This window comes from Micromonospora wenchangensis (assembly GCF_002210435.1).
GTDB lineage: Bacteria > Actinomycetota > Actinomycetes > Mycobacteriales > Micromonosporaceae > Micromonospora > Micromonospora wenchangensis.
Map to the genome: position 1 here is coordinate 1 of NZ_MZMV01000057.1, position 44,504 is coordinate 44,504.

General features: G+C 70.4%; 43 protein-coding genes, 2 tRNA genes and 1 other RNA gene. 32 read left to right on the forward strand and 14 right to left on the reverse strand.

The window, feature by feature from the left end; all coding sequences use genetic code 11:
• Positions 1 to 2,343 (reverse strand): DNA polymerase III subunit gamma and tau (locus B5D80_RS25715; protein WP_144081759.1); only part of this gene is annotated, 2,343 nt, incomplete at its 3' end.
• 107 nt (positions 2,344 to 2,450) lie between these two features.
• Positions 2,451 to 2,540: signal recognition particle sRNA small type (gene ffs / locus B5D80_RS25720), an RNA gene on the reverse strand.
• Positions 2,541 to 2,622: 82 nt separating this feature from the next.
• On the opposite strand from ffs, the gene B5D80_RS25725 reads away from it, so the two are divergent.
• Together B5D80_RS25725 and B5D80_RS25730 are read left to right on the forward strand one after the other, a co-directional pair.
• Positions 2,623 to 2,707 (forward strand) — tRNA-Ser (locus B5D80_RS25725).
• Between the two features lie 178 nt (positions 2,708 to 2,885).
• Positions 2,886 to 3,581 carry an alpha/beta hydrolase gene (locus tag B5D80_RS25730; protein WP_088646530.1) on the forward strand — a complete coding sequence of 232 codons (696 nt, stop codon included), beginning with the start codon at positions 2,886 to 2,888 and terminating at the stop codon, positions 3,579 to 3,581.
• Positions 3,582 to 3,714: 133 nt separating this feature from the next.
• Here B5D80_RS25730 and B5D80_RS25735 read toward each other — a convergent pair whose 3' ends face one another.
• A complete protein-coding gene (locus B5D80_RS25735; RefSeq protein WP_088646565.1) occupies positions 3,715 to 3,963 on the reverse strand; it encodes a flavin reductase in 249 nt (82 codons plus the stop codon).
• A gap of 156 nt (positions 3,964 to 4,119) precedes the next feature.
• On the opposite strand from B5D80_RS25735, the gene B5D80_RS25740 reads away from it, so the two are divergent.
• The 5 genes from B5D80_RS25740 (at position 4,120) to B5D80_RS25760 (ending at position 12,308) form a co-directional block, all read left to right on the forward strand.
• Positions 4,120 to 4,326 (forward strand): helix-turn-helix transcriptional regulator, encoded by a 207-nt coding sequence (locus tag B5D80_RS25740; protein ID WP_088646531.1) that lies wholly within the window; start codon positions 4,120 to 4,122, stop codon positions 4,324 to 4,326.
• 140 nt (positions 4,327 to 4,466) lie between these two features.
• Complete coding sequence (locus tag B5D80_RS25745) at positions 4,467 to 5,081, forward strand: hypothetical protein (RefSeq protein ID WP_088646532.1); 615 nt, start codon at positions 4,467 to 4,469, stop codon at positions 5,079 to 5,081.
• 32 nt (positions 5,082 to 5,113) lie between these two features.
• Positions 5,114 to 5,608 (forward strand): hypothetical protein, encoded by a 495-nt coding sequence (locus B5D80_RS25750; protein ID WP_425437259.1) that lies wholly within the window; start codon positions 5,114 to 5,116, stop codon positions 5,606 to 5,608.
• Positions 5,609 to 5,695: 87 nt separating this feature from the next.
• Entirely contained in the window at positions 5,696 to 8,269 is a 2,574-nt protein-coding gene (locus tag B5D80_RS25755; protein WP_144081760.1) for an RAD23 family protein, read from the forward strand.
• Between the two features lie 556 nt (positions 8,270 to 8,825).
• Positions 8,826 to 12,308: an NACHT N-terminal Helical domain 1-containing protein gene (locus B5D80_RS25760; protein ID WP_158224238.1), complete on the forward strand. Its 3,483-nt coding sequence runs from the start codon at positions 8,826 to 8,828 to the stop codon at positions 12,306 to 12,308.
• A gap of 258 nt (positions 12,309 to 12,566) precedes the next feature.
• Here B5D80_RS25760 and B5D80_RS25765 read toward each other — a convergent pair whose 3' ends face one another.
• The 3 genes from B5D80_RS25765 to B5D80_RS25775 form a co-directional block, all read right to left on the reverse strand.
• Positions 12,567 to 13,550 carry an NAD-dependent epimerase/dehydratase family protein gene (locus B5D80_RS25765; protein ID WP_088646536.1) on the reverse strand — a complete coding sequence of 328 codons (984 nt, stop codon included), beginning with the start codon at positions 13,548 to 13,550 and terminating at the stop codon, positions 12,567 to 12,569.
• A 1-nt stretch (position 13,551) separates the two neighbouring features.
• Positions 13,552 to 15,039 (reverse strand): helix-turn-helix domain-containing protein, encoded by a 1,488-nt coding sequence (locus B5D80_RS25770; protein ID WP_144081761.1) that lies wholly within the window; start codon positions 15,037 to 15,039, stop codon positions 13,552 to 13,554.
• A gap of 73 nt (positions 15,040 to 15,112) precedes the next feature.
• Positions 15,113 to 15,526: a helix-turn-helix domain-containing protein gene (locus B5D80_RS25775; RefSeq protein WP_211291652.1), complete on the reverse strand. Its 414-nt coding sequence runs from the start codon at positions 15,524 to 15,526 to the stop codon at positions 15,113 to 15,115.
• 327 nt (positions 15,527 to 15,853) lie between these two features.
• Between B5D80_RS25775 and B5D80_RS25780 the strand changes: the two genes are divergently transcribed.
• The 19 genes from B5D80_RS25780 (at position 15,854) to B5D80_RS25860 (ending at position 28,447) form a co-directional block, all read left to right on the forward strand.
• The gene (locus tag B5D80_RS25780) at positions 15,854 to 16,102 is read left to right on the forward strand and encodes a DUF6284 family protein (RefSeq protein WP_088646538.1); all 249 of its coding nucleotides are present in this window, start codon (positions 15,854 to 15,856) and stop codon (positions 16,100 to 16,102) included.
• Positions 16,103 to 16,114: 12 nt separating this feature from the next.
• Entirely contained in the window at positions 16,115 to 16,441 is a 327-nt protein-coding gene (locus tag B5D80_RS25785; protein WP_240762454.1) for a hypothetical protein, read from the forward strand.
• Positions 16,438 to 16,884: a hypothetical protein gene (locus B5D80_RS25790; protein ID WP_088646540.1), complete on the forward strand. Its 447-nt coding sequence runs from the start codon at positions 16,438 to 16,440 to the stop codon at positions 16,882 to 16,884. Before B5D80_RS25785 ends, B5D80_RS25790 begins: the two co-directional genes overlap by 4 nt.
• 18 nt (positions 16,885 to 16,902) lie before the next feature.
• Complete coding sequence (locus B5D80_RS25795; RefSeq protein ID WP_088646541.1) at positions 16,903 to 18,096, forward strand: hypothetical protein; 1,194 nt, start codon at positions 16,903 to 16,905, stop codon at positions 18,094 to 18,096.
• Positions 18,097 to 18,112: 16 nt separating this feature from the next.
• Positions 18,113 to 18,274, forward strand: coding sequence for a hypothetical protein (locus B5D80_RS33755; protein ID WP_169733107.1), 162 nt, complete (start codon positions 18,113 to 18,115; stop codon positions 18,272 to 18,274).
• A gap of 92 nt (positions 18,275 to 18,366) precedes the next feature.
• Positions 18,367 to 18,834 (forward strand): DUF3307 domain-containing protein, encoded by a 468-nt coding sequence (locus tag B5D80_RS25800; RefSeq protein ID WP_088646542.1) that lies wholly within the window; start codon positions 18,367 to 18,369, stop codon positions 18,832 to 18,834.
• Between the two features lie 82 nt (positions 18,835 to 18,916).
• On the forward strand, positions 18,917 to 19,102 hold the full coding sequence (locus B5D80_RS25805; RefSeq protein WP_088646543.1) for a hypothetical protein: 186 nt from the start codon (positions 18,917 to 18,919) through the stop codon (positions 19,100 to 19,102).
• Positions 19,103 to 19,245: 143 nt separating this feature from the next.
• Positions 19,246 to 19,392, forward strand: coding sequence for a hypothetical protein (locus B5D80_RS33485; protein ID WP_158224239.1), 147 nt, complete (start codon positions 19,246 to 19,248; stop codon positions 19,390 to 19,392).
• A complete protein-coding gene (locus B5D80_RS25810) occupies positions 19,389 to 19,577 on the forward strand; it encodes a hypothetical protein (protein WP_088646544.1) in 189 nt (62 codons plus the stop codon). Before B5D80_RS33485 ends, B5D80_RS25810 begins: the two co-directional genes overlap by 4 nt.
• Before the next feature lie 108 nt (positions 19,578 to 19,685).
• On the forward strand, positions 19,686 to 19,880 hold the full coding sequence (locus tag B5D80_RS25815) for a hypothetical protein (protein ID WP_088646545.1): 195 nt from the start codon (positions 19,686 to 19,688) through the stop codon (positions 19,878 to 19,880).
• A gap of 75 nt (positions 19,881 to 19,955) precedes the next feature.
• Positions 19,956 to 22,148 (forward strand): cell division protein FtsK, encoded by a 2,193-nt coding sequence (locus tag B5D80_RS25820; RefSeq protein ID WP_088646546.1) that lies wholly within the window; start codon positions 19,956 to 19,958, stop codon positions 22,146 to 22,148.
• 137 nt (positions 22,149 to 22,285) lie between these two features.
• Positions 22,286 to 22,561 (forward strand): hypothetical protein, encoded by a 276-nt coding sequence (locus B5D80_RS25825; RefSeq protein WP_088646547.1) that lies wholly within the window; start codon positions 22,286 to 22,288, stop codon positions 22,559 to 22,561.
• Positions 22,562 to 22,602: 41 nt separating this feature from the next.
• Entirely contained in the window at positions 22,603 to 22,851 is a 249-nt protein-coding gene (locus B5D80_RS25830; protein ID WP_245854984.1) for a DUF4326 domain-containing protein, read from the forward strand.
• Positions 22,851 to 23,153: a hypothetical protein gene (locus B5D80_RS25835; protein WP_205789285.1), complete on the forward strand. Its 303-nt coding sequence runs from the start codon at positions 22,851 to 22,853 to the stop codon at positions 23,151 to 23,153. The genes B5D80_RS25830 and B5D80_RS25835 overlap by 1 nt, the downstream gene beginning before the upstream one ends.
• Positions 23,154 to 23,294: 141 nt before the next feature.
• On the forward strand, positions 23,295 to 24,689 hold the full coding sequence (locus B5D80_RS25840; protein ID WP_158224240.1) for a bifunctional DNA primase/polymerase: 1,395 nt from the start codon (positions 23,295 to 23,297) through the stop codon (positions 24,687 to 24,689).
• The gene (locus tag B5D80_RS25845; RefSeq protein ID WP_088646550.1) at positions 24,686 to 26,245 is read left to right on the forward strand and encodes a hypothetical protein; all 1,560 of its coding nucleotides are present in this window, start codon (positions 24,686 to 24,688) and stop codon (positions 26,243 to 26,245) included. Before B5D80_RS25840 ends, B5D80_RS25845 begins: the two co-directional genes overlap by 4 nt.
• A 446-nt stretch (positions 26,246 to 26,691) precedes the next feature.
• The gene (locus B5D80_RS25850; protein WP_144081762.1) at positions 26,692 to 26,883 is read left to right on the forward strand and encodes a hypothetical protein; all 192 of its coding nucleotides are present in this window, start codon (positions 26,692 to 26,694) and stop codon (positions 26,881 to 26,883) included.
• Between the two features lie 73 nt (positions 26,884 to 26,956).
• On the forward strand, positions 26,957 to 27,166 hold the full coding sequence (locus B5D80_RS25855; RefSeq protein WP_088646552.1) for a helix-turn-helix domain-containing protein: 210 nt from the start codon (positions 26,957 to 26,959) through the stop codon (positions 27,164 to 27,166).
• A gap of 15 nt (positions 27,167 to 27,181) precedes the next feature.
• On the forward strand, positions 27,182 to 28,447 hold the full coding sequence (locus tag B5D80_RS25860; protein WP_088646553.1) for a tyrosine-type recombinase/integrase: 1,266 nt from the start codon (positions 27,182 to 27,184) through the stop codon (positions 28,445 to 28,447).
• A gap of 85 nt (positions 28,448 to 28,532) precedes the next feature.
• Here the strand turns inward: B5D80_RS25860 and B5D80_RS25865 are convergent.
• A tRNA-Ser gene (locus tag B5D80_RS25865) sits at positions 28,533 to 28,619 on the reverse strand.
• Between the two features lie 75 nt (positions 28,620 to 28,694).
• Between B5D80_RS25865 and deoD the strand changes: the two genes are divergently transcribed.
• The gene (deoD, locus tag B5D80_RS25870; protein ID WP_088646554.1) at positions 28,695 to 29,405 is read left to right on the forward strand and encodes a purine-nucleoside phosphorylase; all 711 of its coding nucleotides are present in this window, start codon (positions 28,695 to 28,697) and stop codon (positions 29,403 to 29,405) included.
• 122 nt (positions 29,406 to 29,527) lie between these two features.
• On the opposite strand, the gene B5D80_RS25875 is transcribed toward deoD, so the two are convergent.
• The 4 genes from B5D80_RS25875 to B5D80_RS25885 form a co-directional block, all read right to left on the reverse strand.
• Positions 29,528 to 29,989, reverse strand: a complete 462-nt coding sequence (locus B5D80_RS25875) for a nucleoside deaminase (RefSeq protein ID WP_088646555.1) — start codon at positions 29,987 to 29,989, stop codon at positions 29,528 to 29,530.
• A 220-nt stretch (positions 29,990 to 30,209) separates the two neighbouring features.
• A complete protein-coding gene (locus B5D80_RS25880) occupies positions 30,210 to 30,743 on the reverse strand; it encodes a tRNA adenosine deaminase-associated protein (RefSeq protein ID WP_088646556.1) in 534 nt (177 codons plus the stop codon).
• A 112-nt stretch (positions 30,744 to 30,855) separates the two neighbouring features.
• Entirely contained in the window at positions 30,856 to 31,023 is a 168-nt protein-coding gene (locus B5D80_RS33760; protein WP_168222581.1) for a hypothetical protein, read from the reverse strand.
• A gap of 73 nt (positions 31,024 to 31,096) precedes the next feature.
• The gene (locus tag B5D80_RS25885) at positions 31,097 to 31,459 is read right to left on the reverse strand and encodes a hypothetical protein (RefSeq protein WP_088646567.1); all 363 of its coding nucleotides are present in this window, start codon (positions 31,457 to 31,459) and stop codon (positions 31,097 to 31,099) included.
• A 144-nt stretch (positions 31,460 to 31,603) separates the two neighbouring features.
• On the opposite strand from B5D80_RS25885, the gene B5D80_RS25890 reads away from it, so the two are divergent.
• The 4 genes from B5D80_RS25890 (at position 31,604) to B5D80_RS25905 (ending at position 38,351) form a co-directional block, all read left to right on the forward strand.
• Positions 31,604 to 32,374: a M23 family metallopeptidase gene (locus B5D80_RS25890; RefSeq protein WP_088646557.1), complete on the forward strand. Its 771-nt coding sequence runs from the start codon at positions 31,604 to 31,606 to the stop codon at positions 32,372 to 32,374.
• Positions 32,375 to 32,533: 159 nt separating this feature from the next.
• Positions 32,534 to 35,479 (forward strand): glycosyl hydrolase, encoded by a 2,946-nt coding sequence (locus tag B5D80_RS25895; RefSeq protein WP_088646558.1) that lies wholly within the window; start codon positions 32,534 to 32,536, stop codon positions 35,477 to 35,479.
• 74 nt (positions 35,480 to 35,553) lie between these two features.
• Positions 35,554 to 36,618 (forward strand): PHP domain-containing protein, encoded by a 1,065-nt coding sequence (locus tag B5D80_RS25900; protein ID WP_088646559.1) that lies wholly within the window; start codon positions 35,554 to 35,556, stop codon positions 36,616 to 36,618.
• A 62-nt stretch (positions 36,619 to 36,680) separates the two neighbouring features.
• On the forward strand, positions 36,681 to 38,351 hold the full coding sequence (locus B5D80_RS25905; RefSeq protein ID WP_088646560.1) for a DUF885 domain-containing protein: 1,671 nt from the start codon (positions 36,681 to 36,683) through the stop codon (positions 38,349 to 38,351).
• Between the two features lie 81 nt (positions 38,352 to 38,432).
• On the opposite strand, the gene B5D80_RS25910 is transcribed toward B5D80_RS25905, so the two are convergent.
• Positions 38,433 to 40,004, reverse strand: coding sequence for a DUF6114 domain-containing protein (locus B5D80_RS25910; RefSeq protein WP_088646561.1), 1,572 nt, complete (start codon positions 40,002 to 40,004; stop codon positions 38,433 to 38,435).
• An 80-nt stretch (positions 40,005 to 40,084) separates the two neighbouring features.
• Positions 40,085 to 40,627, reverse strand: coding sequence for a DUF6230 family protein (locus tag B5D80_RS25915; RefSeq protein ID WP_088646562.1), 543 nt, complete (start codon positions 40,625 to 40,627; stop codon positions 40,085 to 40,087).
• Between the two features lie 706 nt (positions 40,628 to 41,333).
• On the opposite strand from B5D80_RS25915, the gene B5D80_RS25920 reads away from it, so the two are divergent.
• Positions 41,334 to 43,154, forward strand: coding sequence for a VanW family protein (locus tag B5D80_RS25920; protein WP_169733108.1), 1,821 nt, complete (start codon positions 41,334 to 41,336; stop codon positions 43,152 to 43,154).
• A 144-nt stretch (positions 43,155 to 43,298) separates the two neighbouring features.
• Here B5D80_RS25920 and B5D80_RS25925 read toward each other — a convergent pair whose 3' ends face one another.
• The gene (locus tag B5D80_RS25925; RefSeq protein WP_088646564.1) at positions 43,299 to 43,925 is read right to left on the reverse strand and encodes an NADPH-dependent F420 reductase; all 627 of its coding nucleotides are present in this window, start codon (positions 43,923 to 43,925) and stop codon (positions 43,299 to 43,301) included.
• Between the last annotated feature and the right edge of the window lie 579 nt (positions 43,926 to 44,504).

Consider the following 44,504-nt stretch of genomic DNA (forward strand, 5'->3'; position numbering starts at 1 on the left):
CGCCGACGCCCCGGCCGTGCCCGGTCCGGCCGGCGCGCCCGCAGATCCGCCCGCCGACCCGGCCTGCGCCGTACCGTCGGCCATCGTCGCCGTGGCCACCGCGCCGCCCGGACGGGCCGCCTCGGGCCACTCGCCGGCATCGCCCGCGCCGCCGGGGCGGGCAGCCTCCGGCCATCCGTCCTCGCCACCGGGACGGGCCGGCTCGGGCCAGTCGTCGTCGGCCGGGTTGGTCCCGCCGCCCTGCGCCTGCGGCTCGCCGGCCCGCACCGCGACGGCGGTCGCCCCGCCCGCGCCGGAGCCGTCCACCACACCGGTACCGTTCGCGCGACCGGCACCGGCGACACCCGGCACGCCGTGCGGGCCGGCCCCGCCCGCCGCGCCGTTCGCGTAGGGCCCGCCGTTCGCGCCGGTCGCGTCAGCGGGTGGGGAGACGTCGGGCCGGGCCGGCGGGCCGGCGGCCGGTCGGGGCACGCCGGACGGGCCGGGACCGGCGTCCGGGCCGGCGGACGGACGGACCGGCTGGGGGGTGACGCCACCGTCGGACGGGCCGGGCGGGGAGTCGGCGACAGGCGCGGACGGGCGGGCCGGACGCGACGGACCACCGAGGGTCGCCCCACCCCGCTCGCCGGCCACCTCGCAGCGGATCTGCCAGCGACCGCCCAACTCCTCGTAGAGCGCGTCGGTGAGCACCCGGGCGTGGTCGGCCATCATCTTGGCCAGCACCACCGACTTCACCGTCACGACCAGCGTGTCCCCGTCGAGGTCCCGGACCACGGCGTCCCGCATCAGGGCGGCGATCCGCTTGTTCGTCCGGTTGACCTTGCCGACCACCTCCGGCCACGCCCGCCGGACCGCCACCGCGTCGAGCGCGCCCACCGGGTCGCTGCCCGGTCGGGGCGGCTCGGGCGTCGCCGGATCGGGCAGCACCGCCGACGGCGGCACCGGACGGCGTACGGCAGCGGCGTCGGCGACCGGTGGGCCACCCGACGACGGCGCGGCGGGTGCCGCCGAGGATGGTGCGGATCGGGCTCCGGCCACGGCGGCCCGCGCGGCAGCCGCCCCGGTGGGGCCTGCGGGCTCCGCCGGGGTGTCGGCGACGGCCGGAGTGGGCTGGGGGCGTACCTCAGTCGGGTTGGGGGCAGGCGCGGAGCCGGCGGCGGCCGGCGGCAGGTCGACGGCACCCAGGGTGAGCCGACGCTCCATCCGTTCCAGACGCTGGAGCAGGCCACCTGTGGAGTCGTCGACGCCGGGCAGCAGCATCCGGGCGCAGATCAGCTCCAGCAGCAGCCGGGGAGCGGTGGTGCCGCGCATGTCGACCAGACCGTTGTGCACGATGTCGGCGCAGCGGGACAGGGTGGCCGGGCCGAGCCGCTGCGCCTGGGCGGCCATCCGCTCGATCTGGTCGGCCGGGCCGTCGATCAGGCCCTTGCCGGCGGCGTCCGGCACCTGCTGGAGCACGATCAGGTCGCGCAGCCGTTCCAACAGGTCGGAGGCGAACCGACGGGGGTCGTGGCCGGCCTCGGCCACCCGGTCGACGGTCGCGTACGCCGCCGCGCCGTCCCCGGCGGCCAGCGCGTCGCACATCTCGTCGATCAGCGCCGAGTCGGTGACGCCGAGCAGCGCGGCGGCCCGGGGATAGCTGACCCCCTCCGGGCCGGCGCCCGCGATGAGCTGGTCGAGCACGGAGAGGCTGTCCCGGGCGCTGCCGCCACCGGCGCGCACCACCAGCGGGAAGACCGCCGGGTCGACGGTCACCCCCTCGGCCTGGGTGAGCTGCTCCAGGTACGGCCGGAGCACCTTCGGCGGGATCAGCCGGAACGGGTAGTGGTGGGTCCGCGACTTGATCGTGCCGAGGACCTTCTCCGGCTCGGTGGTGGCGAAGATGAACTTGACGTACTCCGGGGGCTCCTCGACCAGCTTGAGCAGGGCGTTGAAGCCGGCCGACGAGACCATGTGCGCCTCGTCGATGACGTAGATCTTGAACCGGCTGCGGGCCGGCGCGAAGAACGCCTTCTCGCGCAGCTCACGAGCGTCGTCGACGCCACCGTGGCTGGCCGCGTCGATCTCGATGACGTCGATCGAGCCGGAGCCGTCGACGGCCAGCGACCGGCAGGAGTCGCACTGCCCGCACGGCTCCGGGGTGGGGCCCTGCTCGCAGTTGAGCGAACGGGCCAGGATGCGGGCGCTGGAGGTCTTGCCGCAGCCCCGGGGGCCGGAGAACAGGTAGGCGTGGTTGAGCCGACCGCTGCGCAGCGCCTGCGACAACGGCTCGGTGACGTGCTCCTGGCCGATGACCTCGGCGAAGGTGCGCGGCCGGTACTTGCGGTAGAGCGCCAGCGTCACTCGCCCCGCCTCCTCTCGACCGAGCCATTCTGCGCCGGTCGGGCGCGGGTGACCACCCACCACCCCGGGACCCGACCCGCAGGTACGGTACCGGTGGGCAGAGACAAAAAGGCCTCCCGTGCACCCGGCAGAGCTCGCTTATCCTTGCTGCCTTCCGGCCCTGGGGAGGTTCACGAGATACCGCCGCACGGGAGGTACCGCCCACCCTACCCGACCCCGGGTGGATCTTCGGGGGGTGGTGGGGTGGCCCGGCCGTCGGGGACCTGTATCCTGGCTCGCGGAGGATTCGCCTAGAGGCCTAGGGCGCACGCTTGGAAAGCGTGTTGGGATAAAACCCTCACGAGTTCGAATCTCGTATCCTCCGCTCTCTTGAGCAGCACCAACGTCGAGGGTCGGCCCCGTTCGGGAGCCGACCCTCCGTCGTCTCCACGGACATCCGGCCGCGATCGCGCCGCGCTATGCCCACGGCAGAACGGGCACTCGGGCACCCGCGCCGGCCCCTAGGGTCTTCCGCAACAGCGGCCCGGTCGAGGGAGGCAGCGATGCGGATCGTCTTCGTGCACGGGGCGTGCGTACGCGACGGGGCGTGGTGGTGGTCCCGGGTCGACGCGCTGCTCGCGGCCGGCGGGACGGCGAGCGTCGCGGTACGGCTACCGAGCTGCGGTGAGCTGCCGGATGCCCGCCGGCCAGCAGGGCTGGACGACGACGTCGAGGAGACCCGTCGGGTCCTGCGCGACGGCGGCCCGACGATCCTCGTCGCCCATTCCTACGGCGGGGTGGTCGCCACTGCGGCGGCCGACGCCGGGGACGTCCGGCATCTCGTCTACGTCAGCTCGTTCCTGCCCGACGTGGGTGAGTCGCTGGCCGATCTCGGCCCCGCCGGACCCGCACCCCATCTGGAGTTCTTCCCCGACGGCACGTTCGCGGCCCGGCCCGAGCTGGTCCCGCCGCTGTTCCTGCACGACTGTGACCCGGCGGCGGTGGAGGGTGCGCTGGCCCGGCTGGTCCGGCAGGACGCCGCCGTGCTCACCACCCCGGTCCGGTACGCGGGCTGGCGGTCGATCCCGGCGACGGGGGTGGTCTGTGCCGGGGACCAGGCCACCCCGCCGGAGGTGCAGCGCGCCCAGGCGGCACGGGCGGGGCGGACGGTGGAGCTGGCCACCGGGCACCATCCGATGCTCTGCCACCCGGAGCTGCTCGCCGGGCTGCTGCGGGAGATCGCCGTCGAACACGACTGACGACGTATGCGCGGGACGCATACCGTTCATCCTCCGCTCGTCTGAGCAGCACCAACGCGAGGGCCGGCCCTGATCCAGAGCCGACCTTTCGTCGCTTCCCGAAGCTGTGCCAGGACAGGGCGGCCAGGAGGGGTCAGGCCCTGGGGGTCGTCTTCACCCAGCCCAGGAAGCGCTGGTACGTGCCGATCGGGTCGGGCGGCTCGGGGCAGATCCGGGTGAGGTCGGCCGTTGCCTCGCGGAACAACTCGGCAAGGTCGACCGCGAGGTTGACCCGCTCCCCCGCGTACTCGGCGACCAGGTCGAGCCGAGCCCTCCCGCAGGGCCAGGGCAGCGCATCGGCGGTGCAGATCCAGAGAGGTCTGAGCGGCGCGTGTCTCTGCATGTCGCCTCCGAGGTGGGTCCGAACTTCGCGGCACCCCGACCCGCCGGGAGGCTCCTCCACCGGGCCGGAGGCCATCTCTACCTCACCGCACCTGGCATACACTTGTCAATCAGCAAGGAGCGATAGTCAAGCCAATGCCGTGCTTACGGTCGAACGGTGAAGCGACCGCGCTTGTACGGACCGGGCGAACTGGCCGCCCTGTTCAACGTGTCGCGGCAACGGGTTCTACAGATCACCCGCCGGCCCGGCTTCCCCGAACCGCTCGCTCGCCTGATCGGCACCACGGTCTGGGACGCGGACGAGGTGGACGAGTGGGCACGCCACCACCGCCCGCCCCGCCCACCTGCGGAAGACGACGAGTAGCCGCCCGGCCCGTCGGGCAGGGCAGCAGCAACACCGGCATGCCTCCCACCGCGAACCCCGGTACGGTGCGGGCACTCGCGACGGCCCTGAAACCGTCGTACACATGTGCTATCCACAGGGTGTGGACGGCGGGGGGTGGGATGAGTTACCAGCTCAGCGCGGTCGTCGCGGATGTCGAGCTGCTCCGCGAGCAGACCGCCGACCTGGATCACGCGGTGCTGGCGGCGCTGCGGCAGGATTTCGCGCTGCTGCCGGTGACCCCGCAGTTGGTCGAGGAGCTGACCGGCGCGCTGCCGGACTACCACCCCGAGGAGCCGACCGCCGAGCAGCCGTTCGAGCTGGTCTTCTCACCGGCCCTGGGCGGGTTGCTGGACCGCTGGTCGCGGCGGGGTCCGGTGGCGTACCTGGAGGCGGAGTTCGCCGGTGGGATCGGCCACCAGGCGTCGGCGGTGTGGCTCGGCGGCCGGTTGAGCTGGGGTCCCCGCTTCGACTCGGCCTTCACCATGCCGCGCGGGGAGTGGCCGATCAACGCGGCGCTGGCCCGGCTCGGCGTGGAGCCCGGTCGGTGGCTGGATCCGTTCGCCGAGCTGGGCCTGCACCTGGAGCGGAACACGGACGGCTGGCTGACCCACGGCCGGCGCGGCCTAACTGCCGACTACTGGGACGAGCTGGCCGAGGAGTGGGAAGAGCAGGAATTCGCGGCCGACCAGCAACCTGAACGCCCCGGTCCCGTTGGGGACTGGGGGATTCCATGAAATTGCGACAATTTGCCGTGCTTACGGCGTTACTGGTGGCTGCCTCGGCGTCGGGCAGCGGCACCCGTCCGTCGGGGCCCGACATCCCGGCGCGGCCGATCGGCGTCAGCCAGGTGGTCGGGCTGCACGGCCTGGCCGGGGCCGAGTTCGGTGCCAGCGAGACGGAGCTGACCCGGCGCGGGGTGCTGCGCGCCGACGCCGACACCTGCGGCATGACGCTGGCCGGGCACGGCACGGCCAGCCCGATCTTCGTCGACGACCGGCTGGTGCTGCTCTGGCTCGACGATCCGATGAGCACCCCGGAGGGGATCACCGTCGGCGCCCCCGTCGAGGAGGTGCTGAGCCGGTACCCTTCGGCGGTCCGGCTGCACGCTCCACAGCGGACGTACCGGTTCGACGGGCTGTTGGCCCGCGACGGCGACCGGGGTTACCTCTTCCTGCACGACGGCACCGCCGTCCGGGAGATCATCGCCGGGTACGCCGACTGGGCCCGCCGCCTCTTCGACGAGGGCTACGGCCCCTGCTGAACTCCGACCACGACGTATTGTCCGTGACCGGTCCCGATGAGAACATCTCCTGGCCACGCAGTCGGCGTGGCATGTCACGGGGGATAGATGTCACGCACCGTCATGTCCCGCCCGGTAATCCGGGCCGGGAAGTCACTGCCGCGCCTCACGCTCGTCACCCTGCTCGTCTCGACCCTGGCCGCCGGCCCGATCGCCACGGGCGGGGCACCGGCCCCGGCTGCGGCGGTCGGTTCGTCCGGCAGCGGGGCGACCCACTCGCCGGCACCCGCCACATCGGACCTTCCGTCACCGCCCGCCACGGCCCGGGAGACGCCGGCCGCCGCATCCGGCCGGAACACACCGGCCCGCGACGTGCCGGTCCCCGCAGCGGAGCAGACCCCGCCGCACCTGGCGACAACCCCGGCCCCCGGTGCGCAGGCCGCCGGGCTGAGCACCGAACAGCCACGTACCCGCTCCACCACCATCATCCGGCAGCCCAAGCCGCCCCGCTCCCGTTGCAGCGGCGGTCTGACCCTCGGCACGGTCGTCACCTGCACCGCGATCGTCGACCAGGCGCAGGACGTATGGACCGTCACCACCACCGCCGACGACGACCTGCTGCTGATCCAGCTCGGTCGGGGCACCGGGCGGGACTCCGTCGGCGGCCGGGTCACCGATGCCACCGGCCGGGAACTCTGCCGGCTCGGCGTGGACGCGAACCGCTGTCGGGTCGGTGCCGCCGGGGCGTACCGGATCACCCTGCAACTGCCGTACCCGACCGGGCGGGGCGACTACACGATCGCGGCCGAGTCGACGCGTACCCCGTCGAGCTGCGGGCAGTTGCCGGTGGACCTGTTCGACTTCGGGTCACCGGGCAGCACCGTGACGCTGCCGGCCGGGGCGGCCGCCCGGTGTCACCTGTTCGACCAGCCGCGCGGCGCGCTGCTGCGGTTCGCCGACCCGGGCGGTCCGCGCGACATCCGGGGGCTGATCCTCGACGGGCAGCGGCTGACGCTCTGCGAGTTGAGCTACGGCGGCGGTGACTGCCGGCTCGACCGGCCGGGCCCCTACCGGCTGCTGAGCTGGGAACAGTACGGCAAGGAGGGCACCCACCTGGTCAAGGCGCGGCGACTGTCCGACCCGGCGGGCTGCCAGAACCTGCCGCTCGCCCCGTACGGCGACCCGGGCAGCGCCGTGAACAGCGGTGCGACCCCGGCCGGCGAGACGACCTGCCACATCTTCAGCACCGACGCGGCCCGGCCGCTGCTCGTCCGCGCCGTCAGCCTCGACGCCACCAGCTTCGACTGGCAGGTGCTGGACGCCACGGGCGCTGAGGTCTGCGCCCGGGAGGGCATCCCGGTCTGTGCCGTGCCGGCCGCCGGCCGGTACACCCTGCTGGTCAGCAGCCCCCGCTACGCCGACCGGACCCACCGGTACGAGGTGGCGTTGAACCCGCTCGACCGGGCCGACGGGTGCGCACCGGCCACCGGCTACACCCCCTGGGACCAACCGGCCCTCCAGGTGAGCCAGGTCGCCCGGGTGCAGACCAACTGCCAGCCGTTCACCGGCCGGGCCGGTGAACGGGTCATCGTGTCCGGTGCACGCTGGACCCAGGACACGGGTGGCAACCGGATCTGCACCGAGTCGTCCGACGAGGTCGGCTGCGTGCTCCCGGCCGACGGCGACTACCGGGTGATCTCTTACCGGGAGTGGAGCGGGAACAGCGTCGAGACGTACCCGTTGGGTATCCGGCGGATCTCCGACCCGGTGGGCTGCCCCACGGTCCGGCCCGGCAGCTACGGCGCCGCGCCCGCCGGTGCCCCGGCCCCGGTCGCGTGCCGGATCCTGGACGTCCCGGCCGCCGGGGTCTACCGGGTGACCGCCCTGCACGGCGACAACGTGACCACGTTCGCCCGGGTCCTCGACACCGCAGGCCGGACGGTCTGCGCCCAGGTCCGCTGCCCGCTGCCCGCCGGCCGGCACACCCTGCTGGCCAGCGTGGACGCCACCAGCACCACCGAGTTCGCGGTGTCCCTGCTGCCGCTGCGGCCGACCGGGTGCACACCCGTCTCCGACGCCGGCTGGGCCGACGCGCCGCACCGGGGCCGGATCGACACCTCCGGCCAGATCGACTGCCTGGTCCTGCCCACCCCGTCCGGGGCGTCGATCGCCGCGCTGCTGCCTGTCGACGCCGCGTTGAACGTCGACATCGTGGACGCGGACGGCGAGTCGGAGTGCAGCCTCTGGTGGTACACCTGGCACGGCTGCGAACTGGACGGCCCGGCACCGCACTCGGCGCTGCTCACCGGGCAGACCTGGGTGACGCAGCTGGCGTACACGGTGGGCTTCGCCCGGACCGACGCGCCGGCCTGCCCGACGCTGCCCCGGGACACCACGGACACCACCGTGACCACCGGCCCGGACCGCCTCGCGGCCTGCTTCACCGTCCCGGCCGACCAGCACGCCGCCCGGCAGACCCTCACCTGGGCGCGCACCGCCGGCACCGGCCGGGCCCGGCTGACCGTCTTCGACGGGGCGGGCCGGTCGACGTGCGGGACGGACCGTGCCGCCCAGGGCACCGTCACCTGCGCGCTGCCTCCCGGCCCGGTCACCGTGCTGCTGGACACCGACGGCAACACCGCCACCTACCGGCTGAGCCACCGGAACGCCGGCACCTCCTGACCCGGTCGCGGGCCGGCCCCGACCAGGGGCCGGCCCGGCCCGGCAAACGCGGAACGCCCGGTGCGATCCTCGCGGATCGACCGGGCGTTCTCGCTGTTCACGAGCGGTGGCGGCGGGATTTGAACCCGCGGAGGGCGTAAACCCTCACACGCTTTCGAGGTCTGCGATCACCCGTCCGAGATGGGTCAAGACCGTACGTGAGCTGTGATCGGGGCACTGTCCGTGCTCAGGTAAACCCCGATGTACCTCCCTGAATGAGACCACAACTGAGACCATGCCGGCCTGTGGTGCCCGCGACGCGATGCGAGCTTGCGCCCCCGCCTCCGGAGGGATATACCCTTTCCGGCCGCATCCCGCCGCTGAACTGGTCAAACGCGAGGCGGGGCAGGCATTTGGCTCAGCGATGGCTGACATGCCCACCCGGCAGCGGTAGCCGCCGGCCAGCCTAAGCAGGGATGCCAATTGCTGACTGATACCGGACAGCGAGTAGCGTCCCATGGCCATTCGCTGTCTAGACTGGGATCGTTGGAAACGGTATAAAAGCATGATGCCCGTCATGGAGACCCTCGCAACCACAGTAGGTTCATCAGTAGCCAAATGGATTATCGGCACATGGCTGGGCGACGGCCTAACTAAAGAGCTCTCCAGCGGTCTAGTAGATGTCATTACACCCAAGGTGCCGGACTTCTTCCAACGTCGGCGCATAGAACGCCAGATGCAGCTTGTTGCAGAAACTTCGGCCGAAAAGCTCGCACAGCTCATTGAGACTGAGTTCAGATCATTGGAGCAAGGCGAACAAGCTTCCGCCGTCCTTGCAGCCGGCGAGACTCTTCAGGTTGGTCTTGCAGTAATCGACCTAACTGCTCTCGACTTCGATCCGGCACGCCTCAAAGAAGAGCTGATGCAGGTCGACGGAGGCCGCACTGCAAAAAGCGGGCTGTCCGAGACAGGATGCAGGCTATATAGCCTTCTCATCTCCGAGTCGTGCAGCTACATCGTCGAGGTTGTGACAGCTCTTCCCGCGTTCTCTGCAGCCGCTTCCCTGGAGATCCTACGTCGCGAAACCACTCTCATTGATATGGTGCGGGAGATATACGAAAAGCTCCCCGATCCTGGGGCCGCAGCCGAAAGAGCGGCTGCGGTTGTTGCGGAGTTTGAGACCCATTACAGGCGATACATCGCCCGACGACTCGATCGACTTGAACTCTTCGGTTTGTCCGTATCGGAATTTAGTAGTAGATATGCCCTAAGCGTCGCCTACATTACGCTTAGCGTGCGAGGTAGAAGCAGGGACGTTCACTTCAATGGTGAAGGCAAGGCATCAGCCGCCGGAATAAAAGTAGCCGACGACGGTCTGAGCCTACGGATTGACGATGCGATTGGCCCCAGCTCACGGGTCTTTGTGCGGGGGGCAGCAGGATCGGGCAAGACGACTCTAATGCAGTGGATCGCCGTGAACAGCGCCCGGAGCGAGTTCGAGGGCGCCATGGAAGATTGGAATGGAACCGTTCCATTCTTTCTTCAACTGCGTCGCTTCGGCAAGGGTGCCCTGCCAAGCCCGTCCGACTTCTTGAGCTTCGCTGGCCCAGGCATTTCCGGCCGAGTCCCCGAGGGGTGGGTTCTTGAGCAGCTCATCGAAGGCCGGGCCGTATTACTCATTGATGGCGTAGACGAGGTAGCCGAAGCGGATCGTGCAAGAGTTCGTCGTTGGCTCGAAGACCTCCTCGCTGCTTACCCTGACTGCAGGTATGTAGTAACAAGTCGCCCCGCCGCCGTAACTGCCGACTGGCTAGAAGGTGAACTTTTCGACACTCTCGACCTTCAGCCTATGACCATGGCTGATATCCAACAATTCGTGTCCCACTGGCACCAAGCGGCAGCGCGTAACTCCTCGGAAGATGAGCAGTTAGCTCAGCTCGTGAGATACCAGGCTACTCTGACAGAAACAATTTCGAGCAACCGTCAGATTCGCAGCCTTGCAACTACTCCACTTCTTTGTGCCATGCTTTGTGCGCTCAACCGTGACAGGCGGACGCAGCTACCAAAGGACCGAGTCGAACTCTATCGCATAGCATTAGAAATGCTTTTAGAGCGACGCGACCTGGAGCGGGAGATAGATATTTCGCATGACCCCGTGCTTTCGCTTCCCGAAAAGCTAATCTTGCTTCGAGAACTCGCTTACTGGCTTGTCCTTAATGAGCAGTCGGATGCCGATTATGACATGGTGCTCCAAAGGTTCGAGCACCGCCTTCTCTCGATGCCAGGTGTCATGGCCGGCCCCAAAAGAGTACTGAAGTATTTGCTTGTCCGGAGCGGCTTATTGCGTGAGCCGGTTCAAGGGCGAATCGACTTTATTCACCGCACCTTCCAGGAATATCTGGCTGCTGTCGAGGTGTCGGAACTAGGGAATATCCCAATGCTCCTTACTCGTGCTGCCGAGGATAACTGGCGGGAAGTTGTTGTCCTCACGGCCGGCACCTGTCATAGCCGACAGAAGGCGGATCTCTTGCGCGGCCTGCTACGGAGAGGCGCTAACGATCCGGAGAACCAGCATACGTTCTATCTTCTCGCCGTTGCTTGTCTGGAAACCGCTCGGGAGGTACCACCCGACCTCGTCGCAGACATCAGCGACTGCCTGAATGCGCTTCTTCCTCCGAGTAACGTTACAGAGGCAAAAGAGCTTGCCTCGGCCGGCGAGTTGGCCCTGGCGAGGCTACGGGAGTACACAAGGGCTAAGGCTCAGGAGTCAGCTGCCTGTGTCCGTGCCGCCTGCTTAATTGGCGGAGAGGTCTCACTCCCAGTATTGAGGGCGTTTAGCAGCGATCCAAGAAAAACGGTCCAGCGAGAGCTTATCCGATCATGGTCGCTACATGACATGCCGGCCGAATACGGCGAACAGGTCCTTCAGAATGCTCCGTTAATAGACGGCCATATTGCCATCTCGGATCCGTCGCTACTTCCCCACCTTCACGCACTAAAGAAAATGCGTTCGCTGGAGGTAACGATTCGTGGCCTAGCGGTTAACCTTGACCTGATACGGAGCTATCCTCAGCTAAACTACTTCGACGCGCGGGGCAGCTCAGAGATATCGGATCTTTCCTTCCTGTCTGAATCGATCGACCTTCAGCACCTCGACCTTGAGCGCTGCCCACTTGTCTCCGACTTGAGGCCGGTCGCTGGAGCTCGTAACATGTGGCTGCTGGATGCTTCAGGTTCTCAGGTGCGAGATATTAGTCCAATTTCCGAGATGGGGCGGCTGCATTGGCTAGCTCTCAGAAGTTGTTCCGAGATCGAGGACTGGACTCCGCTTGAGGGGAAGAGTGAGCTGGATTACGCAGACTTTTCTCACTGCGCCGGTCTGCGAGACCTTGCCTTCACGAAAGGCTGGGAGGCCCTTGGGACTCTCATTATCAGCAACACTAGCGTAACGTCACTGTCGCCCCTTGGTCGGCTGCAAAAGCTATCAACCGTTTTTGCGTCGTTCTGCGAGGAACTCGTACACGCTGCCGGGCTCAGTGGCGCTGAGCATCTTTCAGCCCTCGATCTCTCCTACTGTGACTCACTTACGACGACTCGGAACCTCACGGGCTTGCCAAGGCTCATGAGACTTGAACTCAATGGGTGCACGAACCTGGTAGACATCCCACTTCCGGCAGAGGTTCCGAAACTTAGAATGCTGTTTCTGACGACGTGCAAATCACTACCACGGGAGGAGTTCGAAGCACTGAGAGATTTCTCCGGACTGAGTGTTCTCTACCTGGGTGGGACAAAATTCTCGCAGACTTCACTTCTTGCTCATATGCGGTACCTCGAACACCTTTCGCTGGATTCCTGCAAGGAGGCTACTGACCTTTCTCCGCTTGCAAACTTGCCGTCACTGAAAGTTCTGTCAATAGCTAATGTGGATGGCATTGATCTTCGCCATTTGGGTGATCAGAGCAAGCGGCGCCTGTTAGTGGAGATTAGGCGAGATCAAGATGTCAGCGGTATCGAGGAATTCAAAAAGGTCGGAGGGCGGATACGTTACTACAACTACTAAACCGCCGACATAAGCAATGCTAGCTGACCTTGCTGGTGCAAGGTGACCGAGAAACCACACCCTCAGCCGACGATCCAATTTTGGAGCGTCCCAGCTTCAGGGCAGGGCAGGTTGGGAGTCCTACTGCACGCACGAACCTGTCGCCCTAGCCTGATCTTGCTCGGATTGCCCGAGCGGAATGACAAGTCCTGCTTGCCCTCACGGGCTGGGTCCGCAATTCACCGCGCCCAGCCCGCAGTGCGCAGAGCAGTTTGGTACCTACAGAGGTAGTGTCGGAAGGGTGCTGGCTAAGGAGCCGGACGCGCTCCTTAGCCATGCCTCCCATGCGTCCGTGATGATGGCGGTTAGTTCTGACTTTGCTGGTGCCCAGCCGAAGGTTTTTTGGGCGCGACCGATGTCCGCAATCAGGTTGGGTGGTTCTGCTCTTGGAGGCTGACGATGGACGACAACCGGGTGACCTGTGACCTGCTCAGTCGTGGCTACCACGCTGGCCATGCTTGTTCCGATGCCTGAGCCTAGGTTTATGGTTTGGAAGGTCCCTGGGGTGCATGCGGCTAGAGCGAGCCCTACAGCGCTGGCTACATCAGCGACGTGAACAAAGTCTCGTATTGCCGAACCGTCTCCGTTCAAAGTCACATAGTCGAGTTCGCCAGTGATCGCGCGGAAGACGTTGGGGATGATCCGGGCGCGGTCGGTATCGGTGACGCCGTCGACCGCTCCGGCAACATTGAAGGGCCGCACGGTGATCGCACCGATCGCTCCAGTCTCTGCGAAGGCCGCGACCATCTGCTCGGCAGCGACTTTGGATGCCGCGTAAGGGCTTTCGGGATGTGGGTCGAGGTCTTCGGAGAGTGCGCCGTGGTGCTGTGATCCGTACACGATGTTGGTGGAGGCGAAGACCAGCGAGGCCGGCCCGGTGGTCGTCCGCGCAGCGTCCAGGGCCATGAGTAGGTTCAGGGTGCCGGTCGCGTTGACGTCAAAGTAGCTCAGCGGGTCGGCAAACGAGTCCCGCCCGCTCGTGAGCGCGGCGAGGTGCACGACGCCGCCGTACCTGCCTTGCTGGACGATGTCGGCGACGCGGTCGCGGTCGCGGATGTCTCCCGTCACCAGCTCGGCACCAGGGGGTGGGGTGCGGTCACTGCGGCCCCGGGTCATGACGGTGACCCGGTGGCCGGTGGCGAGTAGTTCGCGGGTGACGGCATGGCCGAGGAATCCCAGGCCACCGGTTACCAGTACGTGCACGTCAGCCTCTCCCCAGGATCGTGCGGCGGTGTTCCCACGCGAGTTGGATGCAGCCGGCCGCCGCCGGGGCGAGTCGCCCGCTGGCGGTCAGTTCGTCGATGGTGTGCCGGGTGAACGGCAGCGCCGAGGTGGGCCGTACCCGCCCGGTCTTGACCACTGTCCCCTCGGCGTTGGCGCTGACCATGTTGGCGAACAGGCGGTCATAGGTCGGGCCGTCGAACACGGCCACGGTCAGAATCTCGCCCCACAGGGTGAGCGCGTCGAGTGCGACACCGAGACAGAAGACCCGTATCCCACCGGCGGCCAGGGCGCGGTCGAAGGACGCCAACGGTTCGGCGGTGTAGTCCGCTGGCTCCCCGTCGCCGCCGTGCTCCGCGCTGCCGAGGAATTCCTCGCTGTACTCGCGCATCATGTTGCGCCACAGGTCGAAGTCGGCCGCCTGAGCGGCCGGCAGCACGCTCGACGGTTGGAAGACTCCCGCCGGCATGATGTGCAGCATTCCCCCGGCTACGGCCACGTTGCCGGCCGCACGCATGTGCAGCACGAAGGAGACCCCGTCGTCGTCGACACGCAGGGTGAGCGTGTCGGTTGACGGTGCCGTGGCCCGGCGGCTGGGCGTGAACGGGTCGCCGACGAGTCGCCGGAAGCCGAGGTTGCGCCAGGACGCCGGCAGGATGCCGCTCCCATCGCCGGCAACGTGGTACATCGCCATCTCGTGCGCGAGCGCTTCCGAGACGTCGACGCCACCGAAGTACGTGCCGGTGGTGAACGTGAGCGCCCGGTCCGGCTGACTCCAGTCGACCCCCGCGAGGTGCCACGCGAGCCGGTTCTCCAGCAGCCGGGGTTGCTCGACGTCGCGCAGCGCGAGACTGTAGCGCTGGTGCCGCCGCCCGTCCGACGCCAACGGCCGTACGCCGGCCGATGCGTCCTCGGTTCCGGTGACGATCGGCGCGGTTCCTTCGGGTGCGAGTCCGATGCCGAACTGCGTCAACTCCATCGGGGTCGACGGCAGCCATTCCGGCGGCGCGATGAGACCGGTGTCGCCTACTCGATCCTTCGCGTCATAGAGGCGGGCCGCTTCCCTGGCGAGCTGTACCCGGTGGGTGTTCAGCTTCCGCCGGACGGCCCGCCATTCCTGCTGGCTCTCTTCGGCTTGCGGGTGAGACTCGGAATCCTGGTAGATCGCGAAACCTCCGGAGTCGTTCTCAGGACTGTCGCGTTGCTGCGGCGTGACGCGCTGCCGGGTAAGGCCGAGATCCTGCACGGACACGCCGAAGTGCTCGGCAAGGAGCTGTCGGTACAGCGCCGACGGGAAGGTGATACCCCGCTCCCACCGGCTTACCTGGTTGGCGGTGACGGCCAGTCGCTTGCCCCGCGCCGTCCCGAGGTGGTTCAGCCCGTTCGCCACGTCCTGTTGGGTCTCGCCGGCAGCATCACGAAGGTTGTAGAGCGCGAGATTCGGGTTGGCATCCCTGGCGCGAGCAGGCACAACGGCCCTCCCTTGCTGGCGTAGGCATCGACCCATGCACACCCGTGCCTAGTCGGTGCCTAGTGAAGTGCGTCTACCCGGCTGGCGAACGGTGTTCGGGTGCGCGTCCAGAACTGGTGTTCTTGTCGTCATGACCGACATCGATCCCGATCCGCTCGACGGCATCCGCGAGCCGCCGCACCTCGGCGTGCAGTTGATCCAGCCGAGCCAGCACCAGCGAAGAACTGTCCGCCGGCCCTGCTGCCCCGCTGCCGGTGGGCGGCGTGGTGCCGGTCAGTACGGCGCGAAGGTAGTCGTCCGGCCAGCCGAGCGCGTGAGAGATCGCAGCGAGCGTACGAGCGGAACGCTTGCGGGTCGCCGTCGCGTATTGCAGCTCTCGCAGCGTCGCCACCGAGACCTTGGAGCGCTCGGCCAACTCCTGCTGAGTCATCGGCAACTCGGCCATCCGGCTGTTGATGGCACTGGCCACGGCCTGCCAATCCTCCACCCGACGCCTCCCTGTCTGACTGCCTGATCCGCTGATCCTAGTCGTCCCGACTTGGTTGACACCGCACAACTTCAGCGCTAATTTTAGCGCTTAAATCAGCTACACCGCCGGTTGGTGACCGGGGAAGGCAGCGCCTCGCGGCGCTGCGCGCCCACGGACCGCTGTGCACCTGCTCTTTGACAACTGAATTGGGCCGCATCTCCCGCCGAAAAGATGCCGCGCACGGCTCAGGTGACCGTGCATCTCATCCATCGCCAGCCCGGCGGCGCGGGCGTTCCTGCCCAGCGCCGCCGGGCTCTCCACAGACTCCACCTGGAGGTCCCACAAGTGAGCAGCTACGACCTGAACGACGCCGACCAGGATGGGCCGAGCGTCGATGACCTGGCCGAGATCGAGCGGGAGATGCCGCTGATTGATGCCGAGGTGCTGTTGCTCGACGCGCAGATCACGATCCTGTGCGCCGACCCGTCCCCGTCCGACCTGGACTGGCAGCGGGTACGCCGGGCGCGTAAGCGGGTGCTGCGGGAGGCCCGCGCGCTGCTGGCCGCGCGTGCCGCGTCGAGCCGGGCCGCGTAGGGGGTGCCCACGGTGAAGAACCCGCCGAGCCTTCCCGTTGTCCTGTTCACCGTCGCTGACGCGATGGCCCGCAACGCGCTGCCGCTACCGGCCAAGGTCGAGGCGTCGGACAAGTTCGGGCTGGAACTGGACTTCCCGACCCACGTCGACCTGCGCCGGTGGGCGCGGTACATGCGCCTGCCGGTCGAGCAGTGGCACAGCCAGCCCTACCAGCGCGATGACGTGCCGAAGGTACTGACCAACGTGCACGGCCACTGGCGCGGCGTCCGGGTACGGCTGCACTGCTGCGAGCCGACCACCGACACCCCGGCCGAGTTCCTGCCGGCGGTGGCCGCATGACCACCCGGACGACCCGCCCCGCTCACCCGGTACCCGGTCCGATCGTGTCCCGCCGCGTGGTCGGCACCCCCGGAGAGGTCGCCGCAGTAGTGGCGACGCTGCGCGACGCCAACCGCCTTGTCGGCATGACCCTGCCCGCGCAGATGCCGCACGGCGACGGCCGGGTGTGGGTGACGGTCCGGTTCATCGACCGGCCCCGCGCCGCCCGCACCACCACGCCGACCCGTACCGGCCGCCGCTGGCCGGTCGTGACCGCCGTCGCCGTGCCCGCCACCACGGCGGTAGCGGTGGCCGGCTACCTCGCCATGCAGCTCGTCACCGCGCTTATCGCGCTGCTGCCGCTGCTGGCCGGCGGCGCGTTCGTCCTGGCCGTGCTGGCGCTGCTGCTGCGCCGCTCCGGGGTGTGCTGCCCCGGCCTGCACTGCCCCGGCTGCAACCACTGACTAGGAAAGGACACCCCAGTGTTTCGTCGTACGCCGGAAGATCCGGCGATCCTGGCCGCCCGCGCGGCGGCCCGCCGTGAGTCCGCACAAGCCGATGTCGAGCGTGCCCGGTTGATGGCGCAGCTCGACCGGGAGCAGCGGGAAGCCAACGCCGAACACGCCCGCCGGCAAGCCCTCGCCGATGAGCAGGAGCGCCGCCGCCGCGACGCCGCCCGGCGTGTCGAGCGGACCGAGACGCGGGAGCGGCGCCGCCGGGCGCGGGCGGAGTTCGGCGCGAAGCTACGCCCGGTGCTGCCGCTGCTGCTGATCAACGGTGGCGCAGCGTACGCGCAGGCCGCCTACGCCTACGACCAGATCGCCCCGGCTGCGTGGAACGGGCCGTCTCGGGTGGCGTTCGCGGTGGCGTTCTCCGCAGCGTTGGAGTCCATCGCCGTCTACGTCCAGTGGCACGCCCACGACGCATTGATGCTCAAAGCCCACGCCACCGCCGCGAGTCTGCGCCGGGCGGCATGGCTGATCGCCGCTGTGGTCGCCGCCATCAACTACGCCCACTTCGCCGACGGGGCCGCACCCACGGCGGCGGCGGTGGCGTTCGCGTTGCTGTCCCTACTCAGCCCGTGGCTGTGGGGACTGCACACCCGCCGTACTCAGCATGTGCAACTCCTGGCCGAAGACGCGAGCCTCATCGACGACGCCGGGGTGGAGTTCTCCCCGAAGCGCCGCCGCATGTTCCCGATCCGCTCTCTGATGGCGGCCCGCTGGTCGATCGAGCACAACGAACGCGACCCGCGTAAGGCGTGGGAGGGCTACAACGCCGAACGGGCCGCCCGCGCCGCCGCACGCCAAGCCGACAAAGACCACCCGGCCAAAAAGGTCACCGCGCCGCCGGCCGAGACGACATCGGAGGAACCGGCAGAGGTTCCGGGCGACCCGTGGGACCACGCCGAGCCGGTCACCCCGGCACCGGCCACGCCGGTTCGTGAACCGGTCCGTCCGGTCCGGCCCGTGGCCCGGTCGTTGACCGCCGCTGAGCGGGTCATCGCCGCACACACCACCGAGCCGACCGCCACTCACGAGCGGATCGCCCACCTCGCCAACGTCAGCGTGAGCACTGTCAAGCGCCACCGGCCCCGCCCCGTGACCGGTTCACCATCCGCCCCACACGCTGCGCCGACGCCGGTCAACGGCACCCCCGTTCCGCTCGCCGCCTGACCCCGGGGGAGAACCCATGTTCGGCAAGAAGACCACCGTCCCGAACACCATCACCGACCGGCAGGCCGATGACCTGAACCGGCGGGCGCAGAAGGCCAACACGTCGTGGTTCAGCGACAAGGCCATCGCGCAGCGCAAGGCGTCGGCCGCCCAGCAGGGCAAGGCCGACCAGTCCTGACCCCGCCCGGCGGCACGGCCACCGGCTCGCAACCTGAGCCGTGCCGCCGGCCCACCCCTTTGAGCCTCATCGACCCTCGGGAGTTGCCTCTCATGTTCGCAGATCCGACCGGCGCGCACGCCGCCGGTTTCGCCGCCGTGTTCATCGCTCTGTACGTCGCTCATCAGGTGGGCGACCACTGGGTTCAGTCGCAGCACCAGGCCGACTGCAAGGGCCTGCCCGGCTGGCCCGGCCGCGTCGCGTGTGCCGCCCACGTCGCCACCTACACGCTCACCGCCCTGCTGGCGCTGGTGTTCCTGATCGCCGGCACCGGGCTGCGGCTGGACCCGTGGGCGGTCGGCGTGGGGCTGACCGTCTCGGCGGTGTCGCACTACATCGCGGACCGGCGCACCCCGCTCAAGCGGATCGCCGCCGCGCTCGGGTCGGCCCGCTTCTACGCCCTGGGCACCCCCCGGCCCGGTCGCGACGACAACCCCTCGCTGGGTACCGGCGCGTACGCCCTGGACCAGTCCTGGCACATCGGCTGGCTGTTCGCGTCCGCGCTGCTCATCGCGGCCTGACCGCCTCCGTCGCCACCGGCGCACCTGCCGGTGGCGCTCGGAGGCCGCCAGACCGACTGGCCGGCACGACGGAAGGAACCCCGTGGGTAAGAAGTACCTGTTCAGCGAGGACGCCAACGGCCGGTCGCGTGAGGTCAAGGTCGACCCGAAGCACCTCGACCGGCAGATCCGCGACGAGCGGGCCGCCGGCCGCAACCCGGTCGTCCTGGACGAAGACGAGCGCATCCGCTACGGCCTGCTCTCGCAGCAGCTCAAGGGCCGCCGCTGATGGGCCGCTGCTGCCGCTGCTGCGGCGTGACCGACAAGTGACCCCGCCCGGCGGCACAGCCCGAATGGCCTGGAAACCAGTGCTGTGCCGCCGGTCCGACCCCTCAACCCGCTTGGGATCTCGGGAGGACCACCAGTATGGGCATGCACATCTCCGATCGCCAGTACCGGGAGCAGCACGAGCGGCGCGTTGCCGCCAACCGGGAGGCCCGGTTGGCGCAGATGGCCGAGGCGCAGCGGCAGGCCGCCGAGCGTAACCGCGCCCGGGATGCGAAGCAGGGCAAGCGGTGAGCGCGAAGCGGTTCATCGACGCCTACCAGCAGTGGCGCGACGCTGAGGCCGCCGCCACCGTCACCGGCACGACGGCCGCCCGGCAGGAGGCCGAGCGGCAGCGCCGGGCGCTGCACGACAGCGCCGAGGCCGAGCGGGCACGCCGGCAGCTCAACGGCCGCGCCGCCCCGCGCGACCGCCGCTGACCCTTCCCCCACCACCAGCACCGCTGACCGCCCCCGTCGCCACCGGCTCATCACCCGGTGGCGGTGGTGGCCGCCAGACCGACTGGTCGCCGGAAGGGACACCCCGACATGGGCAAGAACCTGATCACCAAAGCCGTGGAGGCGATCATCCGTTGCTCCGCCTGCAAGGGGTCGGGGCAGGTCGCCCACTACATCCAGGGCTGCAACGACGTCATCGACAAGCACGGCCGCAGGGTCGCCTACACCGACTGCACCCGGTTCAAGACCTGCCCCACCTGCGGCGGCTCCGGCCGCTTTCGCTGACCCCGCCCGGCGGCGCGGCCTACGGCCTCGACAACCCCCCCCAGATCCGTGAGACCTGTTGGAGGAATCCCCATCATGACGCCCCCGCACGATGACGACCGTTTCGACTGGCAGGCCGCCGAAACCGATCTGACCAACCCGACCACCGGCGGCCCGGATGCCGAGGTGGTGGACCTGGACGACGCCCGCTCGCGGCGTGCGCCGCGTCCGCGTCCGCCCGCCGGGGACGAGCGCACGCACTACGACGTGCCCTTGGACGAGGAGCCGACCCCGGGCGGCGGGCCGGTCGACGTGCCGCCGCTGTCGCCGTCCGGCCGCAAGCCGGTCGTTCCCCCGGCCCTCGCGGGGTGGGCGAACATCAAGGCGTCGATCCGCTACGCCCTCGCGGTGACCGCCTACCGGGCCGGCTTCCATGGCCTGCGTTCGCCCTGGTACGCCGTGCAGGCGTCGTTCTGGGCGACGATCGGGTTGTTCCGGCTGGCCAACTGGCAGCGCCGCTGGTGGTGGGTCAGTGAGCAGAGCGCGTTGCGGCAGGCCGCCGCCGACGCGAACGACCCGGCGATGTGGCACAAGCTGCACCGGGAGGTCAAGGCCACCCGCGCGTGGCGCGGCACCGTCCTCGTGGGCGAGGTCGCCGCGGTCGTCGTCGGCGGTCCGATCGTGGTGGCGCTCGCTCCGTGGTGGGCGCTGGCGCTGGCCGGGGTGGGCGCGGTGGCCGGGTTGGCGCACATCGGCCGACCCGTCGACCGGCCGATCATCACCCCGGCCACGGTGGCGGGCCGGTTCCGGCGGATCAACTCCGATGTCGTGCTGCGCGCCTACTACGCCGCCGGTCTCGGGCACCCGGACCGGGCGAACCAGCAGATCACGTTCGGGTCGAACATGTCCCGCGACCGTTCCGACACCGGCTCTCAGGTGCTCATCGACCTGCCGTTCAACGGCAAGACCTGGGAAGACGTACTCAAGGCCCGCCCGGCTATCGCTGCTGGTCTGGACGTGTCGGTCAATCAGGTGTTCCTGACCCGGGACAAGACCTCCCACCGCCGGCACACCCTGTTCGTCGCGGACCGGGACCCGCTGGCGGTGGCGGCGGGACGTACGCCGTTGCTGGACGGCAAGCCCCGCGACATCTGGGCACCGGCCCCGTTCGGCCTGGACGAGCGTGGCCACAGGGTCGAGCTGCTGATGATGTGGGTGTCGATCCTGATCGGTGCGCAGCCGCGCAAGGGCAAGACGTTCGCCGCCCGCGCGCTGGCGTTGTTCGCCGCGCTCGACCCGTACACGCGGCTGCTGGTGGTCGACGGGAAGATGTCGGCCGACTGGGACAAGTTCCGGCTGATCGCCCACCGCTACGTCTGCGGCGTGGTCCCGAACAGCCGCGACAACGACCCGATCACGCACCTGCTCGACATGCTGCGCGAGGTCAAGACCCACATTCAGGAGGTCAACGACTTCCTGGCCAAGCTCCCCACCACCGAATGCCCGGAAGGGAAGATCACGCGGGAGCTGTCGCGCAAGTACCCGCTGCTGCGCGTGTGGGTGCTGGTCATGGAGGAGTTCCAGAACTACTTCGAGACCGACGACCAGGACGACAACAAGGAGATCGCCGCTCTCCTGTCGTTCATCATGGCGGTCGGCCCGTCCGCCGGGGTGATCATCCTGTCGTCGTCGCAGAAGCCCTCCGGGGTCGGTGCGGGTGACGTGGCGCGGCTGTTCAACCGCTACCGCGACAACCACGCCGTCCGGTTCGCGCTCAAGTGCGGCAACCGCATCGTCAGTGAGGCGATCCTCGGCGGGGACGCCTACGCCGAGGGGTTCGACGCCTCCGCCCTGCCTACCGGCAAGGAATACCTCGGGGTGGGCATCCTCTACGGGGCCGACGACCACACGCCGATCGTGCGCACCTACCTGGCGGATCACGGTGACGCCGAGCGCATCCTCACCGCCGCGCGGCGGCACCGCGAGTCGGCCGGCACTCTGTCCGGCTACGCCCTGGGCGAGGAGATCACCCGGGAGAAGCGCGACGTCCTTGCCGACGTGCGGGCGGTGTTCCGGGGCAAGGAACCCGGACTGCACTGGAAGGTCATCGCCGCCCGGCTGGCGGAGGAGATGCCGGAGCACTACGCCGACGCCACCGACGAATCCGTGTCCGCGCAGTGCCGCGCGGTTGGTGTACCGAGCGTGAGCGTCAACATGCGCGGGTCGGTCAACCGGGGTGCCCGGAAGGTCGACATTGTCCGTCTGATGGACGGCCGCGAGTCCGCCTGAGTGGTAGCGGCGGCGCTGCTACGGGTAGCGCCGCCGCTACATCACTCCGCTACATGCCTGGCCAGCACCTATGCGCCCGTGTAGCGGGTAGCGCCAGGCACCCTCGCACCTGCGAAACCGGCCCCGGAGGCACCTGCATGACCTCGTACGCCGCTACCGCTACCACCACCGCCGGCACCGCCGGCCTGTTCCTACTCATCCTCGCTGCCATCACGCTGTGCTACCTCGCGGTGTGCTGGCGGCGGCCCTTCACCCGCTGCCGCCGCTGCCACGGCACCGGACGCCGACCCGTGCTTTTCCTCCGCGCCGCCCGCGCCTGCCGCCGCTGCCGAGGCGACGGCGAGCACCTACGCGCCGGCCGCGTCGCCCTCAACTACCTCCGCGAGCTTCACGACAAGGGGACCCCGCGATGAACCCTCGCCGCATTCAGCGCCGCCGCACTGCCGGATGGCGGATGCCCGCCAACACGGTCTACGTCGGGCGGCCCGGCCGCTACGGCAACCCCTTCACCGCCGACAACCCCACACCCGCCGCGCGGGCCGACGCCGTCGAGCAGTACCGGCAGTGGCTCACCACCCAACCCGACCTGATCGCCGCCGCCCGCCGCGACCTGGCTGGGCGGGACCTGGCGTGCTGGTGCCCACCCGGCCAGCCCTGCCACGCCGACGTGCTGCTGTCGGTCGCCAACGGGAAACCCGAGTGATGGCCGGTCACCGCGACGACCGGCCCTCCCGGCGCGACGCGCCGCTGTCCGGCCTTGAAGTGTGGCTGGCCGGCACCCCGGCCGAACTCGACGCCGCCGCCCGCGCCCTGGCCGCCGCCGGCCGCGTCGCGTGGCAGGGGACGCGTCGGCCGCTGACCGGCACCGACGCCGGTCGTTCCCGGCTGTACCTGCGGTTGACCGTCACCGCGACCCGGCGCGGCGTGCGCCCCACCGGCCCGGCCAGCGACGACGGCGCGACCGTGCTGCCGTTCCCCGACCGGCGCTCCGGAGGTGCGGCGTGAGGGTGTTCTCCTACGGCGACAACGGCGCGTGCTTCACCTGACCCGAAACCCCTGACCGGCGCGCTTCGCGCGCTCACTGCCTGGTGGCCAGCGCCCACGCGGCGCTGGCCACCAGACCGCCTGCGCCAGGAAGGAATGCCGATGAGGGTTCTCGTCACCGGTTCCCGCGCCTGGACCGACCGCGCCGCCATCGACCGCGTTCTCACCGCCCTGCACGACCGGTGCGGGCAGGTGTTGACCGTGCTGCACGGGGCCTGCCCGCGCGGGGCAGACAACATCGCTCACACCTGGTGCGCCCGACGCGGGGTGTCGGTGGAGAGCTACCCGGCCGACTGGTCGACCGGTCGCGGTGCCGGCCCGCGCCGCAACGCCGTCATGGTCGCCACCCGCCCCGACCTGGTCGTGGCGTTCATCCGCGACCGCTCGCCCGGCGCGACCGGATGCGCCGCGCTGGCCGAAAAGGCTGGCATCTCCGTCTTACGCAACCCCACCCCCGACGACATCGCTGCCCTGACCAAACCCACCGGACAGGAGAACCAAACCATGCCCGACCTGCTCGCCGCCGCCCTGGCTCACGCCGCGCGCGGCTGGCACGTGTTCCCGCTGCGCCCGGACGACAAGCGGCCCGCGTTCCCCGACCACACCGCCGACGACTGTGCCGGCCGCGACCCGCGCTGCCGTACCGGTCACACGGGGTGGGAGCAGCGCGCCACCACCGACCCGGACCGTATCCGCCGGGCGTGGTCGGCCCGCTCCTACGGGGTCGGCATCGCGTGCGGCCCATCGGGTCTGGTGGTGGTCGACCTGGACGTGCCCAAGCACGTGGGTGACACCCCGCCGCCGGAGTGGGCGGGGGCGTGTGACGGGTGGGACGTGTTCGCCACCCTCGCAGCCCGCCACGGCACCCCGATCGACCCGTTCGACGGGTTCGGCCCCGACGCGCCGCCGGGCACCGGTATCGACGCCACGCACACGGTGACCACTGGCAGCGGCGGCACCCATCTCTACTACCGCCACCCGACCAGCGGCCCGCAGTTGCGCAACACCACGGGGGAGCGTGGTGGGCTCGGGTGGAAGGTCGATACCCGCGCCCACGGTGGGTACGTCGTCGCCGCCGGTTCGACCGTCGCCGGCCGCCCCTACACCCTTGCCCTCGACGTGGAACCCGCGCCGCTGCCCGGATGGGTCGCCGGGCTGCTCGCGCCGGCTGCGCGGCCTGTCTACCGGCCCACGGCCGTGGCGCTGCCGCCGGACCGGCGCGGCCGGTACGTGGCCGCCGCGATCCGCCGCCAGGTCGACCACCTCACCACCGCCCGCGAGGGACAGCGCAACCACGCCCTGTTCGTCTCCGCCGTCGCGCTCGGGCAGTTCGCCGCCGGGGGCGCGCTCACCGATGACGACGTGTGGGCTGTCCTGGAACCCGCCGCCGCGTCGATCGGGCTGCCCGCGCGGGAGATCGCGCACACCATCACCAACGGGCTGCGCGTCGGCGCGCGTAACCCCCGCTGCCTGAACACCGCAGGGAGGGCCGCGTGACCGAGCGGTTGCAGGTCGGCTCCGGCCCTGAGAGCATCCGCGTCCTCAAAGCCGCGCTCGTGCGCGGGCTGTTGCCGGACACGTACGTGTCCGCTGGGGCGCTGGTGCACATGGAGGCGGTCTCCGGTGGGCTGCCCGCCGCCGCCGACGAAGACTCGCCCTTGCCCGTGGCCGCGAGCACCATCAACCCCGCTGGCCTGGCCGGGCTGCTCGCCGAACACGCCTACGTCTACCGGATCAAGACCCGCAAGGACGCCGCCGGCAATCCCGAACCCTACGAGGAGGAAACCACGCCGTCCCGGGAGATCCTGTCGTCGGTGCTGGCCGGGAAGACGTGGCCGGGGGTGGCCCCGCTGCGCGGGATCATCGGTGCCCCGGTCCTGCGCCGCGACGGCACCCTGTTGCAGACCCCCGGCTACGACCCCGCAACCGGCTTCTACCTCGCCACGAAGGTGGCGCTGCCGCCCGTTCCGGACGAACCCACCCCGGAGCAGGTGGCCGAAGCACGCCGGTTCCTGCTCGGCCGATTCCTGCGCGACTTCCCCTGGGCGTCCGCCGCCGATCGGGCCAACTACGTGGCGCTGCTGGCAACGCCGATCCTGCGGCACTTCACCCGCTCCCTGACCCCGTTCGCCCTGATCGACGCCACCATGCCGTCGTCCGGCAAGACGATCCTCACCGCCGGCCCCGGGATGCTCTACGGACAGCGCGTCATGCCCTGGGCCTACGCCGACGAGGAACTACGCAAGTCCATCACCGCCGTACTCGCGGAGCAGGTGGGCGTGGTCATCTGGGACAACCTGGCCGAGGGCACCGTCATCGACTCCGCCGTGCTCGCGCAGCTCGTCACCGCCGGAGTGTGGTCCGACCGCCAGTTGGGCGCATCCCGCAACATCGCCACCGTCAACGACCGGCTCTGGATGGCCACCGGCAACAACCTGCAAGTCGGCGGCGACATGGCCAGCCGCACCGTCCGGGTGCACCTCGACCCGAACATGCCCCGCCCCGAACTCCGCGACCAATCCGGATTCGGCATCCCCCACCTCGACCAGTGGATCACCGCCCCGGCGAACCAACTCACGGTCCTGTGGCACCTGCTCGTGCTCGTACTCGACTGGACACACCAGGGAGCACCCCGCGCCGCCGGCCTGTCGATGCGGCAGTTCACGCCCTGGGCGCAAGCCCTCGGCGGGTTCCTCCACCACCACGGCATCGACGGATTCCTCACCAACGCCGCCGACGTCCGCGACATCGACGAAGACGAAACCCGCTGGCGAGCGTTCCTCACCACCTGGCACGACCGCCACGGCGACAAACCCCTCACCGCCGCCGACCTACGCCGCGACGCCGAACCCATGCACCTGGGCAGCGACGAACACGACCCCTGGGACGGGCAGTTCATCACCACCACCGCCGGACGCCTACCCAACCCACTGCAACTCGGCCGCATGCTCACCGGACAGGCCGGACGATGGCGCAGCGAACACGTCATCCGCGCAGGCCGCCACGAACGCGGCAACCGCGCCGTCTTCTGGGTCGAGCACCACCAGGGTTGAAACCCGCTGAACCCATCTCGGCAACTCGGCAACTCGGCAGAACCAGCCCGCTAGCTGCGAAAACACCCTGCCGAGATCCAACCGATAGGAGAACGTCAATCTCGGCAACTCGGCAACATCCTGCCGAGATCACCGCCGTTTGCCGAGATCTTGAAAACCCGCCTCCAAGATCTCGGCAAACGTTTCCGCAGCTCAACGGCACCTTTGCCGAGATGCCGAGATGCCGAGATGGGTTCAGCCCTCCCACACCACGACACGACCACCCGCCGCCAACCCCACCACCCCGGCCCGCTGAGAGCGTCTGCGCCAATCTCGTGCATCGCCTTATACCCACCCGACCGAGATCTTGCCTCTACGGCGCTCTTGGTGGGCTGCTCTGCGCCTCTCTGCCGCACTGCCTAACCGACCCTCCATGCCCGACCCGCACCGACCAAAGGATGCTCAGCATGCCCACCGCGCCACACAACAGCAACGCAGCACCTCACCCGCAGCGCCTTATCGCGGACTACATCCGCGCCGCCAACAACATCAACGACAAGTACAAGGCACCAGAGATCCGAAAGGCAGCCGCCGACTACATGGCTTGGCTTGAGGACGTGATCGTGCGCGGGATTGCCGCCAAGACCGCCGACGAGTGATCACGCCAATCGAGAGCGTCCCGCCGAGGAGGCGCGCGCCCTCACAGCTCGACGCCACCCCGAGGGAGCAGAAGTGACGACCGCCGACACCCGCATTGTCCTGACCATCGAAGAGGCCGCGCGCCGTCTCGGCATCGGCCGCACCACGATGTACGCGCTCGTCAAGACCGGCCAGATCCGCACGGTCACGATCGGCCGTCTCCGGCGCGTGCCTGCCTTCTGTCTTGACGAGTACGTACAGAACCTGCTCACCGACGAAACCTCGCTTAAGAACGCTGCCTGACGGAACGGGAAACTGATGGGGAAACGCAAGCCCAACGGCGCATCGAGCATCTACCAGGGCAGTGACGGCTACTGGCACGGACGTGTGACCGTCGGGATCAAGGACGATGGCAGTCCCGACCGCCGCCACGTTCGTGGCAAGACCGAGGCCATCGTCACCCGCAAGGTGCGCGAGCTGGAACGCGACCGCGACAAGGGCACCGTCCGCAAGGCGGGACAGTCGTGGACGGTCAAGACGTGGCTCACGCACTGGGTGGAGAACATCGCCGCGCCGGCCGTTCGTGACAACACGATCGCCGGCTACCGGGTTGCCGTGTACCGGCACCTGATTCCCGGGCTCGGCGCGCACCGCCTGGAGAAGCTGCAACCCGAGCACGTGGAGAAGCTGACCCGCAAGATGCAGGCCGCCGGCAGCGCCGCCGCCACCGCCCACCAAGCGCACCGCACCCTGCGGACCGCGCTGAACGAGGCGGTCCGCCGTCAACACCTGGTGCGCAATCCCGCCAGCCTGGCGAAACCGCCCCGCCTCGAAGACGAAGAGGTCGAACCGTACTCGGTGGAGGAAGTGCAGCGGCTGTTGCTCGCCGCGAGCGAGCGGAGAAACAGCGCGCGGTGGGCAATCGCGCTGGCACTCGGACTGCGGCAGGGTGAGGTGCTGGGCCTGAGATGGAATGACGTGAACCTCAACGATGGAACGCTTACCGTTCGCCGCGCCCGGCAGCGCCCCAAATGGAAGCACGGTTGCACGAAACCGTGCGGCCGGAAGTTCGGCGGTCACTGCCCGGACCGGCAGCCATTACGCGCGGAAACCGCCGACACGAAATCGCGGGCCGGTCGGCGCAGTATCGGACTTCCGGACCCCCTGATTGCCCTGCTACGTCAGCACCGGAAAGAACAGGAGGCCGAGCGCGAAACCGCCGCGCAGCTCTGGACGGACACCGGCTACCTGTTCACCACGCCGACAGGCGGCCCGGTGAATCCGCGCACCGACTACACCGAATGGAAGCGGCTGCTGACGCGCGCCGGACTGCGCGACGGGCGGCTGCACGACGCCCGGCACACCGCGGCAACCGTGCTGCTGATTCTCGGCGTGGCCGAGCGCGCCGTGATGGGCATCATGGGGTGGTCGGACTCCGGCATGGCCCGGCGCTACCAGCACCTCACGGGACAGGTCCGCCGCGACGTTGCCAAGCGGGTCGGTGGTCTGCTCTGGCAGCCCGCGCCGAAGGCCGACGACGACCCGGAGGACGGTACGGCAGGGGTACTCAGCAAGGCACCGTGAGGCAACTGAGACCAAAACTGAGACCACGACGGAGAAACGCCCGGCGACTCACGGAGAGTTGCCGGGCGTTTCGCCTGTTCACGAGCGGTGGCGGCGGGATTTGAACCCGCGGAGGGCGTAAACCCTCACACGCTTTCGAGGCGTGCTCCTTAGGCCACTCGGACACGCCACCGCCGACGAGGGTACAGGAACACCGGTTCGGATGCCGCACCGGTATGCCCCGGGCCGGCCTGGCAGGATCTTTGCCATGAGTACGCACATCGGCGCGAAGCCGGGCGAGATCGCCGAGCGGGTCCTGATGCCGGGCGACCCGCTGCGGGCCAAGTGGATCGCGGAGACCTACCTCGAGGACGCCACCTGCTACTCGACGGTGCGGGGCATGCTGGGCTTCACCGGGCGGTGGAACGGCGTGGACGTCTCCGTCCAGGGCTCCGGCATGGGTATGCCGTCCGCGTCCATCTACGCCCACGAGCTGATCAACGAGTACGGCGTGAAGACGCTGGTCCGGGTCGGCTCCTGCGGCGCGCTCACCGAGGACCTCCAGCTCCGGGACGTGATCGCGGCGATCGGGTCGTCGACCGACTCGAACATGAACCGGATGCGCTTCGACGGGTTGATCGACTACGCCCCGGTGGCCGATTTCGGGCTGCTGCGTACCTCGGTGGAGGTGGCCGAGCGGCGGGGCATCACCATGCACGTCGGCCCGATCCTCGCCGCCGACGCCTTCTACACCGACCGCCCCGACCTGTACGACACCCTCGCCGACTACGGGGTGCTGGCGGTGGAGATGGAGTCGGCCGCGCTCTACACGATCGCCGCCCGGTTCAAGGCCCGCGCCCTGACCCTGCTGACGGTCAGCGACCACATCAAGACCGGCGCGAAGACCACCGCGCAGGAGCGTGAGCAGACCTTCGGCCAGATGGTCGAGATCGCCCTGGACACCGTCGCCACCTCCTGACCCGTCGCCCGACGGCTCGCACGGGGGCCGATGTTGCGGTCTCCACGCCCCGGGACACCGCAACATCGGCCCCGTCGCCCCCGACCCGGCCCCGTCGCCCCCCGGCCCCGGCCCGGGCCGGGTCAGCGGAAGAAGGCGCGCAGGACGGCGGCGTTCTCGGTCTCCAGGACCCCGGCGTACACCTCGGGGCGGTGGTTGAGCCGGCGGTCGCGTAGGACGTCCCAGAGCGAGCCGGCGGCACCGGTCTTGGGTTCCCAGGCGCCGAAGACGACCGTCGAGATCCGGGCCAGCACCAGTGCGCCCGCGCACATCGTGCACGGCTCCAGGGTGACCACCAGCGTGCAGCCGTCCAGCCGCCACCGGCCCGACCGCGCGGCGGCCCGGCGCAGCGCCAGCACCTCGGCGTGGGCGGTCGGGTCCCCGGTCAGTTCCCGTTCGTTGCGGCCGACGGCCAGTTCGGTGCCGTCCGGGCCGTAGACCACCGCCCCCACCGGCACGTCCCCCACCACCCCGTCGGGTCCGGCGCAGGCGTCGGCGGCGGGCAGGTCCGGGCCGGTCACGGCGATCTCCAGGGCGCGGCGCATCCATCGTTCGTGCCGCTGCCGGCGACCGGCGGAATCCGGCCCGGCCAGTCCCTCGTGGGCCCCCGGGCCGACCCGCCCGGCCGCGCCGGGCGTGGGCTGACCCGGCCGTACGGTGCCCAGGGCGGGATCGGTGGCGTCGAGCGGCCCGGCGGCACCGGGCGAACCCGGGCCGACTCCGGCCCCGGACGACCCTGCCGTGGCGTCGCCGACGTGCGGAGGGTCAGACCTCACGCAGCTCTTCGACCTCGTCGGCGCAGCCGAGCACCTGGCACACCTCGGCGGTCACGTCGGCGGGGAGCATGCCCTCGTGGGAGCAGAGCTTGAGCAGGCGTTGGGCGGGGATGCCCAGGTCGGCGAGGAGGTCGGCGTCGCCCACCGGGTCGGCCTCCGGGTCGACGACCGGCTGCTCGCTCTCCTCGTCGCCGCCACCGGCGGTGGCCGACGGCGGTTCGTCGACGTCGTCGAGGCCGGTGACCGACGTCTTGAGGTCACCGACGAGCAGCGCGCCCAGCCGGGACTCCTCGGCGTACGCCGAGTCGGAGCCGAAGACCCGCAGGTCCTCCCCCTCGTCGAGGCGCAGCACCACCAGGTACGCGTCGTCGGCCTCGACGAAGAGCAGCGACACGTCGGCGTCGGGTTCGACGTCACGTAGCCGGTCGGCGACCTCGTCGATGTCGGTGGCCCCGCGCAGGTTCACCTCGGCGGCGTTCCAGCCGCCCTCGTCGCGCACCACGGCGGCAGCGAAGTACGACATGGTTCCCCCAAATACCTCGGCACAGCCGACTCGTTACGCGTGCACGTTAACCGGTCGGGTCGGCAGCCGACCGCTCAACGCCCCGAAGGGCCGGCAATCCGGGGAAAGTTCGTCAGCCGGCGACGCGGCGGCGGGTCGCGATGAGCTGGCGCAGCCGCTCGGTGCGTTCCCGCTGCGGCCGTTCCCGCTGGCGTACCGCGCGGGCTCCCGCCAGCTCGGCGAGAATCTGGAGGCGGCGGCGGCTCCGCTCGGAGTCGAGCCGCGGGGTGTTCCAGGCCATACCGAAGAGCGTCCCCAGTCACAGCGGGTACGTCAAGATGGTGCGGCAAACGAAGCCGCGTGATGACGCTGGGTCACCACATCGGCCAGTCCGCGCTGACCGCCCACCGCACCACGACGACCGCGAACGCGATGCTCCAGCCACCGGCGGTGACGATGGCGACGCCCGTGCCGGCCCCCCGGTCGCCGTACCGGACCAGGGCGAACGCGGCGAGCCAGGCGAGCACGCCGGCGATCGCCGTCCACCAGGCGTAGCTTGCGACGTCGTGGCCGAGCAGCCCGAAGAGCACCAGCCAGGCGGCGGCGAGGGCACCACCGGAGGCCACCGCCGCACCGGTGACGGGGTGTGGTTCCCGCCACGTCGGCCGGCGGGGCGGACCGGCGGGAAAGAGCCCCGAGGCGGCGTACGGGACGCGTCCGGGCTGGTGGTCGGTCATGGTCACTGCTCCCCCTCCGGCCGGACGGAACCCCTCGCACCGTCACCGGCCGGGTTCGGGTCGGCGAGCCGTTCCGGTAGCCGTCGCCGGGCGGATGCCGCTGGCGGTGCGACCTCCACGGTAGCCGTCTGTCAGGATGTCCGAATGTCCCTGCTGCGTCCCGGCCCACGGCGTACCCGTCCGGCGTACCCCGTGCTGCTGCTCGCGGCGGCGGTGCTGGCGGGGTGCGGCACGGACGAGCCGGTCGCGGGCCCGGTCTGGGACGGCCCGTCGACGGTGGCGACGGGCGACCAGCCGGCGACCCCGACGGCCCCGGCCGGCAGCCAGTCGGGCAGCCCGACGCCGACCGTGACGCCGTCGGCCACGCCGGACGCGGCGGCGCTGCGCCGGGTCTTCCCGGTACGGGCCGGCAACGTCGACTACCACCCGACGCACTCGGGGTATCCGGGCACCGACATCTTTGCCGACTGCGGTGAGCCGGTGGTGGCGGTCACCGACGGGACGGTCCTGGAGGTGAGCCGGGTGGACCGGTTCCGCAGGAACGGGCCGCTGGGGCCGTACAACGGTGGCCTGTCGGTGTCGTTGCTGGGCGACGACGGGGTGCGGTACTACGGGTCGCACCTGAGCGTGGTCAGCCCGGGGATCGAGGCCGGGATCCGGGTGCGTTCCGGGCAGCAGCTCGGTGAGGTGGGCCGGACGGGGAACGCGAACAACGTCTGTCACCTGCACTTCGGGTTGTCGCCGAAGTGCACCGGGCACGACGACTGGTGGATCCGGCGGGGCGTGGTGTGGCCGGCGAAGTACCTGGACTCGTGGCGGAAGAAGGGCAACCGGTCGCCGGTGGCGGCGGTGACCGCCTGGGAGCGGGAGCACGGGTGTCCGCGCGCGCCGCGCGGCTCCTCCGGGGCGGGCTGACCGGGGCCGACGGCGGCGTCATCGGCCGTACGCATTGACGTAGGTATTACTCGTCGGTTAACGTCCCGGGCAGAGAGAGCGCTCTCTCGACCCATGAAACCCTCGAATTCCGACGAACCGCGCGCAGTTGGCCCACCCGCCCCGCGCGGAGGAGGCACGATGACACCTCCCGTCCCCCGCCGCCGCGCCCCCTGGGTGCTCGCCGCCACCACCGCCCTGACCGTCCTCGTCGGCGGTCTCACCCTCACCACCGCCGACGCCCCCGCCGAGGCCGCCACCGTCGGCGCCGGCAGCTACACCACCGACCCGGTCGGCCCGCTGCCCACCGGCTGCGGCGCACTGTCCACCAACCCCCGCCAGTTCGCCACCGCCAACGCCCCCGCCGGTCCGGTACCCACCAACGACTGGTGGTCGTCGCTGCTGTGGAAGAAGACGAACTGCTCCTACAGCGAACCGCTGCACGCCCACCCGGTGTCCTACCAGCCGTTCGGCGACGGGCTCGGCTTCTCGGCACCGTCGGCCGCCACCGTCAGCGGCACCGCGACCGGGGTCGGCGAGTTCAAGTACACCTACACCGAGGACATCCGGGTCGGCGTGGCCGCGCTCGGCGCACCGGTGGTCAAGGTCGACGACTGGACGGACTGGACGGTCAGCCCGTACTGGAGTGACGGGGCACGGACCCTGCGCGCCACCATCGGCCACGGGCTGCCGTTCGCCTACTTCCAGGCCAGCGGCGGCGACGCCCAGATCAACCCGACCGGCGGCGCGGCCACCGTCTGGTCCAACAACGGCGGCACCATCGGCTTCACCGTCCGGGGCCACGATTACGTCGGGTACGCCCCGACCGGCGCGACCTGGTCCGTCACCAACGGACGGATCACCTCCAGCCTGGCCGGCAAGGGCTACTTCTCGATCGCCCTGCTGCCGCCCACCACCGACGCCACCGCCCGCGCCTCGCTCGCCACGAGCTACGGCCGGTACGCCCACGCGCACGTCACCGGCACCCGGGTCGGCTACACCTACGACCCGGCGACCAGCACCGTGACCACCACGTACTCGTTCACCACCACCGCCCGGGAGGGCACCGCCACGCAGACCGTGGTCAGCCTCTACCCGCACCAGTGGAAGGCGCTCGCCGGCAGCACGCCGCTCACCCAGACCTACCCGTCGGCACGCGGCCGGATGAAGGTGCTGACCGGGGTGGCCTCCTTCCGCACCGCGATGAAGTTCCACGGGGTGCTGCCCGAGGTGCCCGCCGTGGCCACCGGCTCCGGGTCCGACCTGGCCCAACTGAAGGAACAGCTCGCCGCGGTCCGGGGCAACCCGATGGACCAGCGCGGCACCGACACCTACTGGACCGGCAAGGGCCTCGGCCGGGCCGCCCGGATCGCCGAGATCGCCGACCAGGTCGGCGACACCGAGACCCGCAACGCGGCGCTGGCCGCCATCCGGAGCACCCTGACCGACTGGTTCACCGCCACCCCGGGCAAGGCCGCGAAGGTCTTCTACTACGACCGCAACTGGGGCACCCTGATCGGCTACCCGGCGTCGTACGGGTCCGACCAGGAACTCAACGACCACCACTTCCACTACGGGTACTTCATCGCGGCGGCGGCGACGCTCGCCAAGTTCGACCCGGCGTGGGCCGCGCAGAGCCAGTACGGTGGCATGGTCGACCTGCTCATCCGGGACGCCAACAACTACCAGCGCTCCGACACCCGCTTCCCCTACCTGCGGGACTTCGACATCTACGCCGGGCACGACTGGGCCTCCGGGCACGGCTCGTTCAACGCCGGTAACAACCAGGAGTCCTCGTCGGAGGGGATGAACTTCGCCAACGCGCTGATCCAGTGGGGTCAGGCCACCGGCGACACCGCCGTCCGGGACGCGGGCGTGTTCATCTACACCACCCAGGCCGCCACGATCCAGGAGTACTGGTTCGACGTCGACGACGAGAACTACCCGGCGGCGTTCGGGCACTCCACCGTCGGCATGGTCTGGGGCGACGGTGGGGCGTATGCCACCTGGTTCAGCGCCGAGCCGGAGATGATCCAGGGCATCAACATGCTCCCCGTCACCGGCGGCCACCTGTACCTCGGCTACCGGCCGGCCTACAACAAGGCCAACTACGCCGAACTGGTCCGCAACAACGGCGGCGAACCCACCGTGTGGCAGGACATCCACTGGCAGTTCCTCGCCCTCGGCGACCCGGACGCGGCGCTGGCCAAGCTGCGGGCCAACCCCGGCTACACCCCGGAGGAGGGCGAGAGCCGGGCGCACACCTTCCACTGGGTCCGCAACCTCGCCGCGCTCGGCCAGGTCGACACCACGGTCACCGCCAGCCACCCGCTGGCCGCCGTGTTCAACCGCAACGGCGCACGCACCTACGTGGCCAGCAACATCACCGCCGCGCCGCTGACCGTACGGTTCTCCGACGGGACCGGTCTCACCGTGGCCGCCGGGAAGACCGCCACGACCGGGGCGTACACCTGGAGCGGCGGCAACGCGGCCGGCGGCACCAACCCGAGCCCGACGCCGACCACCTCCCCAACGCCGTCGCCCACCCCGACGCCGACCCCGACCGGGCCGTCGCCGAGCCCGACCAGCCCGACCTCGCCGCCGACCACCCCGCCGGCCGGCTCGCCGACCCGGTTCCTGCTGCCCGGTGGCGGGCTCGGTTCGGCCGGCAGCGCGGCGACGACCACCGTCCCCGGCTCCGGGGGCGCGAACCACGACGGCACCCCCAGCAACCCGGTGGTGTTCACCGCGACCCGGCTCAACCTCGCCTACACCGGCGGCCAGACCGGGTTCGACCTGTTCCTCGACGCCGGCCAGTCGGTCGGCAACGGGGTGCAGGCCCGGGTCTCCTACGACCTGACCGGGGACGGCACCTTCGACCGGGTGGAGACCTACCGGTACTTCGCCACCGACCCGGTGCCCGGCTACGAGCACTACACGCAGAACGCCGGCCTACAGTCGGCCACCGGCGCGCTGGGCAATCTCTCCGGCGGCACGGTGAAGGTGGAGGTGTGGTCGGCTATCGGCGTCAACCCGTCCACCCTCGGCACCGGCAACCAGTCGGTGGTGAAGCTGCCGTACTCCTGATCCGTCTCCCCCGCGTACCCCCCGCGCCGCCGGTCGTCCCCCGACCGGCGGCGCGGGCGCGTAGGTTGCCATCCATGAGCGCCAGAGACCCCGTCGCCGACCTGCGCCGGATCGCGTTCCTGCTGGAGCGGGCCAACGAGGCCACCTACCGGGTACGCGCGTTCCGCTCGGCGGCGACCGCCCTGGCCGCGCTGCCGGCGACGGAGCTGGCGGAGCGGGCGCGGGCCGGCACGCTCACCGACCTGCCCGGGGTCGGCGACGTCACCGCCCGCTGCGTCACCGAGTCGCTGGCCGGCGAGGAACCGGTCTACCTGCGCCGGCTGGTCGCCACCGAGGGCGTCGACCTCGACGAGGCGGCCGGCGCGCTGCGGGCCGCGCTGCGCGGCGACTGCCACACCCACTCGGACTGGTCCGACGGCGGGTCACCGATCGAGGAGATGGCGCTCGCCGCGGTCGAACTCGGCCACGAGTACGTGGTGCTGACCGACCACTCGCCCCGGTTGACGGTGGCCCGGGGCCTCACCGCCGACCGGCTGCGCCGGCAGCTCGACCACGTGGCGGCGGTGAACGCGGCGCTGCCCGAGGGGTTCCGCATCCTCACCGGGATCGAGGTGGACATCCTCGCCGACGGCACCCTCGACCAGGACGAGGAGCTGCTGGCCCGGCTCGACGTGGTGGTCGGCTCGGTGCACAGCGGGCTGCGTGACGAGCGGGCCCGGATGACCCGCCGGATGCTCACCGCGATCGCCAACCCGCACCTGGACATCCTCGGCCACTGCACCGGACGGATGGTGTCGTCCCGGCCGGCGGGGGTGACCGGTCCGGGTGACAAGGGGCACCGGGCGCGGACCCGCGCCGAGAGCGACTTCGACGCGGACGCGGTCTTCGCCGCCTGCGCCGAACACGACGTGGCCGTGGAGATCAACTCCCGGCCGGAGCGGCAGGACCCGCCGAAGCGGCTGATCCGCCGCGCCCTGGAGGCCGGCTGCCGGTTCGCCATCGACACCGACGCGCACGCCCCCGGGCAGCTCGACTGGCAGCGGTTCGGCTGTGTGCGGGCAGCCCTGTGCGGCGTGCCCGCCGACCGGGTGGTCAACACCTGGCCGGCGGACCGCCTGCTCGACTGGGCCCGCGGCTGATCCACCCCGGTTCGGCCAAACACACTCGACAACCGGCCCCGACGGTCACGTAGGGTCGCAGCGTGGGACGAATCGATGACCTCGCGAACCGGTACGTGGCCGACTGGGCGCAGCTGAGCCCGACCGGCGCCACCTACGTCGGCATCGCCGGCTACGACGACCAGCTCGACGACCTCTCGCCCGCCGGTTACGAGGCACGGGCCGAACTCACCCGGCGGACCCTCACCGACCTGGACGTGACCGAGCCGGAGTCCGAGGCGGAGCGGACCGCCAAGGAGGCGATGCAGGAGCGCCTGGGGCTGGAGCTGGCCCGGCACGACGCGGGCGAGATCACCAGCGAGGTGAACGTCATCGCCAGCGGCCTGCACGAGGTCCGGATGGTCTTCGACCTGATGCCCACCGAGGGTGAGCAGGGCCGGGCCGCCGTCGCCGCCCGGCTCAACCGGTTCGCCGCCACGCTGGAGGGCTACAAGACCACGCTGCGCGAGGCCGCCGCCGCCGGCCGGGTCAGCTCCAAGGTGCAGTTGACCGAGGTGGCCAAGCAGTGCGACACCTGGACGGACCCGCACGGCGACAACTTCTTCCACGGGCTGGTGCAGCGGCTGGACACCGACGGCACGCTCGGTGCCGAGCTGCGCCGGGGCGCGGCGGCGGCGACCGCGGCGACCGCCGAGTTCGGCCAGTTCCTGCGTACCGAGCTGGTTCCGCTGGGGCGGGACAAGCAGGCCGCCGGCCGGGAACGGTACGAGCTGGCCTCGCAGTACTTCCTCGGCGCGAAGGTCGACCTCGACGAGACGTACGCCTGGGGGTTCGCGGAGCTGGCCCGGTTGGAGGCCGAGATGCGGATGGTGTCGGGCCGGATCGCCGGCCCGGGTGCCACCATCGACGAGGCGGTGGCCGTGCTGGACGCCGACCCGGCCCGCACCATCCAGGGCAAGGAGGCGTTCCGCGACTGGATGCAGGCGCTTGCCGACAAGGCGATCAGCGAGCTGCACGGCACCCACTTCGACATCCCCGAGCAGGTCCGGCGGATCGAGTGCTGCCTCGCCCCGACCAGCGACGGGGCGATCTACTACACCGGGCCGAGCGAGGACTTCTCCCGCCCTGGGCGGATGTGGTGGGCGGTCCCCCAGGGCGTCACCGACTTCTCCACCTGGCGCGAGGTGACCACCGTCTACCACGAGGGCGTCCCCGGCCACCACCTCCAGGTCGCGCAGACCGCCGTCCGGGCGGAGCTGCTCAACCGCTGGCAGCGGCTGCTGTGCTGGGTCTCCGGCCACGGCGAGGGCTGGGCGCTCTACTCCGAGCGGCTGATGGACGAGCTGGGCTACCTGGAGGACCCGGGCGACAAGCTCGGCATGCTCGACGGGCAGGCGTTCCGGGCGGCCCGGGTGATCGTCGACATCGGCATGCACCTGGAGCTGGAGATCCCCCGGGACAACCCGTTCGGCTTCCACCCGGGCGAGCGGTGGACGCCGGAGCTGGGCTGGGAGTTCATGCGGGCGCACTGCCGGGTGCCGGACGAGAACCTGCGCTTCGAACTGAACCGCTACCTGGGCTGGCCGGGGCAGGCGCCGTCGTACAAGGTGGGCGAGCGGATCTGGCTCCAGGCCCGGGAGGAGGCGATGGCCCGCAAGGGCGCCGACTTCGACCTGAAGGAGTTCCACCGGCAGGCACTCGACCTGGGTGCGCTCGGCCTCGACCCGCTGCGCCGGGCCCTGGCCCGGCTCTGATCCGCCCCGCCGGTCGGCGTGACGGGTGGTCGGGGGCGGGCGGGTGCCCGCCCCCGACACACCGTGGGGGTGGGAGCAGGGTCAGGAGAGGCTCAACGCCAGTGCCGGGCGGGCGGTCAGCGTGTCCGAGTCGACGAACGCCAGGTCGATCGCGGGGTCGGTGAAGGTGATCGGGATCGGCGAGGTGACCGGGATGCCGTCGGGGAGCGGCAGGTCGGGGGTCAGCGTGATGGTGATGCCGAGCAGCTTGCCGACGAACCGGGTGGCGTAGAACGCGACGTCGCCCTGCACCGTCAGCTCGTCGGTGACGTACCGCTGGTGGCGGCCCGCCGGACCGTCCGCGACCAGGCTGAAGTCGGTGGTGACCGCCCGGCTCATGCTGAACTTCAACGCCTTGAGCGTGCCGTCGGCGGTGGGCAGGTCGACGATGCCCTCGAACCGCAGCCCGGTCATGGTGACGCGGGTGCCGGTCAGCTTGGACGGCTGCCGGGCCACCGTCGGCTGCCCCGGCTCGGGGGCGATCCTCGGCAGCGGCTTGCCGACCTCGACCCGCTTCGACGCGCGCGGCAGCGGCTTCCCGCAGGTTCCCCGGCCGGGCCGGGAGGATGCCGTCGGGGCCGGTGGGGTGGACCCGGTCGCCGGGACGGTCGCGCCCGGCCCCGGCCGGACCCCGGTACCGACGGCCGGTCTGCTGGCGCCGGGCTCCGGGGTGGGGGACGCCGCTGTCGTCTCGGCTTCGTCGCCACCGGTGAACAGGTCGGTGATGCCGTCGATGATGTCGGTGAGCAGGTTGCCGTCGGGCGTCTCGGCCGGCGTGGGGCTGGGGCTGGCCGGGACGGACGGAGGTGCGGAAGGTGCGGACGCGGTCTTCGTCGGCCCGGGGCAGGCCGGCTCCGCGAGCGCCGGCTGCGCTCCCCGGACCGCGAGCAACGTGGCCATGGCGGTGGTGGTCAGCACCAGCAGGGTCGCGTACAACCGTGGGTCGCGATGGTTCGGGCGGTAGGGGCCACCGTCCGGCTCGACCGTCGGCAGGATCTGCGTGGTGTCGGCGGTCCCGGCTCCCTCCCGGTCACCCCGGACCGCCTCCCGCAGCGGGTTCCGCGGTGGGGGCAACGTGTCGGTCAACGGCCCGGTGGTGTGCTCCTCCTGCCACGGCGGCATCAACTCGTCGACGAGGGGTGCCTCCCCGACTGCCGCACCCTCCTGCGCTGCCGTACCTCCCTCCGCCGGGCTCCGGTCGGCGGCGGACAGGGGTGCCGGGGCACGGGCCGGGACCCAGGCGAAGCCCAGCGCGCTTCCCACCATGCCCAGGAACAGCCCGATGAAGAACCCACCGAGGTTGACCCCGATCAGCGAGTAGACCGCCGTCACCGCCGCGATGACGGCGTAGAAGAGGCGCTGCTGCGGGGTGAACCACATCAGCATCCCGCAGGTGACCAGGATGACCGGGATCAGCCAGGACAGGAAGCCGGTCGGCCCCATCTGGAAGGTCAGGCCACCGAGACTCATCTGGGTGGTGGCGAAGATCTCCAGACCGGCCAGCGCGGTGAGGAGGCCGCCCCAGAACGGCCGTGCCCGCCGCCACCGCCGGAAGGCGCGCCAGGCCTGACCGATCCGGCTCTGTCGGGCGGGCCGCTCTTGGGCGGATGTCACGTGTCCTCCTGGCGATTCTGACGTCGGGTGGTACGGGCCGGGGCCCGCCGCGGGTGGCCGCCACGGGCCCGGTCCTCAGCTCAGAAGCACTCCTTGGCGGCGGCTCCGACGTTGATCTTCAAATTCAGGCCGTTGAGGGTGAAGACACCGGCACTGGTGGAGCGGGCCACCTGCTCCAGGTTCTTGATGACGACCTTGTCGGCGCTCTGGCCGAAGGACTTCGGCGTGGCCCCGGCGTTCAGGTCGGTGGCGTCCCGACCGATCTTGATGTTGGTGAACTCCGCGTCACCGCCGAGCGAGTCCATGTCGATCAGCAGGCCCTCGGCCGTCGCCGGCTTGCCGTCGCCACCGGCGTTGATGGTCAGCACGATCGGCATGTCCGGCACCTTCACCGACTGGCAGAGGTCGTAGAGCTTGGCGTTGGTGATCTCGGAGACGGCCACCGGGTGCGCGGTCCCGTCCTTCTCCTTCACGAAGCCGCCGTACTGCTTGAAGCCGGTGCCCTCCAACCTGGAGGCACCGACCTTGAAGGTCTGTCCGGAGACGGCGAACGACGCGGCGATCGCGCCGTTGGACATGCCGAAGACGATCGCCCCGGCCACCGCGGTGGCCGGCACCATCATCGCGGCGAAGCGACGCCACCGTGTCCCGCCGCCGAACTGGCGGCCTTCCGTTTCACTCACGGGGTTCTCCTTGACGAGGGGTCAGCACCGAACGCGGTCGCGGTTCGGGAGGAGGGTGGAGGGTGCTGCGGTTGCCACCGGGCCGGTGGCCGCGTGCAGTACGCGGATTGGATGTTCCCGCGAAGCGACCTACCTCACAAGACCCCTTGCTACCGGCCGGTAACGGGCACGAATCTTGGAGATGTCCGGATGTTACCGACGGTTAACATAGGCGAGCCGGCAAGCTCCCTCAATTCACCCAGAACGCAGCGACCGAACTCGATTCCGCCACCCTGGGTAGAGGAACTCTCACAAACATCACCTTTTGATAACGCCGGCCTGAAGGTTGGCTGTGGGTGACGGTCCCGGCGCAACGCGGTACGCACCCACCGCCGGGGGACGACCCGGCGCCGGACCGGCCGCCGCCGCGTCCCGCCGGACGGCACACTGGCGGCGGCGTTGCGTCGCACGGACCGTCCGCGTCCGGTGCCTCCCGCACCCGGTTCGTCCATCCGGACACCGTGCCACGAACGGCCATACACCGTGTGACCGGCCGCGACACGCGGCGGTGAGGATGGCCGGACGCACGCTGTCGGCTGGCCGTCCGGTTGGCTACCGTAGGTGTCCCTGGGGGCCCGCAACCCCCCACGTGGTACGTCCGATCGAGGTGGCTGTGACCCTGTACGGCGACAAACCGGTCTCCGACGACCGCCCCACGGTGCAGGTCACCGCGGTGAGCTGGCCGTCCGAGGACGAACCCCCACCGGCCGGTGGGGCCGCAGGTCCCGGCTCCGGGCCGGGGCCGTGGTGGCGGCGCGGCCGGGTGCTGCTCGCCGGCGGGGTGACCGCCGCGGTGCTGGCCGGGGTGGTCGGCGCGGGCGCCTGGGCGTACGCCGGGGACGTTCCGCGCGGCACCAGTGTCCTCGGCACCGAGCTGGGTGGCCGCAGCCGGGCCGACGCGGCCAGGGAGCTACGGGCCGAGTTGGAGAAGCGGGCCGCGACGCTCGACGCGCCGCTGACCGTGGTCGTGGGCGAGAACCGGGCGGAGATCAAGCCCGCCGACGTCGGCCTGGCGGTGGACGTGGACGCCACGGTCGCCGCCGCCACCGACGCGCAGGCGCATCCGGTGGACCGGCTGTTCGGTTCCCGGTCGGTCGATCCGGTGGTGACTGTCGACGCCGCCAAGCTGGACGCGGCGTTGCGGCAGATCCTCGGCAAGCAGGGGCGGGACATGACCCTGCCGGCGATCATCTTCACCGGCACCACGCCGAAGCCGGTCTACCCGAAGCCGAGCCTGACCCTGGACCCGGAGCAGTCCGCCCGGGTGGTCCGGGCGGGCTGGCTGGCCGGCCAGCCGGTGACGGTGCCGGTGGTGGAGAAGAACCCGGTGACCACCCGGGATGAGGTGGACCGGATGATCGCCGAGCTGGCGAAGCCGGCCGTCGCCGCCCCGGTGACGATCACCTCCGCCAAGGGGTCGGTGAGCGTTCCGCCGGCGGCGATCGCCCGTGCGCTGCGTTTCTCCGCCGACGACGAGGGGAAGCTGACGCCGAGGGTCGACGTGAAGCGGCTCCGGTCGGCGCTGGGCAGCAAGCTGGCCGCGGTCGAGTCGACGCCCAAGGACGCCGGGCTGACCATCTCGGGTGGCAAGCCGAAGGTGGTGCCGGGCCGGGCCGGGCAGCAGCTCGACTCGGCGGCGCTGGGCCGGGACCTGCTGGCGGTGCTGCCGAAGCCGGACGGCCGGACGGTCACCGGGCAGCTCACGGAGGCCGAGCCGGAGCTGACCGAGGCGAAGCTGGCCGAGCTGGGCATCAAGGAGCGGGTCTCCACCTTCTCCACGAAGTTCCCGGGCGGGCTCTCCTCGCCGCGCAGCCAGAACATCATCCAGGCGGCGAAGGACGTGGACGGCACCATCGTCAAGCCCGGGGAGACGTTCTCGCTCAACGCGCACACCGGTGAGCGTGGCTACGGTCAGGGTTACCAGGATGCCCCGGTGATCGTCGGCGGCAAGCTGGTGCCCGGGGTGGGTGGCGGCGTCTCCCAGTTCACCACCACGCTCTTCAACGCCAGTTACTACGCCGGCCTGGAGGACGTCGAGCACAAGCCGCACTCGTTCTACTTCAGCCGCTACCCGGCGGTCATCGAGTCGACGATCTTCTGGCCGGACCTGGACTTCAAGTTCCGCAACAACACGCCGTACGGGGTCCTGATCGACACCGCGTACACCTCGAACACGATCACCGTGTCGATGTGGAGCACCAAGATCTACGACAGTGTGAAGACCGAGTACAGCCCACGTCGCAACATCACCTCGCCGAAGACGGTCCACCTGGAGCCCGGCCCGAAGTGCATCGCCGCCGCCGGCAGCATCGGCTTCACCCAGGACGCCTTCCGCGTCATCAAGAAGGACGGCAAGGTCGTCAAGCGGGAGAAGTTCAGCTGGACCTACGACCCCGAGCCCAACTTCGTCTGCGGCCCCAAGCCCTGACCCCACGTTCCCGCCCGCACGGGTCAGGGACACCCGCCCCGGACACGACGGAGCCCCGCCGGCTGACCAGCCGGCGGGGCTCGGTTGCTCCCGGGTACGCGGACCAGGTGTCGACCCCGGGCCGGCGCGACAGTCGAGGGGGGATCAGGGGCGGGCTTCGGCGAGGCCCTGCCGGACGCCCTCGGCGTCCCGGTCGGTGCCGTACACGGGGGTGTCGGGCTGCTGCCGCCAACTCTCGTCGAGGGTGCCCGCGTCGACCGGGTCGAAGCCGAGCGCGTCGACAAGCTGCATCACGAGCTGCTTGGCATCGGCGTCGTCCCCGGCCACCGGCAGCGCGATCCGGTCACCCGCGTCGGCCGGCTTGCCGTGGTCCATCAGGTGCGCCGCCTGGATGTTGTTGAAGGTCTTCACCACCCGGGCGCCCTTGAGGTGGTCGGCGGTCCACCGGCTGGAGCTGAGACTGCGGTCGAGCAGCTCGGCGATGTCGCCGTCGCGTTGCGGGTAGTAGTTGTTGGCGTCGACCACGATCTTGCCGTCGAACGGCTGCACCGGCAGCGCTGGCACCGCGAACAGCGGGATCGCCACCACGACCAGCTCGGCGTCCTGGACGGCCTGCTCCACGGTTCCGGCCGTCGCACCGCTCTCCCGGGCCAGCTCGGTGAGGCTCTCCGGGCCCCGCGAGTTGGCGACCGTCACGTCGTGCCCGAGGGCGCTCAGCCGCCGGGTGAGGGTGCCGCCGATGTGCCCCGAACCAATGATTCCGATCTTCATGACCACTCCTGCCTCCGCCGGTCCCGACGGTCAGTTCCGGTCGTACGGTCAGCAGGTACCCCGACAGGTCCGCTCCGATTGCGGACGGGGCGTGCACCACGTCACGTCGTCGCGGACCCGGGCGCGGGGCCCGGGGAGTCAGGTCCCGCATCGACGGTACGAGGTCACGGGCGTCGGCCGGGCCGATTCACCGAACGTCGCCCGCCCTCGGTAGCGGGTGGGGGAGGGTCGCTTCGATGTCACGCCGGGTTGGGTGGTGGCCGTGAAGGGCCGCGGGGGCAGTGCCGGTCGCTGACCCGGTCGGCCGGGTATTCCCGTGTGCTCGTCGTGGGCCCCTCGTCGATCGCGACGACATCCGCGTCGTGGGAGTGTCCCGTTGCCCTCCCGTTGCCCTCGTCGATTGCTCCAACGTCGGGGATGCGGGGGTGTCCCGTGCCGGGGTAGTCGCTTCTTCGGTTCACCAGCCTCAACGTCCGGGGCTTTCGGCCCGGGGGGTGAGGAGTTCCCCGGGGGTTGGGGTGTTCTCGTCGGTGGCTGTGTTGTTTCCCGGGGGAGGGTGGTGTGGAATGCAGTTGAGGC

Coding starts and splice junctions, on each gene's coding strand:
- B5D80_RS25730 (WP_088646530.1), top strand. CDS start 2,886: ATGCGGATCGTCTTCGTGCACGGGGCGTGCGTACGCGACGGGGCGTGG.
- B5D80_RS25735 (WP_088646565.1), bottom strand. CDS start 3,963: ATGCAGAGACACGCGCCGCTCAGACCTCTCTGGATCTGCACCGCCGAT.
- B5D80_RS25745 (WP_088646532.1), top strand. CDS start 4,467: ATGAGTTACCAGCTCAGCGCGGTCGTCGCGGATGTCGAGCTGCTCCGC.
- B5D80_RS25755 (WP_144081760.1), top strand. CDS start 5,696: ATGTCACGCACCGTCATGTCCCGCCCGGTAATCCGGGCCGGGAAGTCA.
- B5D80_RS25760 (WP_158224238.1), top strand. CDS start 8,826: ATGGAGACCCTCGCAACCACAGTAGGTTCATCAGTAGCCAAATGGATT.
- B5D80_RS25790 (WP_088646540.1), top strand. CDS start 16,438: ATGACCACCCGGACGACCCGCCCCGCTCACCCGGTACCCGGTCCGATC.
- B5D80_RS33755 (WP_169733107.1), top strand. CDS start 18,113: ATGTTCGGCAAGAAGACCACCGTCCCGAACACCATCACCGACCGGCAG.
- B5D80_RS25800 (WP_088646542.1), top strand. CDS start 18,367: ATGTTCGCAGATCCGACCGGCGCGCACGCCGCCGGTTTCGCCGCCGTG.
- B5D80_RS33485 (WP_158224239.1), top strand. CDS start 19,246: ATGCACATCTCCGATCGCCAGTACCGGGAGCAGCACGAGCGGCGCGTT.
- B5D80_RS25815 (WP_088646545.1), top strand. CDS start 19,686: ATGGGCAAGAACCTGATCACCAAAGCCGTGGAGGCGATCATCCGTTGC.
- B5D80_RS25820 (WP_088646546.1), top strand. CDS start 19,956: ATGACGCCCCCGCACGATGACGACCGTTTCGACTGGCAGGCCGCCGAA.
- B5D80_RS25825 (WP_088646547.1), top strand. CDS start 22,286: ATGACCTCGTACGCCGCTACCGCTACCACCACCGCCGGCACCGCCGGC.
- B5D80_RS25830 (WP_245854984.1), top strand. CDS start 22,603: ATGCCCGCCAACACGGTCTACGTCGGGCGGCCCGGCCGCTACGGCAAC.
- B5D80_RS25835 (WP_205789285.1), top strand. CDS start 22,851: ATGGCCGGTCACCGCGACGACCGGCCCTCCCGGCGCGACGCGCCGCTG.
- B5D80_RS25840 (WP_158224240.1), top strand. CDS start 23,295: ATGAGGGTTCTCGTCACCGGTTCCCGCGCCTGGACCGACCGCGCCGCC.
- B5D80_RS25850 (WP_144081762.1), top strand. CDS start 26,692: ATGCCCACCGCGCCACACAACAGCAACGCAGCACCTCACCCGCAGCGC.
- B5D80_RS25860 (WP_088646553.1), top strand. CDS start 27,182: ATGGGGAAACGCAAGCCCAACGGCGCATCGAGCATCTACCAGGGCAGT.
- deoD (WP_088646554.1), top strand. CDS start 28,695: ATGAGTACGCACATCGGCGCGAAGCCGGGCGAGATCGCCGAGCGGGTC.
- B5D80_RS25875 (WP_088646555.1), bottom strand. CDS start 29,989: ATGCGCCGCGCCCTGGAGATCGCCGTGACCGGCCCGGACCTGCCCGCC.
- B5D80_RS25880 (WP_088646556.1), bottom strand. CDS start 30,743: ATGTCGTACTTCGCTGCCGCCGTGGTGCGCGACGAGGGCGGCTGGAAC.
- B5D80_RS33760 (WP_168222581.1), bottom strand. CDS start 31,023: ATGGCCTGGAACACCCCGCGGCTCGACTCCGAGCGGAGCCGCCGCCGC.
- B5D80_RS25885 (WP_088646567.1), bottom strand. CDS start 31,459: ATGACCGACCACCAGCCCGGACGCGTCCCGTACGCCGCCTCGGGGCTC.
- B5D80_RS25890 (WP_088646557.1), top strand. CDS start 31,604: ATGTCCCTGCTGCGTCCCGGCCCACGGCGTACCCGTCCGGCGTACCCC.
- B5D80_RS25895 (WP_088646558.1), top strand. CDS start 32,534: ATGACACCTCCCGTCCCCCGCCGCCGCGCCCCCTGGGTGCTCGCCGCC.
- B5D80_RS25900 (WP_088646559.1), top strand. CDS start 35,554: ATGAGCGCCAGAGACCCCGTCGCCGACCTGCGCCGGATCGCGTTCCTG.
- B5D80_RS25915 (WP_088646562.1), bottom strand. CDS start 40,627: ATGATGGTGCCGGCCACCGCGGTGGCCGGGGCGATCGTCTTCGGCATG.
- B5D80_RS25925 (WP_088646564.1), bottom strand. CDS start 43,925: ATGAAGATCGGAATCATTGGTTCGGGGCACATCGGCGGCACCCTCACC.